Annotated in this window: 46 protein-coding genes and 4 pseudogenes; 28 read left to right on the forward strand and 22 right to left on the reverse strand. The window is 38.7% G+C overall.

Annotated features, from left to right (window positions below; all coding sequences use genetic code 11):
- The first annotated feature begins 337 nt into the window (after positions 1-337).
- The 6 genes from SAGCYANO_RS06065 (at position 338) to SAGCYANO_RS06090 (ending at position 6247) form a co-directional block, all read left to right on the forward strand.
- Positions 338-1138, forward strand: a complete 801-nt coding sequence (locus tag SAGCYANO_RS06065; protein WP_202219251.1) for a hypothetical protein — start codon at positions 338-340, stop codon at positions 1136-1138.
- Positions 1139-1279: 141 nt separating this feature from the next.
- On the forward strand, positions 1280-2329 hold the full coding sequence (locus tag SAGCYANO_RS06070) for an endonuclease I family protein (RefSeq protein WP_202219252.1): 1050 nt from the start codon (positions 1280-1282) through the stop codon (positions 2327-2329).
- 51 nt (positions 2330-2380) lie between these two features.
- Positions 2381-3298, forward strand: a complete 918-nt coding sequence (locus SAGCYANO_RS06075) for a B12-binding domain-containing radical SAM protein (protein ID WP_237395846.1) — start codon at positions 2381-2383, stop codon at positions 3296-3298.
- 163 nt (positions 3299-3461) lie between these two features.
- Positions 3462-4580 carry an RNA-guided endonuclease TnpB family protein gene (locus SAGCYANO_RS06080; RefSeq protein WP_202219253.1) on the forward strand — a complete coding sequence of 373 codons (1119 nt, stop codon included), beginning with the start codon at positions 3462-3464 and terminating at the stop codon, positions 4578-4580.
- 18 nt (positions 4581-4598) lie between these two features.
- Positions 4599-5255 carry a hypothetical protein gene (locus SAGCYANO_RS06085; protein ID WP_202219254.1) on the forward strand — a complete coding sequence of 219 codons (657 nt, stop codon included), beginning with the start codon at positions 4599-4601 and terminating at the stop codon, positions 5253-5255.
- A gap of 227 nt (positions 5256-5482) precedes the next feature.
- Positions 5483-6247, forward strand: a complete 765-nt coding sequence (locus tag SAGCYANO_RS06090) for a hypothetical protein (protein ID WP_202219255.1) — start codon at positions 5483-5485, stop codon at positions 6245-6247.
- Positions 6248-6393: 146 nt separating this feature from the next.
- Here the strand turns inward: SAGCYANO_RS06090 and SAGCYANO_RS06095 are convergent, their stop codons facing one another.
- The 4 genes and pseudogenes from SAGCYANO_RS06095 to SAGCYANO_RS06115 form a co-directional block, all read right to left on the reverse strand.
- Positions 6394-6783 carry a hypothetical protein gene (locus SAGCYANO_RS06095; RefSeq protein ID WP_202219256.1) on the reverse strand — a complete coding sequence of 130 codons (390 nt, stop codon included), beginning with the start codon at positions 6781-6783 and terminating at the stop codon, positions 6394-6396.
- Positions 6784-7537: 754 nt separating this feature from the next.
- The gene (gene psbC / locus SAGCYANO_RS06105) at positions 7538-8920 is read right to left on the reverse strand and encodes a photosystem II reaction center protein CP43 (protein WP_202219258.1); all 1383 of its coding nucleotides are present in this window, start codon (positions 8918-8920) and stop codon (positions 7538-7540) included.
- Complete coding sequence (gene psbD, locus SAGCYANO_RS06110) at positions 8904-9962, reverse strand: photosystem II D2 protein (photosystem q(a) protein) (RefSeq protein WP_202219259.1); 1059 nt, start codon at positions 9960-9962, stop codon at positions 8904-8906. Before psbD ends, psbC begins: the two co-directional genes overlap by 17 nt.
- Before the next feature lie 272 nt (positions 9963-10234).
- Positions 10235-10390: pseudogene (locus tag SAGCYANO_RS06115) on the reverse strand (zinc ribbon domain-containing protein); the annotation flags it as partial.
- A 310-nt stretch (positions 10391-10700) separates the two neighbouring features.
- Here SAGCYANO_RS06115 and SAGCYANO_RS06120 point away from each other — a divergent pair.
- A complete protein-coding gene (locus tag SAGCYANO_RS06120) occupies positions 10701-11264 on the forward strand; it encodes a photosystem I assembly protein Ycf4 (protein ID WP_202219260.1) in 564 nt (187 codons plus the stop codon).
- A gap of 614 nt (positions 11265-11878) precedes the next feature.
- Here the strand turns inward: SAGCYANO_RS06120 and SAGCYANO_RS06125 are convergent.
- Positions 11879-12037 (reverse strand): hypothetical protein, encoded by a 159-nt coding sequence (locus SAGCYANO_RS06125; protein WP_202219261.1) that lies wholly within the window; start codon positions 12035-12037, stop codon positions 11879-11881.
- A gap of 279 nt (positions 12038-12316) precedes the next feature.
- On the opposite strand from SAGCYANO_RS06125, the gene SAGCYANO_RS06130 reads away from it, so the two are divergent.
- The 4 genes from SAGCYANO_RS06130 (at position 12317) to SAGCYANO_RS06145 (ending at position 15656) form a co-directional block, all read left to right on the forward strand.
- Complete coding sequence (locus SAGCYANO_RS06130; protein WP_202219262.1) at positions 12317-13069, forward strand: peptidylprolyl isomerase; 753 nt, start codon at positions 12317-12319, stop codon at positions 13067-13069.
- Positions 13070-13300: 231 nt separating this feature from the next.
- A complete protein-coding gene (locus SAGCYANO_RS06135; protein WP_202219263.1) occupies positions 13301-14449 on the forward strand; it encodes a beta-ketoacyl-ACP synthase in 1149 nt (382 codons plus the stop codon).
- Between the two features lie 149 nt (positions 14450-14598).
- Entirely contained in the window at positions 14599-15162 is a 564-nt protein-coding gene (locus SAGCYANO_RS06140) for a Uma2 family endonuclease (protein ID WP_202219264.1), read from the forward strand.
- Between the two features lie 236 nt (positions 15163-15398).
- On the forward strand, positions 15399-15656 hold the full coding sequence (locus tag SAGCYANO_RS06145; protein WP_237395848.1) for a DUF4926 domain-containing protein: 258 nt from the start codon (positions 15399-15401) through the stop codon (positions 15654-15656).
- 222 nt (positions 15657-15878) lie between these two features.
- On the opposite strand, the gene SAGCYANO_RS06150 is transcribed toward SAGCYANO_RS06145, so the two are convergent.
- Complete coding sequence (locus SAGCYANO_RS06150) at positions 15879-16697, reverse strand: PEP-CTERM sorting domain-containing protein (RefSeq protein WP_202219265.1); 819 nt, start codon at positions 16695-16697, stop codon at positions 15879-15881.
- A gap of 850 nt (positions 16698-17547) precedes the next feature.
- On the opposite strand from SAGCYANO_RS06150, the pseudogene SAGCYANO_RS06155 reads away from it, so the two are divergent.
- The 6 genes and pseudogenes from SAGCYANO_RS06155 to SAGCYANO_RS06180 all read left to right on the forward strand — a co-directional run.
- A pseudogene (locus SAGCYANO_RS06155) lies at positions 17548-17808 on the forward strand (beta-ketoacyl-ACP synthase); the annotation flags it as partial.
- Positions 17809-19360: 1552 nt separating this feature from the next.
- The gene (locus SAGCYANO_RS06160) at positions 19361-19666 is read left to right on the forward strand and encodes a DUF6883 domain-containing protein (RefSeq protein ID WP_237395850.1); all 306 of its coding nucleotides are present in this window, start codon (positions 19361-19363) and stop codon (positions 19664-19666) included.
- Between the two features lie 9 nt (positions 19667-19675).
- Positions 19676-19897, forward strand: coding sequence for a DUF4926 domain-containing protein (locus SAGCYANO_RS06165; protein WP_202219266.1), 222 nt, complete (start codon positions 19676-19678; stop codon positions 19895-19897).
- Between the two features lie 98 nt (positions 19898-19995).
- Positions 19996-20559, forward strand: coding sequence for a Uma2 family endonuclease (locus SAGCYANO_RS06170; RefSeq protein WP_202219267.1), 564 nt, complete (start codon positions 19996-19998; stop codon positions 20557-20559).
- 84 nt (positions 20560-20643) lie between these two features.
- Positions 20644-21063 (forward strand): Uma2 family endonuclease, encoded by a 420-nt coding sequence (locus SAGCYANO_RS06175; protein WP_202219268.1) that lies wholly within the window; start codon positions 20644-20646, stop codon positions 21061-21063.
- A gap of 168 nt (positions 21064-21231) precedes the next feature.
- Positions 21232-21429, forward strand: coding sequence for a Uma2 family endonuclease (locus tag SAGCYANO_RS06180; protein ID WP_255502472.1), 198 nt, complete (start codon positions 21232-21234; stop codon positions 21427-21429).
- 59 nt (positions 21430-21488) lie between these two features.
- On the opposite strand, the gene SAGCYANO_RS06185 is transcribed toward SAGCYANO_RS06180, so the two are convergent.
- The 4 genes from SAGCYANO_RS06185 to SAGCYANO_RS06200 form a co-directional block, all read right to left on the reverse strand.
- Positions 21489-22289, reverse strand: coding sequence for a M48 family metallopeptidase (locus tag SAGCYANO_RS06185; RefSeq protein WP_202219270.1), 801 nt, complete (start codon positions 22287-22289; stop codon positions 21489-21491).
- A gap of 631 nt (positions 22290-22920) precedes the next feature.
- Positions 22921-23619, reverse strand: a complete 699-nt coding sequence (locus SAGCYANO_RS06190; RefSeq protein WP_202219271.1) for a TIGR00266 family protein — start codon at positions 23617-23619, stop codon at positions 22921-22923.
- Between the two features lie 716 nt (positions 23620-24335).
- Positions 24336-25013 (reverse strand): TIGR00266 family protein, encoded by a 678-nt coding sequence (locus SAGCYANO_RS06195; RefSeq protein ID WP_202219272.1) that lies wholly within the window; start codon positions 25011-25013, stop codon positions 24336-24338.
- Between the two features lie 151 nt (positions 25014-25164).
- Entirely contained in the window at positions 25165-25827 is a 663-nt protein-coding gene (locus SAGCYANO_RS06200; protein WP_202219273.1) for a TIGR00266 family protein, read from the reverse strand.
- A 295-nt stretch (positions 25828-26122) separates the two neighbouring features.
- Here SAGCYANO_RS06200 and SAGCYANO_RS06205 point away from each other — a divergent pair, with 295 nt between their 5' ends.
- From SAGCYANO_RS06205 to SAGCYANO_RS06225, 5 genes are all read left to right on the forward strand, one after another.
- On the forward strand, positions 26123-26686 hold the full coding sequence (locus SAGCYANO_RS06205; protein ID WP_202219274.1) for a Uma2 family endonuclease: 564 nt from the start codon (positions 26123-26125) through the stop codon (positions 26684-26686).
- Between the two features lie 84 nt (positions 26687-26770).
- A complete protein-coding gene (locus SAGCYANO_RS06210; protein WP_202219275.1) occupies positions 26771-27334 on the forward strand; it encodes a Uma2 family endonuclease in 564 nt (187 codons plus the stop codon).
- Positions 27335-27418: 84 nt separating this feature from the next.
- Positions 27419-27982, forward strand: coding sequence for a Uma2 family endonuclease (locus tag SAGCYANO_RS06215; protein ID WP_202219276.1), 564 nt, complete (start codon positions 27419-27421; stop codon positions 27980-27982).
- A gap of 132 nt (positions 27983-28114) precedes the next feature.
- On the forward strand, positions 28115-28678 hold the full coding sequence (locus SAGCYANO_RS06220) for a Uma2 family endonuclease (RefSeq protein ID WP_202219277.1): 564 nt from the start codon (positions 28115-28117) through the stop codon (positions 28676-28678).
- 128 nt (positions 28679-28806) lie between these two features.
- A complete protein-coding gene (locus SAGCYANO_RS06225; RefSeq protein WP_202219278.1) occupies positions 28807-29370 on the forward strand; it encodes a Uma2 family endonuclease in 564 nt (187 codons plus the stop codon).
- A 46-nt stretch (positions 29371-29416) separates the two neighbouring features.
- On the opposite strand, the gene SAGCYANO_RS06230 is transcribed toward SAGCYANO_RS06225, so the two are convergent.
- The 5 genes from SAGCYANO_RS06230 to SAGCYANO_RS06250 all read right to left on the reverse strand — a co-directional run bounded on the left by SAGCYANO_RS06230 (position 29417) and on the right by SAGCYANO_RS06250 (position 34675).
- Entirely contained in the window at positions 29417-30529 is a 1113-nt protein-coding gene (locus SAGCYANO_RS06230) for a substrate-binding domain-containing protein (RefSeq protein ID WP_202219279.1), read from the reverse strand.
- A 990-nt stretch (positions 30530-31519) separates the two neighbouring features.
- Positions 31520-32242: a hypothetical protein gene (locus SAGCYANO_RS06235; protein WP_202219280.1), complete on the reverse strand. Its 723-nt coding sequence runs from the start codon at positions 32240-32242 to the stop codon at positions 31520-31522.
- Positions 32243-32298: 56 nt separating this feature from the next.
- Positions 32299-32628 (reverse strand): four helix bundle protein, encoded by a 330-nt coding sequence (locus tag SAGCYANO_RS06240; RefSeq protein ID WP_202219281.1) that lies wholly within the window; start codon positions 32626-32628, stop codon positions 32299-32301.
- A 54-nt stretch (positions 32629-32682) separates the two neighbouring features.
- Positions 32683-32823 (reverse strand): hypothetical protein, encoded by a 141-nt coding sequence (locus SAGCYANO_RS06245; protein ID WP_202219282.1) that lies wholly within the window; start codon positions 32821-32823, stop codon positions 32683-32685.
- A gap of 136 nt (positions 32824-32959) precedes the next feature.
- Positions 32960-34675, reverse strand: coding sequence for an extracellular solute-binding protein (locus SAGCYANO_RS06250; protein ID WP_202219283.1), 1716 nt, complete (start codon positions 34673-34675; stop codon positions 32960-32962).
- Between the two features lie 360 nt (positions 34676-35035).
- On the opposite strand from SAGCYANO_RS06250, the gene SAGCYANO_RS06255 reads away from it, so the two are divergent.
- Positions 35036-35251, forward strand: coding sequence for a hypothetical protein (locus SAGCYANO_RS06255; RefSeq protein WP_202219284.1), 216 nt, complete (start codon positions 35036-35038; stop codon positions 35249-35251).
- 163 nt (positions 35252-35414) lie between these two features.
- Here the strand turns inward: SAGCYANO_RS06255 and SAGCYANO_RS06260 are convergent, their stop codons facing one another.
- The 3 genes from SAGCYANO_RS06260 to SAGCYANO_RS44210 form a co-directional block, all read right to left on the reverse strand.
- Positions 35415-35945 carry a hypothetical protein gene (locus SAGCYANO_RS06260; RefSeq protein WP_202219285.1) on the reverse strand — a complete coding sequence of 177 codons (531 nt, stop codon included), beginning with the start codon at positions 35943-35945 and terminating at the stop codon, positions 35415-35417.
- Positions 35946-36120: 175 nt separating this feature from the next.
- Complete coding sequence (locus SAGCYANO_RS06265) at positions 36121-39876, reverse strand: PQQ-binding-like beta-propeller repeat protein (RefSeq protein ID WP_202219286.1); 3756 nt, start codon at positions 39874-39876, stop codon at positions 36121-36123.
- A 95-nt stretch (positions 39877-39971) separates the two neighbouring features.
- Positions 39972-41057: a CHAT domain-containing protein gene (locus SAGCYANO_RS44210; RefSeq protein WP_237395851.1), complete on the reverse strand. Its 1086-nt coding sequence runs from the start codon at positions 41055-41057 to the stop codon at positions 39972-39974.
- Positions 41058-41634: 577 nt separating this feature from the next.
- Here SAGCYANO_RS44210 and SAGCYANO_RS06275 point away from each other — a divergent pair.
- The 4 genes and pseudogenes from SAGCYANO_RS06275 (at position 41635) to mutL (ending at position 44490) form a co-directional block, all read left to right on the forward strand.
- Positions 41635-41811: a DUF6883 domain-containing protein gene (locus SAGCYANO_RS06275; protein ID WP_202219287.1), complete on the forward strand. Its 177-nt coding sequence runs from the start codon at positions 41635-41637 to the stop codon at positions 41809-41811.
- Positions 41812-42149: 338 nt separating this feature from the next.
- Positions 42150-42335: a hypothetical protein gene (locus tag SAGCYANO_RS06280; RefSeq protein ID WP_202219288.1), complete on the forward strand. Its 186-nt coding sequence runs from the start codon at positions 42150-42152 to the stop codon at positions 42333-42335.
- Positions 42336-42344: 9 nt separating this feature from the next.
- A complete protein-coding gene (locus tag SAGCYANO_RS06285) occupies positions 42345-42587 on the forward strand; it encodes a DUF4926 domain-containing protein (protein WP_202219289.1) in 243 nt (80 codons plus the stop codon).
- Between the two features lie 140 nt (positions 42588-42727).
- A pseudogene (gene mutL / locus SAGCYANO_RS06290) lies at positions 42728-44490 on the forward strand (DNA mismatch repair endonuclease MutL).
- On the opposite strand, the gene SAGCYANO_RS50025 reads toward mutL, so the two are convergent.
- From SAGCYANO_RS50025 to SAGCYANO_RS06305, 4 genes are all read right to left on the reverse strand, one after another.
- A complete protein-coding gene (locus SAGCYANO_RS50025; RefSeq protein WP_202219290.1) occupies positions 44450-44773 on the reverse strand; it encodes a DUF1963 domain-containing protein in 324 nt (107 codons plus the stop codon). The pseudogene mutL and the gene SAGCYANO_RS50025 sit on opposite strands and share 41 nt — an antisense overlap.
- A 9-nt stretch (positions 44774-44782) precedes the next feature.
- Positions 44783-45706 carry an RNA-guided endonuclease InsQ/TnpB family protein gene (locus SAGCYANO_RS06300; RefSeq protein WP_375339883.1) on the reverse strand — a complete coding sequence of 308 codons (924 nt, stop codon included), beginning with the start codon at positions 45704-45706 and terminating at the stop codon, positions 44783-44785.
- Complete coding sequence (locus SAGCYANO_RS50030) at positions 45648-45992, reverse strand: hypothetical protein (RefSeq protein ID WP_375339884.1); 345 nt, start codon at positions 45990-45992, stop codon at positions 45648-45650. The genes SAGCYANO_RS06300 and SAGCYANO_RS50030 overlap by 59 nt, the downstream gene beginning before the upstream one ends.
- A gap of 91 nt (positions 45993-46083) precedes the next feature.
- Positions 46084-46380, reverse strand: coding sequence for a DUF1963 domain-containing protein (locus SAGCYANO_RS06305; protein WP_202219291.1), 297 nt, complete (start codon positions 46378-46380; stop codon positions 46084-46086).
- Between the two features lie 88 nt (positions 46381-46468).
- Between SAGCYANO_RS06305 and SAGCYANO_RS06310 the strand changes: the two are divergent.
- Positions 46469-47289, forward strand: a pseudogene (locus SAGCYANO_RS06310) (SirB1 family protein).
- Positions 47290-47553: the final 264 nt, after the last annotated feature.

Below are 47553 nucleotides of genomic sequence, written 5' to 3' on the forward strand. Positions count from 1 at the left end.
TCAAGCATTTGAGACTGCATTTGGTGTGACTGGTAAGGTAACTGTGAGTTGTGTAAGTCCTAATCAAGAAAATCTAATAGACGAGTTACTAATCAGCTTAAGGTGACATCAATTTAGAAACCGATCTTGCTGACCTTCTAGCGGCAGCACCTGATAGAAGTCCAGGATGCACCATAGGACAAGTGGACTCAGCAGATGATTAGCCTTTACTGATTTAGAGCTAGACCTCGTGGAGGCCAAGCTCTATCCGAGTTTTTTATTCTCTACAGAATTACTGACCAAAGTTCAGAACTTTGCGTAGCAATAATGTTGTCCTTACTGATCATGGAGAAAATAGATGAAATTTAGCAATACTACGGCCAGAGTGGCTGTCTGGAATATCGCTGGATTCAATTCCATCGATGCAGAACGAACAAAACGGCAGGTAGAAGGGCTGGCATTGCTTGACGCAGAACTGGTTACGCTTGTGGAAGTTAAGCCATTCTCACATATGCAAGTCCTGATTGATAGTCTTGCAGAAAAGGGATGTGTTTATGAGTCAGCTATGCTTCAGCAAGCCAGTGACCTAAATATCGGGGTTCTATTTAAAGAGGGTATTGAGGTCTCAAACCTACGATTTATTGAGAACTCAGATCTAGGCGATCCGAGTCGGCGAAAAGCATTTGTTGCTGATGTTCGCATCGATAGATTTGATTTTATGCTGATCGCAGTTCATTTAAAGTCTGGTCGAGGGCGTACTGAACAACAAATTCGAGATGAGCAGTGCAAAGTGATTGGCAAATTCATTACTGATCAACGCGGTGAAAGTAGGGAAGACATCCTATTACTCGGTGACTTCAATATGATTCCAGGTGAAGATGTGAGCAATTTTCATTATTTAGGTGGAGATGACATTATGAACTTTCTATCTTCTTGGGATTTACAAACGCGATTCTCTCATATTTTGCCAGCAGGTAGAGCAAATTTACTAGATGGGTATGCCATCTCCAAGAAATTTTCAACAGAGTACATCCGTGGCAGTCTTCAGCTTTTCCCAATGCATTGGGCGATGGATATGGGTAGAGAAAAATTTCGCAAAGAAGTTTCAGATCACCTACCTTTCGTTGCCTCTTTTCGCATTAGAAGAAGTCGAGATTAGTTGTCTTTTTAAATGGCATTCAATTCCTTATCCTCAGAAAAGAGAGCCACAAATTTCTTACTCAATTTTTGTTTAATGCCTTGATTCTCCAAGCCAATTTCAAAAGCCGAATAAATTACACTCAATCTAAGATAAAAACTCATGAAAACCGGAAAAATTATTAGCGCTATCGTAGTTGCATTTCTTTCCATTTGCCTGATGGTGGCTCCTGTATTTGCATTAGAGCTATCACCTGGAAATCGCGTCATCTTAAGGGCGAACAATCGCCAAGGTGTTCCTCTCCATGAAACACCAGCACCTAGTTTGATTGAACGAGCAGCCACTGGAACAGTTGCCGAAGTATCAGGAAAATTGACCGATACCAACTGGGTCGAGGTGAAATTACCTGATGGGGATAAAAGATGGGTGGTGGAACGATACATTGGAGAAGTGATTACAGCTATTCCAGATGACGAAACCTCTGGCGATGATGCTGATAGTAGAAATCCCAATGGGACTCTCTTTCCAAACTTAAGTGGCGAGGCCCTCAGCGATCAATTAGCTAAAGAATTTGATGTCGAAAATAGTCTGGGGTATAACAAAGCTCGCGACTATATGTTTAGAGAGTTAGATAATGACAACGGAGTTGTTCGTGGTGTTTACTCGGGATTTGAATGGCCTATCAGCCCTAATTCTGCGACACCTCGCCAGGATGCATATCAAAATGGAAGAGGCTTAAATACAGAACATTCATGGCCTCAGAGCAAAGGAGCCACAGGTGTTGCTAAAAGCGATTTACACCATCTGTTTCCAGCGCAAGTACAGGTTAATGGTCGCAGAGGAAGTTCGCCGTTTGCCGAAATCGATGATTCAAAAACAAGATGGTGGTTTATTGATTCGGAACGGCTAAGTTCTATCTCTGGAACAAATATTGATGATTATAGTGAGGCTACAGCAGCAGCCTTTGAGCCGAGAGAACAGGTGAAAGGAGATATCGCCCGTGCTCAATTTTACTTTTACACCATTTATCGCGATCAAGCAGACGCTAGTTTCTTTAAGCAGCAGCAAGATACCTTATGTGCTTGGAATGAGCTAGATCCTGTTGACGAATCAGAAAAAAGACGCAGCCAGGCAATAGCAGTAAAGCAAGGTAATGAGAATCCCTTTGTGATTGATCCCAGCTTGGCTAACCGACTCTACTGTAATAACTAAATAGTTAGCAGCATGTCTTAATCTTTTGGAAAACTACAGAGTAGAGAATTCATGCGTATCCTCATTGTCAACCCACCACACCCAGCTATTGGTAGCCGTATTCCACAGGAGCATCTCCCCCCTCTGGGGCTTTTGTGTGTTGGTGGGCCATTGTTGGATGCTGGCTACGATGTGACTCTGCTTGATGCAGAACTTGGACCGCTCTCATACGATGAAATTGTTCGACAAGTTGTCACCCATCGCCCACAGGTACTTCTTATTGGCCACTCAGGCTCCACCTCAGCACATCCAATTGTTGTGGAACTAACTTGCCGATTCCGTAAAGAGTTGCCGGGGCTCAAAATTATCTATGGTGGAGTTTTCCCTACATACCATTTTCAAGACATTCTCACACAGGAAGCTCAGATTGATGTGATTGTTCGCGGCGAAGGTGAGGACACTGTTCTTAAACTGATAGCAGCTATTGAAGCTAATGATGATCTTTCTATGGTAGAAGGTATTGCCTTCCGCTGTGGCGGCCGGATTATTGAAACCCCTCCAGCCCGTATGATCCACGATCTCGATGCTTATCGAGTTGGCTGGGAACTTGTTGACCTGAAGAAATATAGCTATTACGGCGGTAAACAGGCTGTTGTTATCCAGTTATCCCGAGGATGTCCACACCTTTGTAATTATTGTGGACAACGTGGATTCTGGGCTCATTGGCGACATCGAAATCCAAGGACGCTTGCCAAGGAAATTGCCTGGCTACATCGTACTCATGGCGTTGAGCTATTCAACCTAGCCGATGAAAATCCAACAGTAAGCAAGGCAATTTGGCGTGAATTTTGTGAGGCAATCATTGCCGAAAATATACAAGTGACCATCATTGGTTCAACTCGTGCAGACGATATTGTAAGGGATGCAGACATCTTACATTTGTACCGAAAGGCTGGAGTCGAGAGGTTTCTGCTAGGGATGGAGTTTTGACCTAGTTGAGAATTTACGTTATAACGCAGTATAATGAGATAGTTTTCTCTGGCAATTGAAAATACAGTCGTCAACTCAAAAAAGAGCATTGACGTAAATCAAATAATAACTATATAATAACTTACACTCTCATAAACTTTAGGCAAACTCTTCTTACTCATACATGAAATCCATTAGAACCAAACTCAAATTAAATAATAAGCAAAAAACGCTTTTAGCCCAACACGCAGGTTATTCAAGGTGGGTTTATAATTGGGGTTTAAGTTTATGGAATGCAGCCTACAAAGATGGTTACAAACCGAATGCCCGCAAACTTAGAGAAGTTTTTACCAATCACACAAAACCACTTTATCCTTGGATGAAAAACTTGTCTTCTAGAGTTTATCAATATGCTTTTATTAACTTGGGTGAAGCATTTAAGAGGTTCTTTAAAGGGTTGGGAAAATACCCAAAGTTTAAAAAGAAAGGTAGGTCTGATTCTTTCACAATTGATAATTCTGGAAAACTAATAGAACTTGATGGTTGGTCTCATAAATTGCCTTTTATTGGTGTTGTGAAAACTTATGAACCAATTGAAGCAACAACTAAAAAAATAACTATTAGTAGACAAGCAGGTGATTGGTATCTCAGTTGTAGCTATGAATTTAATGGCATAACCACGGCTAAAAAAACTGATGTTATCGGTGTAGATCTAGGTGTAAAAACCTTAGCTACGTTAAGTGATGGCAAAGTATTTGACAGTGTGAGATCGTATCAGAAATTTGAAGCTAAACTCTCTAGATGTCAATACCGAAACCGGAATAAAATTATTGGTTCTGCTAATTATAAAAAGGCCCAGTTAAAGATAGCCAAGCTACACAGAAAGGTAGCTAACATCCGTAGAAACGCACTTCATAAATTGACAACTTACCTAGCTAAAAACCACGGCAGTGTTGTTATAGAAGATTTGAATGTCAGCGGTATGTTAGCAAATCATAAGCTGGCGAAATCTATAGCCGACCAAGGATTTTATGAGTTCAGGCGACAGCTAGAATACAAGTGCCAATGGTACGGTTCCGAGTTAGTAGTCGTTGATAGATTCTTTCCATCATCAAAAACTTGCTCGAACTGCGGTCATGTCCAAGATATGCCGTTAAATGTGAGAACTTATGACTGCGACTATTGTGGGGTATCTATAGACCGCGATCTGAATGCAAGTATAAATTTAAGAAATGCGGTCGGCTTGACCGTTAATGCCTGTGGACGGAGTGCTGCCGACAGTTCCGGTGGAAGCAGGAAGTAAACATTAAAATGTCGCTATATGACGTTTTATATCGGTTTTATGAAGCAGAATACGGATGAGATCACACTTAAGAAAATCCGCAAGGGAAGTGCAACAAGCACTGATCGTGAGGCCATTCGTCTCCTGCGAAAGCATGGCATTCTTTCTCTAGCTACGTGGGTGACTGACTTCGAAGAGGTTAGCGATCGTGACTTTATTCGTTCTCTCAAACAATTACTCTGGTACGATCCTGACCAAATTATGTCGCTATATGTTACACCTCATCGCTGGACTGGATATTACCGGATTGCCTCTGAGAGACGTGTTATCCAACTTGACCAAAGTAAGTGGGACTACAAACATCAAGTACTCGAAGCAAAGTATATGTCTCCCTGGCGTATCTTTTTATGGGTAAAATGCATAGAGCTTATTTTGCAAGTTCGCCCCAGGGCACTATGGCGGTCATTTTTCCAATCTGACCAGGCTTCAAGGCATGGTATGAGTTGGTATATTCGTATGGGGCGTCGCGTCATAGCGCATGAATTGTGGAATTTCCTCTTGCACGATTTTCGGGTCAGTAACGGGCCAACATTAAGAGAATTTTGGGGTATGTCGCAAGATTACCAAGAGATCCCACTCCGCATAACATCCGCTAACGGGGCTAGTATGCAGAGCAAGATCGTGATCAAACCCTAGCTTAGGACCTTATCAAGATCTGAGTCTGTATAATATGCCACATCGGGGAGATAGACTGACTATGATCTGCATAACACTCTATTTTGGGGTGTTATCAAGACTTTATTCAGCCTAACGTCATTCATAGAGATGTTATCACGATCGCGATCAGTCTAATATCCCTAATTGAGGTAGTTAGACTGATTTAGATAGTAGAAAACATAATAAACAGTAGTTAAAAGAAAGGAATGAAAAAAATAGTAATAGCGGGAAAAATAATTTTGCTGCTAGCGATCAATTACTTGGCGGCATTTATTCTTGCATTGGGTTTCCTGATTGGAATGTTCAGCAAAGATATTTTTTTAGGGGCGGCAATAGGTTCTATATCTCTTCCTGCCCTTCTTCTACAACCATGGTCTTTTTTTATTGTTCCTGCGCCCTCTGGTGTATTATGGGGGCCTCTTGTGACGACGGGAATCACGATTCTGCTCTACAACTTGGTTGGCAGATCGAAATTCCGGACACCAATCGACTTACTCTGCTCAACTACCCGTAGCCGAATTGGTAAGATCTGCTGGATATCTTTTGTGGTGGTGGCTTTGTCTCTTGGAGTTTCTAGGTTAGTAGATTTTCCACCCATAAGGAGCGGGATTCCAGAATCATATATTGTGGAGAAAGCAGTTGAAAAAATCTCACCGATTGAAGATTCCAAATACTACAATAAAGCATCTTTTATAGACTCAGAATGGCTCTGGAAAGCAAAATTGGATGAAGAACAATTTTTTTCATTGATGTCAGACTTAGGTCTAGAGCCAAAAACCGGATTAACTGAGGAAAGTAATTTTTTTCAACAAGCCCCGTATTGGTGGGCTCCCAAGAGTTATGAAGGATCTATGGTCTATTCGACTCCTGAGTTTCCTGATAAAAATCGCGGCAATGATGGTTTCCATGCATTGGCATCATGGAGTCCAAATGACGAAATCATGTTTATGTGGATAAAAGATAATTTTTAACTTCCAACAAATCGCTGGTCGTGACGGTGACAGGCAGCTCGACATTGAGCCGACAAATCTCACTCAGCAAATACGGCATAGATTTACAACCCTTAAGATCCACAAAAAACATAAAATCCAAGGGAGATGAACCTTGGGCATAAGGGTCATTTGGAGTAAGCGATCGCCCCCTTCAACCCACCATTCCCGGCTAAGTGAAAACACCGTGGAGAAAGGACAAGTTTCAAGTGTTCCGTCAAAACAATAGTCATCGCCTTTAATACCAAAGCATCCAAAGACGACCACCATTCGATTGATTTCTCCTCACCTCGAATCAAGCGTAACTCCCGAAATTGAAAATTCCCCGAAAGAATTTGCGCCTGTAGGAGGGGCTTTTTCTCGTGCCACCATCGTCTGACCTGCCAGACATCGGCATTCGGATGATAATGTTGGCGTTTTTTACACAACCAGAGATAAGCAGTATCGATCGCCTCGTCGGAGGCTATTTTTTCGAGAAGAGTGGACATTGATGTAAAAGTCGTGGGCTTTGTCGCCATATATTGGTCAAGTGTATTCCTGATAATAGGCCGAGTGACAAAAGAAGGCTAAAGACACTACTTTTGCCAACAGGCCAAACGCATACTAATATCATGTCCGTTTGAATACTTATAAATCAGGGAGTAGGGAGTAGGGAGTAGGGAGTAGGGTAGGGAAAATATAGAGATTTGCCCTGCAAGTGACAGGATAGTTTTTTTCATCACGCTCTTATCCGGACATGATATTACGCATAACCACCAAATATATTAGGGGTTATATCAAATCCGGTAGCATCGGTGTAATTAGATGGGGAGATGGGGAGATGGGGGACCCACCCCTAACCCCTCCCTGGAGGGGAATGTGGGGATGGGGGACCCACCCCTAACCCCTCCCTGGAGGGGAATATGGGAGGATGGGGGGATGGGGACCCACCCCTAACCCCTCCCTGGAGGGGAGAAATATTTGGTAATCGTTGAAGATGGAACATTTTTTACGTGCCGAATTAAACGGATTTGATATTAACGGCCGTTAACCCGTACAAATGGTGTATAATTTTATCCTTTGCGTAATTCCTATTTAAGCGCAACTTCATAGAGAAGATGATTTTGTCGCCAGAGCAGAAATCATAATCCCCGTGTTGACCTGTCTCCGTGTCCCCGTGGAGCGCCGAAATCATCCCAGTATTCAGCAACGCCGAAAAAAAGAACCTCACCAGATATTTGGCGAGGTTCTTAGATAAATTTAGCTATCAGTGAGCTACCTGGTAACTAGATATTAGTCAAGGTTAGGCATAGATAGTACTGGCTCTGTTTCACGGTCGAGACCTTTCTCAAAACCACCTTCAGCAGCACGAGCGCGTCCTGCGTGCCATAAGTGACCAATTAAGAAGAAAAAGCCAAGAATGAAGTGAGCTGCAGCTAACCAAGCACGAGGGTTAACATAGTTGAACCCGTTAATATCAGTGATAATGCCACCTACAGAGTTGATGGAACCGTTAGGAGCATGAGTCATGTACTCAGCAGCACGACGTACTTGCCAAGGCTGAATATCGTTCTTTAATTTACTCAAGTCGAGACCGTTAGGACCACGAAGAGGCTCTAACCAAGGACCACGGAAGTCCCAAAAACGCATTGTTTCACCACCGAAGATGATTTCACCAGTAGGAGAACGCATCAGGTACTTACCAAGACCAGTTGGACCTTGAGCAGAACCAATATTAGCACCTAACTTTTGGTCACGGACTAAGAATACAAAAGACTGAGCTTGAGAAGCTTCAGCGTTAGTTGGGCCGTAGAATTCGCTAGGGTAAGCTGTGTTGTTAAACCATACGAAACAAGCAGCAATCAAACCCATTAGAGATAGAGCGCCCAAACTGTAGGAAAGATAAGCCTCTCCAGACCAGATGAAAGCACGACGTGCCCAACCAAAAGGCTTAGTTAGAATGTGCCAAACACCACCGAAGATACAAATCAGACCGATCCAGATATGACCGCCGATGATATCTTCCATGTTGTTAACACCGATGATCCAGCCTTCACCACCAAAAGGTGCTTTGAGCAGATAACCGAAAATCACAGCAGGATCGAGAGTAGGGTTAGTAATTACCCTAACATCACCGCCACCTGGTGCCCAAGTGTCATAGACACCACCGAAGAACATGGCCTTAAATACCAACAACAGCGCACCACAACCTAATAGGATTAAGTGGTAACCGATGATGTTAGTCATCTGGTTCTTATCTTTCCAGTCATATCCAAAGAAAGAAGAATATTCTTCGAGAGTTTCTGGACCACGAACGGCATGATAAATACCGCCTAAACCAAGAACAGCAGATGAAATTAGGTGCAAAACACCTACTACAAAGTATGGAAATATATCTGTTACCTCACCACCAGGACCGATACCCCAGCCTAAAGTAGCAACGTGAGGCATTAGAATCAAGCCTTGTTCGTACATTGGCTTTTCTGGTACAAAGTGAGCAACTTCAAATAAAGTCATTGCTCCTGCCCAGAATACGATTAGACCTGCGTGAGCAACGTGAGCGCCTAGCAGTTTACCGGATAAATTGATCAGACGGGCGTTTCCAGACCACCAAGCAAAACCGGTGGACTCGATATCGCGACCTCCCATCATGGAAGAATTAGAGAGCGTTACCACGTGGTAGAACCTCCTCAGGGAATATAAAGTTTTGATGTGGTTGGTCTTGAGGTGCCATCCATGCTCGGATACCCTCGTTCAACAAAATGTTTTTGGTATAAAATGTTTCAAACTCTGGGTCTTCTGCTGCCCGTAATTCTTGGGATACGAAGTCATAAGCTCGTAGGTTTAATCCTAACCCTACCACACCTATGGCACTCATCCACAATCCTGTTACTGGTACGAACAACATGAAGAAGTGTAACCAACGTTTGTTTGAAAATGCTATTCCGAAGATTTGTGACCAGAAACGGTTCGCTGTCACCATGGAATATGTTTCTTCTGATTGAGTAGGCTCAAATGCACGGAATGTATTGGCCTGTTCGCTATCTTGGAACAAAGTATTTTCTACTGTTGCTCCATGAATTGCGCATAATAATGCTCCTCCTAAGATTCCCGCTACTCCCATCATGTGGAATGGGTTTAATGTCCAGTTATGGAACCCTTGGAAAAATAAGATGAATCGGAAGATTCCTGCTACTCCAAAGCTTGGTGCAAAGAACCAGCTTGATTGACCCAATGGGTACATTAAGAATACACTCACAAATACTGCTATTGGACCTGTGAAGGCAATGGCGTTATAAGGACGTATTCCTACCAAACGGGCAATTTCAATCTGACGTAGGCAGAAACCAATCAGAGCGAATGCACCATGAAGGGCTGTGAATGACCACAAACCACCGATTTGACACCAACGAGCAAAGTCTCCTTGAGCCTCTGGACCCCAGAGGAATAGTATGGAATGTCCCATGCTGTTGGCGGGGCTGCTGACGGCTACGGTGAGGAAGTTACAGCCTTCTAAGTAAGAACTGGCTAACCCGTGGGTATACCAGGAAGTGACAAAGGTGGTTCCAGTTAACCATGCTCCAATGGCGAGGAAAGCACATGGGAACAAGAGTATACCAGACCAGCCTACAAATACGAAGCGATCGCGTTTCAGCCAGTCATCTAGGACATCAAATGGTCCTCTTTGACTCTGCGGGCGTCCGACTGCTACAGTCATAACTACTTTTATATCCTCTTGCTTTTATTGACATACTCCCGACGTTGCGCTTACGCGACACTGCGGGATTCTTCAACTCGCAAAGGAGTTGCTGTTTATACAGAGGTGATGCCTTCCCCCTGTTTTTTCTATGTTCCGTTCTACTAAACTTACCCAAACGACCCATACACGTTCGCATAGGTTTTGGAGCTAGCTTCCTGCTTCTGTGAGAACCACTGACCGCAGTCTGTAACTTATTCTCTCCACAGGCTTAAATTCGCTTGGAACTCAAGCTACTTATACACATAGTTTTTCAGGTTGACAGCAGCATTAAAATCTCTATCAGCCTCAAAACCACATTCACTACACTCATAAGTCCTCAAGTGCAATGGCATTTTCTGTTGATGTCCACAGTTTGAACATATTTGAGAACTTGGATAATACCTATCCCCTTCGGGAGAGTGCGGGACTTCCCGCTGTTTTTATTAAAAAGTTTGCTTCTTTAAGCAAGTTAACATAAGTATATATATATTTAATAAATTTTGCAATTATCTTTTTCAGTAGCTTAAATAAATTTAAGCTTTTCTTTATATTTTAGATAATAATATATTTTGGCTCTAAAAAATTTTATAGCAGGGAACAGGGAACACCTGAACAGGGAACAGTGGGAAAAGCTTTACAGTTCATCATTAACTATAAGTCAAATACCAACTCGTTCCTTGCTATAAAATGGAAAATTATGTAATAGGATGAGGATTTATGACTACTCAAACTTTGATAGGCGATCGCTTACTGCGTAAAGAAATTATAGGGTCTCGTCGTCTCAGTAATTACTTCTGGGCTGTAATTGTCAGTATGGGAGGTATTGGTTTCCTCTTATCAGGGATATCTAGCTACCTCAAAGTTAATCTATTATTTGTTGCTGACCCTAGCCAACTTAATTTCTTACCCCAGGGAATAGCTATGGGATTTTATGGTGTCCTTGGTACACTGTATGGACTTTTTTTGTGGTTAACTATTATTTGGGACATTGGTGGTGGCTACAATGAGTATAACCAAGAAAAAGGCCAGGTGATGATTTTTCGCTGGGGATTTCCCGGTAAGAATCGTAAAGTAGAATTTAGTTGTCCTATTGAAAATGTGCAATCTATTAAAGTAGATATAAAAGAAGGTCTCAATCCCCGTAGAGCTATATATCTTCGTCTCAAAGACAGTCGGCAAATTCCCCTGACCCGTGTAGGTCAGCCATTGGCCTTGTCAACATTAGAAAATGAAGCGGCTCAACTGGCAAAGTTTCTTCAAGTTCCTTTGGAAGGGCTATAGTAGAAGTCAGACCGTTTCACTGAAGTCAAAAGTCAAAAGTCAAAAGTCAAAAGTTAGAAGTTAGAAGTTAGAAGTTATATTTGATCGACTAAAAACTTTGATCGGACTATAGTTTCGGGCAATTATTTGACATTTAAAGTTGGAAACTATTACTCAACTCAAAAGTCAAAAGTCAAAAGTTAGAAGTTAGAAGTTATATTTGATCGACTAAAAACTTTGATCGGACTATAGTTTCGGGCAATTATTTGACATTTTAAAGTTGGAAACTATTACTCAACTCAAAAGTCAAAAGAAGTAATCTCTAACTAGACATAGACGTGAAAATAAACTTGCCCTTTAGTTGCTATAAACTAGAGTGTAATAACTCAAAAAATCATTTTCCGTGTTTTTTTCCTAAAAAAATCTTCCCTATTCCCTATTCCCTATTCCCTATTCCCTTCTTTATGAAATGCCTAGCGTTGCGTCAGTCAAACAAGAATCTCCCATTATAGTTTTTAATTTATAGCAATGTGCGCTGGCTTATGTACAAATTGCAGGAATTGTCCAATAGCTAAAAGTCTTATAGAACCCCTGAGTGGATCTTTGGACGCGGTATGTGCTTTTGGCTTCCGTCCTCAGTCTGAGCGAGCCAGTGGAAATTCAGGAACGAGAATAGGGGAGGCCAGCGGATGGGACCCCGCGTCGCCCAATAGCACACCTGGTAGCTTCCCTTGCAGGTAGAAAAATACTCCCATCTCCCCATCTCCCCATCTCCCCATCCCCCATCCCCCCATCTCCTCCTCTATTTTTAAATAGATACCACTCAGGGGTTCTATATTATTCCAACGGAGATGCTGCGCAAACAGCTTTTTATTTCCCCTATTGCCTGTTGCCTCACAGGAGTGCGCATTCCCTCTCTTGGTCAGCATTCCGCAAGCGAGCTGGCGTCGTCGCGGGGTCTGACCGCTTGCGTCTGTCGCACCCTGCGGGGTCGCACCGCTGTTGCCTGTTGCCTGCGCGCAGCACTATAACGATGAGAGTATGAAAAAATCAACATTGAATTGTGAGTGAAAATGCAAAGAAAAATTAGCCAGTTGTTATTGTCATTAATCATAGTAGTAACTTTGTTGGTTACAGGATGTACTGCCACCTCTGTTCCTAGTACGGAAGTTTCGACCCTATCAAGTCAAACAACATTAGATGCTAAGTACAACAGTTTACCTCAGCTTAACGGTAAAGCAACAGTAGTAATGACTGTGAATTCTTCTCCTATTACCATAGAAGTCGATGGTACAAATGCTCCGGTCACAGCAGGTAACTTTATTGATTTAGTTGAAAAAGGGGTTTATGATGGGTTAGTATTTCACCGAGTAGTGCGCGAACCTCAACCTTTTGTGGTTCAGGGTGGCGACCCTCAAAGTAAAAACCTCAATATACCCTTAAGTAATTTAGGTACAGGAGGTTTTATAGACCCCACAACCTCTAGAGAACGTTACATTCCTCTGGAAATTAAACCTCAAGATGCTTCTGAACCAGTTTACAGTAACACTTTAGAAGAAGCTGGTATTGCGCAACCACCTGTTTTGCCTCATACAAGAGGTGCTGTAGCTATGGCTCGTTCTCAATTTCCTGACTCTGCTTCATCCCAATTCTATTTTACTTTAACTGACCTGCCATTCTTGAATGGTAACTATGCAGTATTTGGGTATGTGACACAAGGGATGAAAGAAGTTGTTGATAATATTGAAGCTGGCGATCGCATTGAGTCAGCTAAAGTTGTTGAAGGTCTGGAAAACTTAACTATACCCAATAGCAGCGAATCTTAAAGAAGTCAGAAGTCAGAAGTCAGAAGTCAGAAGCGGTGCGACCCCGCGTCGGCGACAGACGCAAGCGGTCAGACCCCGCGACGACGCCAGCTCGCTTGCGGAATGCTGACCAAGAGAGGGAACGCGCACCAAGAGAGTCAGAAGTTATTTTTGTAACGGGGACTTGAGCTCCAAAAATATTTCGCCAATCAAGGCGGGGTTTTAGACCCTTATTATTTTGATAACTTAATTGTGGAAGTTGTAGTTACGGGTATCGGTCTCACTTCTGCCTTGGGGAACCTCGGTCAAAGTTGGGAAAAACTGTTGGAAGGTAAGTCTGCTATTGAGTTACATCAACCTTTTGCAGAGTTACCTCCCCTACCTTTGGGTTTAATAAATTTTCAACCTGTTAATTTAACTCAGTTAACTAAGGAAGTCGTAGAAACTGCTATCAAATCTTCAGGTTTAACACTGCCCTTACCTGAATGTGGTGTAGTCATCGGTTCTAGTCGTGGCTATCAAGGATTGCTAGAAAAGTTGGCAAAAAAGCAGCTTATTGGAGATGGTCAGCAAAACGATCTGGAAAAAAATGACACTTCATTTATTAATTTGTTGCCCCATCAACCTGCTATTTTTGCTGCGAGTCAGATAGGTGCAAAGGGTACTGTTTTAGCTCCGATGGCTGCTTGTGCGACGGGGATATGGGCGATCGCTCGTGCTGTGGAGTTAATAGAAACGGGTCAATGTCAACAGGCGATCGCGGGTGCTGTGGAATCTCCTATTACACCTCTGAGTATAGCAGGATTTAGAAAAATGGGAGCTTTGGCTCAAACGGGTGCTTGTCCTTTTGACCGCTGTCGGGAGGGGTTGGTTTTGGGGGAAGGAGCTGCTGTTTTGGTATTAGAGTCTGCTGAATTTGCACGACAAAGAGCAGCTAAAATTTATGGTCAAATTCGGAGTTTTGGTTTGACAAATGATGCAAGTTATGGTAATGCACCGGATTTGAGTGGCAAAAGTGCAATGTTGGCGATCGCTCAATGTTTGGAAAGAAGCGGTTTATCTGCTGGAGATATTGACTATGTTCATGCTCATGGAACGGCAACTCAATTAAACGATCGCCATGAAGCTAATTTAATTGAGCAAATTTTTCCCCAGGGAGTGGCAGTTAGTTCGACAAAGGGAGCGACGGGTCATACATTGGGAGCATCTGGAGCATTGGGGGCAGCATTTTGTTTGATGGCGATCGAGCATCAGATTTTACCTCCCTGTGTGGGATTAGATGAGGCAGAATTTGATTTAGACTTGGTTAGGTATGGTCGTGAGTCTGAGGTGGAAAATGTTTTGTGTTTGAGTTTTGGGTTTGGTGGGCAAAATGCAGCGTTGGTTTTGAGTGGGGTTTAGCGATCGCTTTAGGAATTTGTTGTTAAAATAGGGAGTTATGAAGCATGGCAGTGGGAGCATCTTGCTCCCTACAAAAAAATAGCTGACGGCTGTTAGCTCCGCATTCCGCAGGAAATACTTACCATATAATTATTCTTAAGGAGTCTGTAATGTCTGTACAATTATTGCGACGACTATTTACTGTAGACGAGTATTATAAGCTGCTAGAAGCAGGAATATTAACTGAAGATGAACGAGTAGAACTAATACGAGGAGAAATTCTGAAAATGTCTCCTATTAGTCCTTCTCATGCAGGTTGTGTGAAACGTCTTGCCGAACTTTTCATTTTGGGTTTAGCAAAGACTGTTACTGTAGGAATTCAAGATCCTGTAAGATTGAACGATAATTCTGAACCAGAACCAGATATCGCTTTGCTGCAACGACGACCAGATTTTTATCGGACTCAACATCCTCAACCGGAAGATGTATTTCTCCTCATAGAAGTGGCAGATACAACAGTTAAATATGACAGAGAAGTAAAAATTCCCTTATATGCTGAGAATAATATTGTTGAAGTTTGGTTGGTGAATCTTCCTCAAAAATGTTTGGAAGTTTACCGACAACCTACAGGGAATGGTTATGAGAATGTGCAGACTTTTCAGAGCGGTGATACTGTGACTATTCAAGCTTTGCCTAATGTAACTTTTACTGTTGATGAAATATTGGGAGATTGATATAAATTTTGATAGTTGCTTGGATAATTCGTATAGGAGAAGATTTTCCTAGATTAACAAATTGTTATCCTGTTAGTAAGTTAGGTATGATTATGACTCAATTACAAGAATTATATCATGTCCGGTAGCATCGGTATTGTATAGCAAGAGTAGGGAACACCGGAGCTGGGAACAGGGAACAGTCAGGAATACCTAAGAGCAAGAAAAAAACTTAAATTTCTTGTAGATATTCACCTTTGGGTTTACACAAACGCGCCCCAGCGGACATGATATTAGATATAGTTGCATTAACTGAAGATAGACAAACAACTCATTTTGAAACAAGAGAACCCATTACTCTATATAAAGGACAAGTAGGAACAATTGTTATGGTATACGATAACAATGTTTTTGAAGTAGATTTTTCTGATAATGATGGAACAACTTATGCAATGGAAACTATTTCAGGCGATCAACTAATGGTTACATTATTAATTGTAGAAGTTTTTGCTTAAGACTTGGAAAAACAATATCTCATATAGAATCTGGTTATACAGTATATGTGTATAATTCTATCCGCACTTTCTCGCCTTCAATCTGTCCACTTCCCCTTCTCCCCACACTTCCCACCCCCAAATATATGATAAGTATTCAACCGGATTTGATATCAGGAGTCGCTCAATAACAAATCCCTCCAAATTAATGAAGGGATTATTGTAATTTTTTATTGATGGTTTTTAGGAAATTTTTTCTAGTTCTTTTCCTGCATATTTAGAGGTCTTCAGTTTGCGCTTGAGGGTTGAGGTTGCGCCTAGTGTAGCGAGAGCTAGTAGACTGAAGATAGAAGAAGGTTCGGGAATTTTATGATTCTCCATAACCATTGCTTCTCCTGAGTAAGTAACTGGATGCTCTGGATCTAATGGATCGCTTATTCCACCACTAGCAAATTGAAGTCCTAATCCAAGCAATGCCTCACGTACTTCAGGATCGAAATCGATGTCAAAGAGCATAGTAAAAACTTCATTATCTCCTAGCGTAGGAGGGGTAAACGCTTCAACATTTGCCCTAAAACCAAACCAGTTATCAGCATTATTAGAAATTGCTGAATAACCAATACTGGAATCTGGAGTAAACTCGTTATTAGCTAGTCCGTTGTCTAAAGAGGTGTCGCGTTCCATAGCAAAAATTGGATTGCCACCCATATCTACTAATTCTATAGATTCATTAGTTTTGGTATTTGTGATTGCAAATGTTACGTCACTAACATCAAAGCTAGGTATTGAAGCAAGTATACTTTGTTGAGGATTTGTTTTGTCAAAGAGTGCTAGACCACATCCACAGTCAGTTGCTGTCGAAGGTGCAAATAGACCATTAAGTTGGACTCCAAATAAGGCAGCACCAGGATTTTCTGAGGAAAATTTAATCCAGGTTGGTGGTGGGTCTGGTGGCATATCCATTGGTGGAGGATCAAAAAATCCACAGGCAAAAGTTGGTTCAGCTATAAAAGCAAGAGCTGTTACAACAGAGATACTTGACCAGAATCGATTTTGACTCATTTTACTTAATCTTATTTCAGTTAATAATGTTTTCGCTTAAGAATAATTAAAAACAATCAAGTTTCCTTAATACTGAAAGCTGACTAGAATAATTAAATTTAATTTCAGCTTTTTCTGACATCCATGATAATAATTTTATTTATTATTTATTAACTGGAAATCCTCTAAGATCATGTCCGGATAATTAGTGATAAAAAAACTTTTTCCTTCTCTTCTCCTTTCTTCCCTCCTGACTCCTGACTCCTAACTCCTGACTCCTCCGTCGTTTATTTATAACTGTTCAACCGGACATTATATAACTCGATCGATTTAAAATTATCTTTTCTTTGATTCCAAGTTAAGAATATTGAATACTAAAAAATAAAGCAATAGAAAATCCGGATATTTACTGAATCTTTATCTAGTAAATATATGTAAATATATGACTTTTTCTAATACGCCAAAACTACTAAAAAAACAATAGAATTTTCTATTTTCACACTAACTTTCAAATTAATATAATTACTTATTAAGAAGACTTTTACAGATTTTTATGTTGAATACTTAGATGATCTATAGTCGTAATTTTAATCACAAAATAATATTTAGTTTTGTTTCGATCTGAAGAGGAAAAAACCGTATAATAACGGAAACACATTAGACTTATAAGTAAAATTTATAGTAAATTTACAGAGACACGAAGGTTTGTCTTCATCGAATCTTCACAAAACTAGGCCACTGTAAACAAAATAGGCTGATGTTAATCTTGGAGATGGTAATTTTGACCCATGGAGATGGCCACCCTGATCATGGTAGAATAGCAATTACTTTTGAGTTGTAGTAATTAGTTATTACTCTTGCTCTAACTCTAAAAATTTTTCCTCACAAAGTGGCAGTTAGTTCGACAAAGGGAGCGACTGGTCATACATTGGGGGTGTCTGGAGCATTGGGGGCAGCATTTTGTTTGATGGCGATCGAGCATCAGATTTTACCTCCCTGTGTAGGATTAAATGATCCAGAATTTGACTTAGACTTGGTGAGGTATGGTCGTGAGTCTCAGGTGGAAAATGTTTTATGTTTGAGTTTTGGGTTTGGTGGGCAAAATGCTGCGTTAGTTTTGAGTAGGGTTTAGCGCAGGAGAAATTGCTCTAATTAAATAGTTTTTAATTATGAAACTTCCCAATGGAATTAAAGCGGAATTAGGCGATCAAATTGAAAGTTATTTTCTTAATTTTATATCAAATTGAATACCTATTATATAGTTTGGGCAGTAGGGGAGATTGAAGTCTAGATAAAATTATGAACATATATTTTATCTATCACCGAATTCTATGTCATCCAAAAATTTCAATAACTATAACGTTGCAGTTTAGGGTCTGACCCCTCCTATATGAAAAATTTCAATAACTATAACGTTGCAGTTTAGGGTCTGACCCTCCTATATGAAAAATTTCAATAACTATAACGTTGCAGTTTAGGGTCTGACCCCTCCTATATGAAAAATTTCAATAACTATAACGTTGCAGTTTAGGGTCTGACCCCTCCTATATGAAAAATTTCAATAACTATAACGTTGCAGTTTAGGGTCTGACCCCTCCTATATGAAAAATTTCAATAACTATAACGTTGCAGTTTAGGGTCTGACCTCTGCTATATGAAAAATTTCAATAACTATAACGTTGCAGTTTAGGGTCTGACCTCTGCTATATGAAAAATTTCAATAACTATAACGTTGCAGTTTAGGGTCTGACCCTCCTATATGAAAAATTTCAATAACTATAACGTTGCAGTTTAGGGTCTGACCCCTCCTATATGAAAAATTTCAATAACTATAACGTTGCAGTTTAGGGTCTGACCCCTCCTATATGAAAAATTTCAATAACTATAACGTTGCAGTTTAGGGTCTGACCCCTCCTATATGAAAAATTTCAATAACTATAACGTTGCAGTTTAGGGTCTGACCTCTGCTATATGAAAAATTTCAATAACTATAACGTTGCAGTTTAGGGTCTGACCTCTGCTATATGAAAAATTTCAATAACTATAACGTTGCAGTTTAGGGTCTGACCCCTCCTATATGAAAAATTTCAATAACTATAACGTTGCAGTTTAGGGTCTGACCTCTGCTATATGAAAAATTTCAATAACTATAACGTTGCAGTTTAGGGTCTGACCTCTGCTATATGAAAAATTTCAATAACTATAACGTTGCAGTTTAGGGTCTGACCTCTGCTATATGAAAAATTTCAATAACTATAACGTTGCAGTTTAGGGTCTGACCTCTGCTATATGAAAAATTTCAATAACTATAACGTTGCAGTTTAGGGTCTGACCTCTGCTATATGAAAAATTTCAATAACTATAACGTTGCAGTTTAGGGTCTGACCTCTGCTATATGAAAAATTTCAATAACTATAACGTTGCAGTTTAGGGTCTGACCTCTGCTATATGAAAAATTTCAATAACTATAACGTTGCAGTTTAGGGTCTGACCCCTCCTATACCAAAAATTTCAATAACTATAACGTTGCAGTTTAGGGTCTGACCCCTCCTATATGAAAAAAATCAGAAAACATTATTCTAGGAGTTTGATCTCCAAACCCTCATATAAAATCAGGTTGAACACTTAATTATTATTAATTCTATATTTGTGTGAGATTGAATATTGAAGTCTTATCGAGAATTATGAACATATATTATTATATAACCGGATTCTACATTAATCATCAAAAAGGGAAAAATAAAGCCACCCTTTTTCAACAAAAGCTAGGAATAACCTTAGAAAATGTAGAAATTTTGAAAAGTGCTATTAAAAGAGCTGCTATCAATGAATCGGTTATTATTCGTAAAGTAAATGAATATGGTACACACTATAATATGAAGTTCTTTCTCAAGACTAATATAGGAGAATCTCTGATTTTAGTTGCCTGGATAATTCGTACAGGAGAAGATTTTCCGAAATTAACAAATTGTTATCCTGTTAGTAAGTGAGTTATGATTATGACTCAATTACAAGAATTAGATATTGTTGCATTAACTGAAGATAGACAAACAACTCATTTTGAAACAGGAGAATCTATTATTCTATACAGAGGACAAGTAGGAACAATTGTTATGGAATACGATAATAATGTTTTTGAAGTAGATTTTTCTGATAATGATGGAAGAACTTATGCAATGGAAACTATTCCAAGCAATCAAATAATGCGATTACATTATTAATTAGTAGAAGTTGTTGTTTAATGCTTGGGAAGCACACAAGGAGTGGGTAATGTCTGTACAATAAATTCATATAATTAATTATTCTCAAGGAGTTAGTAATGTCTGTACAATTATTGCGACGACTATTTACTGTAGATGAGTGTTATAAAATGCTGGAAGTAGGAATATTAACTGAAAATGAACGATTAGAAATAATCCGAGGAGAAATTATCAAAATGTCGCCTATTAGTCCTCCTCATGCAGCTTGTGTGAAACGTCTTAATGAACTGTTTTTTTTGCGTTTAGCAAAAACCGTTACTGCGGGAATTCAAGATTCTGTAAGATTGAATGATAATTCTGAACCACAACCAGATATCAGTTTGTTGCAACGACGACCAGATTTTTATGATACTCAACATCCTCAACCAGAAAATGTATTTCTCCTTATTGAAGTTTCAGATACAACTATTAAATATGACAGAGAAATAAAAGTTCCTTTATATGCTGAGAATAATATTGTTGAAGTTTGGTTGGTAAATTTGACTGAAAAATGTCTGGAAGTTTACCGACAACCTACTGGGAATGGTTATGAAATTGTGCAGACTTTTCAAAGGGGTGAAACTGTGACTATTCAAGCTTTGCCTGATGTAACTTTTACTGTTGATGAAATATTGGGAAATTAACAGAAATTTTTAATTAGAATATTTAGAATAAATATAGTTTTTCAACCCATACAAATTCATGTAATTATTCTCAAGGAGTTAATAATGGCTGTAGAATTATTGCGACAACTATTTACTGTAGACCAGTATTATAAAATGTTCGATGCAGGAGTATTTACTGGAAATGAACGAGTAGAACTAATCAGAGGAGAAATTATCAAAATGTCCCCGATGGGTATTCGTCACTCAGCTTGTGTGAAACGTCTGAATCAACTTTTCTTTTTGCGTTTAGCACAAACTATTACTGTGGGAATTCAAGATTCTGTAAGATTGAATAATACTTCTGAACCACAACCAGATATCAGTTTGTTGCAACGACGACCAGATTTTTATGAGACTCAACAACCTCAACCAGAAAATGTATTTCTCCTCATAGAAGTTTCAGATACAACTATTAAATATGACAGAGAAATAAAAGTTCCTTTATATGCTGAGGTAAGCATTCAGCAGTCAGCCATCAGCTAGCCTCCTCCGGAGGAACTGCGGACTTCAGCTGTTACTTTTAGTTTAGGATAAAAGCAATATTTAATTGTCTTACGACAAAAGTTGCTTCCCTTCCTTGCCCTTAAAGTCAGTTGTTAATTTAAACACTGTCCTTAACAAGAGAATCTTGTTGCTGATAGCTGACTGCTAATAGCTGAATGCTTACATGCTGAGAATAATATTGTTGAAGTTTGGTTGGTGAATCTGACTGAAAAATGTCTGGAAGTTTATCGACAACCTACAGCGAATGGTTATGAAATTGTGCAGACTTTTCAAAGGGGTGAAACTGTAACTATTCAAGCTTTGCCTGATGTAACTTTTACTGTTGATGAAATATTGGGAGATTAAGAGAATAGGGAATAGGGAAAAAGTATTTTGGTAAATATGAGATGCACCCAACCACGCTCCTAATTGCTAAACTGTAAATTTGGCTCTAAATCTGAATATTCACCTAATTTATATTGTCTTTGTTTAATTAATTTCTCTAGTTTCTTGACACGCTTTTCTCCAGCAGGATGACTAGAAAAAAAGTCCCAGTTTAATTTTTCTTGTTCTTTCAGGTTCTTAAAAAAATCCGTTGCTCCTGTTACATGACCATAGGTTTTATTTAATAGCATTAATCCGAATTCATCTGCTTGATATTCTTGAGACTGGGAATAGCGAGTATTACTAATATTTTCTATAACAACTCCAACACTATTAGCTAAGGTTGCATTATCTCCAAAAATACTAGCGATCGCAACTCGAATAACTAAGGTTTTTCCTAAACTCCGCAGATGATCTCTATTGGCAAAATGTCCTAATTCATGACCTAAAATCATCATCAATTCATTTTCTGATTTAACTTCTTTCACTAACCCTTCAAAAATACCAATAACATCCCCAGGAATGGCAAAAGCGTTAACGTTTTTTTCAGGAATATAGATTACTCGATAATCCCTTTTTTCTGATAATTTATTATCTAGTTTAGACTCTAAACGATCTAAGAGATTATTTAAGATTTCTTGTTGAGGGGAATCTTTGGTTTTTTGTTCATAAACCGGGACAATTAATGCTCCTAACTTTTGTTCCCAACTAATAGGAATTTGAGTAATTGCCCAATCAACTAACATCGATACACAGTTAATCATTATGACAATAATCGCTGTAAAAATTCCTAATATAATTAAAAGTTGACGATTAGTTGGTGGGGGATTGCGATCGCTCATAAATTTGATTAATTATTAAGGAGTCAGGAGTCAGGAGTCAGGAGTCAGAATAAATGGGAATTATAGAGGAGTTATACCAATTTGATAAATGTTTGTTACAAATGGATGGTAGAAGTAAGAAAGAAGGAAGAAGGAAGAAGGAAGAAGAGGTAAATATTTAAAAAAAGGGAAAAAAGATAGAGATAACTTTTTCAAATGAACTGGAGCAGCTATTTTTAAGCATATCTGATCGATATTTACCTTTTTGTAGCATTCTTTTTTCAAATTGGTATTATACCATTTCTCAAAAAGAATGCTATGTATGATTGGGTGGGGACCCACCCCTCGCCCCTCCCCCGACCGTGGAGGGGAAGTGTGGGAAGTGTGGGAAATGTGGGGAGGGGTTAAAAGTAGGAAAAATCTATACTAACCGACTAATAATTGTCAAAAAAATACTTTGAATCTTGGTAAATATTTGACTGTTGAAGTATAACTGAAGTATAGCATTGCTTTTGGGAATTGATATTAGTCGGAAAAATTATCCCTGGATTTTTCTGCCATAATTATCCCAAAATACTAACTTTTTGACCTTGTTCCACCAAAAATACTAAAGTCTGTATATGTCAATACTTTGAGAATAAATCAGCAAATCTTAATTACTACTTTTGGTAGGACGGAAAGGATTTAAAAAGTTTAATAGAGGATAAATGGCGCGACTTTGAATCCATAAACTGCCTTGACCACTAAACCGACAAACCAACCCTTCACCCCCTAAAATTCCTGTTTTTAAACCTTTAAATGATAAACCTCCAATCATCTCGACATTATAATTTAGGGTATCTTCAAAAGCCACAATATAACTGGTATCTACTACATAATTTTCTTCCACAGGAATTTCTAAAATACCCCCATAGGAACTAAACCAAAAATCCCCCCTTCCAGTAGCTCTTAATAAAAACAAAGATTCTCCACTAAAAAAGCCTTTAAATCCTTGAAATTTGGTATCTATTTCTACAGTATCACTACAGGCAACAAACCCTGATGATTGAACCAATAAACCACAACGATTCTCTATATAATAATGTTGAATATCTCCAGGGACACCTGGGGAAACATAGAGTTTTCCTGACTGGTTTTGAGCGGTGAATTCACTAATAAATAAGGATTCACCGCTCAACATTCTACCAACTCCTTTCATTAAGCCACCTTTGACCTTAGATTGCATTTTTATTGAGGTATCCATAGCTGCCATAGCTGAAGCTTCTACTAATACTTTTTGCTCCGGGTACAAATCAATAATTAATGAAGCATAAGCTGGAGAATGTTCAATTTTATAAGCAATTTTTGACATATATACTCATCCTATTTTATTGGTAAATACTAAAGTTTAAAACAGAGAATAGGGAAGGTCATTTCAGTTATCAGTTATCAGTTATCAGTTGTCATTAAACAAAATAATTAAGAGGTTGTCTGAGAAGTCCCATTTGCGACATCGCTCGCCCCCTAAATCCCCCAATTTTGGGGGACTTTTAGAAGCAAATTGACTCTTGTCCCCCCCAATTTTGGGGGGCTAGGGGGGCAAAATTCACTATCAAAAAACTTTTCAGATATCCTCTAATTATACCAGTTTGATAAATGTTCGTTACAAATGGTAGAAGTAAGAAAGAAGGAAGAGGAAAGAAGGAAGAAGGATTAAATTTTAAAAAAAAGGGGAAACCAATAGAAATAAATATCTAAAATGAACTGGAGCAGCTATTTTTAAGCATATCCGAGCGAGGTTTACCTTTTTGTAGCATTCTTTTTTCAAATTGGTATTAGGGCTTGCAATTAAATATCAAAGTATTGACAGATAAATAGTAAAGCCTTTTTTAGATAGAAAAAAATGCCTGATTTTCAGTATATTACGCTCAAAAAGTTGTCATAAGAGGCAGAATAATTGCAGAAAAATAACTCTAACAAAATATCTGACTATCTCCTATATAACTCTCCGTTCCTCCTAACTACTCTCTACTCCCCCACTCCCCTACTCCCCTACTCCCCTACTCCCTAAAAATAAGCAAACCCTAATTATCTAGGAGGCAATTGAGAACCAATAACAGATCCAAAACTCCCTGGGTTATGGGTTTGACAATAAACTTTGCCTTGACCTTGGAAACGACAGACAAAACCTTCACCGCCAAAAAATGCTCCCAACCAACTAGAATTAGCTTTATCAATACGAAAATCTAAACTTCTTTCAAAGGCGACAATATGACCAGTATCCACAATATAATCACCGTTAACATCTATTTCATAAATTCCTCCGAAAGAGGTTAAAATTACCGGACCATAACCTGTAACACTTAACCAAAAAATAGATTCTCCTGAAAATAAAGATTTCATCCCTTGAAACCCTAAATCAAGGTCTACATTGTTAGCAGAAGCAAGATAGGAAGCTGATTGGACGACTAATTCTTGACCCTTCATTTCATAAACCAGGATGTCTCCCATGAATTTAGGGGCGAGAAAAACTTGACCATCGGGGGTAGGGGAACGAAAAACACTTAAAAAGAGAGATTCACCCCCTAACATTCGTTTAAATCCTCCCATAATTCCCCCTCCTTTTCCTTGTCTGAGGGTAGTACTACTATTGACAAACCCACTCATAGCAACCATAGAACCTGCTTGGGCGATGATTTCTTCCCCTGCATTTAAGCTAACTTTGGCGATCGCATTATCGGGTTGATGTATTAGTTGAATATCCATGATTTTTTGAACTTTTTAACTAGCTATCAGGTTCTATAACTTGGGTTTAAATCCCCGGTTGATATCAACCGGAAAGTGCGCGGAGGGGTAACATAACCCCTTCTAAACCTCTATTGCTGATTGCTGATGGCTGATTGCTTATTGCTTATTGTTAACGGACTTTGGGACTTAAGAATCTAACTAAACCCGCAACACTACGAGATTGTAAATAAATAACACCATTCCCTTTGAGTCGGTTAACTAATCCTTCTCCAGAAGTGACCGAACTAATTAAACCACCCGATAACCCAACACTCATTTTAATATTGGAACTGTAAGCTACCAAATGGCTATTATCAACAATAAATTCCCCAGCAATATCTTGCTTACTCAATCCTCCATAGGCCCCAAAGAAAACTTTTCCACGGCCACTTACTTTTAACTTAAATAACCCTTCTCCCATAAACCAACTGGCAAATCCTGCCCATCTTACTCCTAGCTTAATTTTAGGGGTACTTGCAATGTAAGCTCCTGGTTGAAAACATATCTCATTTCCTGTTAATTCTAAAGACTCAATATCCCCAATAATTGATTGGGTTAACGTAACACTTAAAGGTTCGGAGGTTTTGTTCTCAAAAACATTAACAAATAGGGATTCACCCCCTAAAAATTTTCTTAATAAAGCTGAGAAAAAGCCTCCAGAAAATTGTGTTTTCATGGACAAATTACCATCCATGCTGGTCATGGCTCCCGCTTCGGCTATAATGATCTCACCAGGATTTAAGGTGATGAAAATAGCAGCAAAGGCTGGTTTATATCTAATTTTATATTTCACTGCTGACACATAGTAATAGTTGCTTAATATATTAGAGTTGTTGGGAATTAAGCTAAAAAAATGGCTAAAACCCTTATCAGTCAAAGTTTATAGCATTCTTGATTCCTAAAATCGTAAAAGCCTTATATGGTAAGCTTTTGAGCATTGTTCAACTTTTATTTCCCAACAACTCTATTATTACCATAAAATGTAATTTTTGACCTTAATTTTCTATTAAACATCTCCAAAAATTAACAATAAAATCAAATGTCTGTACAATAAATTCATATAATTAATTATTCTCAAGGAGTCTGTAATGTCTGTAAAATTATTGCGACGACTATTTACTGTAGACCAGTATTATAAAATGCTGGAAGCAGGAGTATTTAATGAAAATGAACGAGTAGAATTAATCAGAGGAGAAATTATCACAATGTCCCCTATGGGTATTTATCACGCAGTTTGTGTGGATATTCTTAACCGACTGTTTTTTTTACGTTTACCAACAACTGTTACTGTGAGAGTTCAAAATCCTATAAGATTGAACGATAATTCGGAACCACAACCAGATATAAGTTTGCTGCAAGGACAACCAAGTTTCTATCGGACTCAGCATCCTCAACCAGAAAATATATTTCTCGTCATTGAAGTGTCAGATACAACAATTAAATATGACAGAGAAGTAAAAGTTCCTTTATATGCTGAGAATAATATTGTTGAAGTTTGGTTGGTAAATCTGACTGAAAAATATCTGGAAGTTTACCGACAACCTACTGCGAATGGTTATGAGATTGTGCAGACTTTTCAAAGGGGTGAAACTGTGACAATTCAAGCTTTCCCTAATGTAACTTTTACTGTTGATGAAATATTGGGAGATTAACAGAAATTTTTAATTAGAATATTTAGAGTAAATATAATTTTTCAACCCATACAAATTCATAGGATTATTTTCAAGGAGTTAATAATGGCTGTAGAATTATTGCGACAACTATTTACCGTAGACCAGTATTATAAAATGCAAGATGCAGGAGTATTTACTGGAAATGAACGAGTAGAACTAATCAGAGGAGAAATTATCAAAATGTCCCCTATGGGTATTCGTCACCCCGCTTGTGTGAAATGTCTTGCCGAACTTTTCATTTTGCGTTTAGCACAAACTGTTACTGTGGGAATTCAAGATCCTGTAAGATTGAATAATACTTCTGAACCACAACCAGATATAAGTTTGCTACAACGACGACCAGATTTTTATCGGACTCAACAACCTCAACCAGAAAATGTATTTCTCCTTATAGAGGTGTCAGATACAACAATTAAATATGACCGAGAAGTAAAAGTTCCTTTATATGCTGAGAATAATATTGTTGAAGTTTGGTTGGTAAATCTGACTGAAAAATGTTTGGAAGTTTACCGACAACCTACTGCGAATGGTTATGAAATTGTGCAGACTTTTAAGAGTGGTGAAATGGTAGATATTCAAGCTTTGCCTAATGTAACTTTTACTGTTGATGAAATATTGGGAGATTAACAGAAATTTTCAGTTAGAATATTTAGAGTAAATATAATTTTTCAACCCATACAAATTCATAGGATTATTTTCAAAGAGTTGATAATGTCTGTACAATTATTGCGACGATTATTTACTGTAGATGAGTGTTATAAAATGCTGGAAGCAGGAATATTAACTGAAAATGAACGATTAGAAATAATCCGAGGAGAAATTATCAAAATGTCGCCTATTACTCCTCCTCATGCAGCTCGTGTAAGCTGTCTTAGCGAACTTTTCATTTTGGGTTTAGCAAAAACTGTTACTGTGAGAGTTAAAAATCCTGTAAGATTGAATAATAATTCTGAAACATTACCAGATATAGCTTTGTTGCAACAACGACCAAGTTTGTATCGGACTCAACATCCTCAAGCAGAAAATGTATTTCTCCTTATAGAAGTTTCAGATACAACAATTAAATATGACCGAGAAGTAAAAGTTCCTTTATATGCTGAGAATAATATTGTTGAAGTTTGGTTAGTAAATTTGACTGAAGAATGTCTGGAAGTTTACCGACAACCTACTGCGAATGGTTATGAGATTGTGCAGACTTTTCAAAGGGGTGAAAATGTGACTATTCAAGCTTTGCCTAATGTAACTTTTACTGTTGATGAAATATTGGGATATTAATACAAATTTTCAACATTAATTACTCAATATTATATAAATTTATTCTGTTCTGAGTATTAGTAAAAAAAGCTTTTATCCAAAACTAAAAAATAGCTGTTAACACTTAATATAATTATTCTCAAGGAGTTGGAAATGTCTGTACAATTATTGCGACGACTATTTACTGTAGACCAGTATTATAAAATGCTGGAAGCAGGAGTATTTACTGAAAATGAACGAGTAGAACTAATCCGAGGAGAAATTGTCAAAATGTCCCCTATGGGTATTCGTCACTCAGCTTCTGTGAAATGTCTTGCCGAACTTTTCATTTTGCGTTTAGCACAAACTGTTACTGTGGGAATTCAAGATCCTGTAAGATTGAATAATACTTCTGAACCACAACCAGATATAAGTTTGCTGCAACGACGACCAGATTTTTATGAAACTCGACATCCTCAACCAGAAGATGTATTTCTCCTCATAGAAGTTTCAGATACAACTATTAAATATGACCGAGAAATAAAAGTTCCCTTATATGCTGAGAATAATATTGTTGAAGTTTGGTTGGTGAATCTGACTGAAGAATGTCTGGAAGTTTACCGAAAACCTACAGCGAATGGTTATAAGATTGTACAGACTTTTCAAAGGGGTGAAACTGTGACTATTCAAGCTTTGCCTCATATAACTTTTACTGTTGATGAAATATTGGGAGATTAACAGAAATTTTCAACATTAATTACTTAATACTATATAAATTTCTGTTCTGAGTATTAGTAAAAAAGCTTTTATCCAAAACTAAAAAATAGCTGTTAACACTTAATATAATTATTCTCAAGGAGTTGGTAATGTCTGTAGAATTATTGCGACAACTATTTACTGTAGACCAGTATTATAAAATGTTGGATGCAGGAGTATTTACTGAAAATCAACGAGTAGAACTAATCAGAGGAGAAATTATCAAAATTTCCCCTATGGGTATTCGTCACTCAGCTTCTGTGAAATGTCTTGCCGAACTTTTCATTTTGCGTTTAGCACAAACTGTTACTGTGGGAATTCAAGATCCTGTAAGATTGAATAATACTTCTGAACCACAACCAGATATAAGTTTGCTGCAACGACGACCAGATTTTTATGAGACTCGACATCCTCAACCAGAAAATGTATTTCTCCTCATAGAAGTTTCAGATACAACTATTAAATATGACCGAGAAATAAAAGTTCCCTTATATGCTGAGAATAATATTGTTGAAGTTTGGTTGGTAAATCTGACTGAAGAATGTCTGGAAGTTTACCGACAACCTAAAGGAAATGGTTATGAAATTGTGCAGACTTTTCAAAGGGGTGAAACTGTAACTATTCAAGCTTTGCCTGATGTAACTTTTACTGTTGATGAAATATTGGGAGATTAACAGAAACTTTCACCCTAATTATTAATTATTAATTGCTAACCCCTGCCTAATTTGCTCTTTCCCACAAACGCTTAATTTCTGTCAACACCTCTGCGTTAGGAGTGGACATAGTTTGCACTCCAGGATTCATTTTGACTCCAGGGATATTTTGACTCCAGGGACTATTCGGTACACTCTGCAAATCCAAACTCTGGTCTATAGGACGAAAACCATACTGTACAAATAGTTTCTGCTGTTCTGGTTGTCTGAGAAAATCAATAAATTTTCTGGCTGCGTCAACCATACCACTACTAACATCACGCCTAGCGATCGCTGCTGTGGAAACTGTTTCAATGGTAGGATTGAGATAATAAATTTGATATGGTTGCCCTTGGGTAGTGCGAGACTGTTCCCATCGATGCAAGGCAATACTCTCATATACTGTTGCTATATCCGCATCATTTTCACCTTTGGCAATAAATTCTTGTAACAAAATATCGGTCGAACGTGGAGGCAAATAAACTGAACGCTTGACTAAACTAAATAAAGATTTGACTGAGGAATTATTTAAACTTTGACTGGTGAAAGTTGCTCCTCCAATTTCTGATTTTGCCCATAAACTTAATGTTAATTGACCGCTATTGGAGCGAGTAGGGTTAGTAGTGAGAAAATCAAAACTACCCCACTGTGGTTTACCTCCAATTTTTTCCCAATTTCCAACTTCCATTGCTTGAGAAATTTTTTGCCAACTAAATTGATTATTGGGAAATAAAACTTGACCCCGTTCCGGCCAAGCGATCGCTACTAATATTGTTTTGGCAATTGGTTGTGGTTTGTCATAAAAAGGTTCGCTATTATTTTGTGCCTTCCATCTTGTTTCTAATTCTTCTAAAATTTCTCTATTAGCTGGAATTAAAACTGTGGGAGTAAAATCATTTTGGTCATCAACATATTTATTAATAATATCTTGGGAACCTTGATATTTTAGTTCTAAATTAATCTGGGGATATTTTTGTTCAAATTTAGTTTCTAATTCAGGAAGAATTTCTTGTAGTTCGGTGCCACTAACAACTACAATATTTTTTGAGATTTCTGGGAGTGGAATATATGTTAAACCCAGGGATGCTAAAATAATTCCTAAAGATGTAATTAGTGATTTTTTTCTGTTGGTAGGTTTCATGGTTTTTTTAGTTTGATTATAGAATTTTTCAGGTTAATGAAGGATATTAAAAAAGCGGTCAGCAGTCAGCATTTAGTAGTAAACGTTTAGAGGATATCTGAAAAGTTTTTTGATACTGAATTTTGCCCCCCTAGCCCCCCAACTTTGGGGGGAACAAGAGTATATTTGTTTCTAAAGGTCCCCCAAAATTGGGGGGAACAAGAGTCAATTTACTTCTAAAGGTCCCCCAAAATTGGGGGATGCGCGGGGCTGAAAAGTTTTTTGATACTGAATTTTGCCCCCCTAGCCCCCCAACTTTGGGGGGAACAAGAGTCAATTTACTTCTAAAAGTTCCCCAAAATTGGGGGATGCGCGGGGGCTGAAAAGTTTTTTGATACTGAATTTTGCTCCCTGGCCCCCCAAAATTGGGGGGAACAAGAGTCAATTTACTTCTAAAAGTTCCCCAAAATTGGGGGATGCGCGGGGGCTGAAAAGTTTTTTGATACTGAATTTTGCCCCCCTGGCCACCCAAAATTGGGGGGAACAAGAGTCAATTTACTTCTAAAGGTCCCCCAAAATTGGGGGATGCGCGGGGGCTGAAAAGTTTTTTGATACTGAATTTTGCCCCCCTGGCCCCCCAAAATTGGGGGGAACAAGAGTCAATTTACTTCTAAAAGTCCCCCAAAATTGGGGGATGCGCGGGGGCTGAAAAGTTTTTTGATACTGAATTTTGCCCCCTGGCCCCCAAAATTGGGGGGAACAAGAGTCAATTTACTTCTAAAAGTCCCCCAAAATTGGGGGATGCGCGGGGGCTGAAAAGTTTTTTGATACTGAATTTTGCCCCCCTGGCCCCCCAAAATTGGGGGGAACAAGAGTCAATTTACTTCTAAAAGTCCCCCAAAATTGGGGGATGCGCGGGGGCTTAAATCCAGAGCTGCTAAAAGCTGTTAACGCAGTTCCTCTGCAAGAGGCTAGCTGTTTGCGGAGCATTCCGTCAGGAAATGCTAAAAGCTAATAGCTAGTTAAGAAATCAATATTTTCTTGAAAACTGCGAAGTTCTTGAGATAGTGCCTGCAATTCTTGTTGTTGTTGATAATTACTTAAATCAGCCATTCTTAGTTTATTTTGCATTTGTTGTAAAATGCCAGCGGACTCTTGAATCATAGTAGAAAGACTAATAACTTGTGCTTGTCTAGCATCTTGACCTTGATTTGCTAGTTGAATATTTCGCTGCAAACTTGTTGCTAATTTAGTTAATTGTTCTCTGGCAATACCTCTACTACTAGACATTTTTGCTTCAACTTCATTTAATTGTCTCTGGAGTTCCGAAGCGGATAATAAAGAATCATCTCCTTGTAAACGTTTTACCATTTTGTCAATTTTTATCGGAAGTTCGTAGGAGCGATCGCAAGCATATTGTACAAATCCTAATAGTTCCATTTCTGGTGTTCCAGTCAGAAGTTTTCCAGCTTCTTGGCGAAGATTATTTGCTTTTTCTGCTAATAAATTTGCCTGCTGTTTAACAGACTCTATTTCTTTGACTAAAGCTGGATTTTTTAGTTGTATTGATTCAGATTTTGGGGAATTTAATAATGTTGCTCCAGCCGTGGAAATTAGGGCTGCAGTTGGTAACATAATTATGCTAGGTAAACGGGCAAATCTGACTCCTACAATTAAAGTAATGCCACCAATTAAAATGGTAAGGGGATGATAAAGTGGGTTGACTAATTTCATAATTTAGTAAGCATTTAGCTATCAGTTATCAGCTTTCCTTCGTAAGCATTCAGCTACTAGCTGTCAGCTCTCAGCTTTTTAATGAATGAAGCAAGCATTCGTTTTACTTCTACTACATTTTCAACCAGAGATTCGTACTCTGAAGCTTTGATAAAATTCAGGTCGCGAGCAAGTAAAAGATGATACTCAAGCTCACAGGCTGAACCCATAGCAATTTGAAGAAAACGACATAGTTCAGCATCTCCACTCCTACCACATCCTTCTGCAATATTTGCAGGAATTGAAGCACAAGAGCGACGAGTTTGACTTGTCAACCCATACAATTCTGTGGTGGGAAATGTCGATGTAGCTTGATAGACTGCTAAGGTTAAAGTAGCAGTCAGCACTCAGCTATCAGCAATCAGCTTTTCACGGTGTATAATGGGGGATTCAAACCCCCATTAACACGCACCACTAATTTTTTCAAATACAGTGGGGGACTTAAACCCTCGAATTTCAAGCTGACAGCTAAATGCTGAAAGCTGATAGCTAGTTAAATGATGGGCTTTTACCCATACTTTTAATTCTTTGAAATCTTTCAATTGTTTTTTTCTCCTTTAACTAGCTATTAGCTTTTAGCATTTCCTGACGGAATGCTCCGCAAACAGCTATCAGCTTTTAGAACTAGGGGTTGAATCTTACTACTGAATGCTGACTTGCTGAGTGCTGATTGCTTTTTTAAAACTCTACTTGTAAATCTAACATTAATTTAGAAATAGTTTCTGGGTTGCCCTTGCGATAATAACCAGCATTTAATTCCGCAATTTTTTCCAAAACATCAGAATTAAACTCTCCTTCTTTACCATATCCAACTGTGAATAAAGCAATTCTTTGGTCGGAGTTAAAACCACTTTTTTGTAATTCATTTTTTAACTGATTTAACTTAATTTGAGAACCAGAATCTTCCCCATCAGTTAAAATTAATATGGCATTAATAGCCTGATTTCTAAGATTTTGCTGTAACCAGTTACGAGCATAAAGGGTAGCATCATATAACATTGTGCCACCTTCAGCCTTCAAATTACTAATAAATTGTAGACCGCGATCGCGTCCCTCTGGAGTTCCATCAACTACCACTGGAGGCCGAATTTCACTATCAAAATCAATCAGAGCAATTTGGTTATTAGGTCCTAGACTATTAATATAAGTCTGTAAAGTATTCTGAACAGCAGGTAATTTCGCCCCCTGCATCGAACCTGATGAGTCAACTAATACTACGACTAACGAAGGCTTTTTAGCATACACCTGCCAAGATTTTAACATTGCCTCTACTACCTCTGGTTTTGGTGGACGGTAGGAGTCATATTTAGCATCGGGGTCAACTCCAAAAGCCGCACTAATCTTCGCACCGAGGGGAATACCAGGTACAGCAGGGCGTAATCCTAAATCAGTGGCAATTTTTTGGACTTCTGGCGATCGCAAATATGCAATAATTTCTGTAGCAGCAGCTTTTTCTCCCTCACTTACCCATGGCGCATTAGCTACAATTGCTCTCATATTAGAAGTAAAAGTTGCTTGGGGATAAACTGCCCTGTATTTTGGTTGTCCTGGTTGCCGATGGGTATTAGCAGCAATTACCGAAGACTCATAAACTGAACCAATAGATGCCCAAAACGGCCCATTTTTGACCATTGATTTAGCTAGGGAACTGGTTGACTTACCGTAGCGAGTAATTTTACTTTGAATTTGTTGTACCTGATTTTGATAGCGGGTTACATCTGCCACTGTCATATTTTCTGGTCGCTTGTCAGATACTGATGCAAATTGAGATACAAGAGTTTGTAAACCAGAATTGGAGCGAGTGGGGGCGGTGTGAACGTAGTAAATAGGAGTTGGTGGTGCAGAAGAGTTGATGTCACGATGGGTTTTTGCTGTCACTAGAGGTTTAAATAAATCATCAACATTTTCTATAGCATTGGCAATGTCTTCTTGTGCCATAAAAACCATCGGACTATTTGTTAACATTGGTGCATCTGTAATTTCTGGAATATAGTTTTGCCCAGGAAATAATTGTTCCATTCGATACTTCAATTGAGCATGATATATCTCACCATCCACAGAAATAATTGTGGGAAATTCAGGTGCATCAGCAGATAATATTCCGGTTTGAAATTGTTCTGCAAAAGACATGACTGTGGTAACTACATCCCCACTACCTTTAGCATCACAACTTATATAATAAGAAGTACCATCATTCAGTTTTGGTTGTTTTTGATTAAAACCTTCTGCTGCTTGTTCGCAAAAGTCTCCTAAAGCACTTCCCATTAATAGTTTAATTTCCAGACCTTGATTGTTTTTTGTGGTATTGGTATTGTCTGGTGTTGCACAAGCAGTTAACAGCATTAAGAGATAAATGCTCAGATATTTAATTTTTTGATTCTTTTTAGTAATCATAATTGGTAAATTTACCTTATCAATACTAAGTGTTAAAAATAGGTTTAAATAGCATCAAAAGCTATTGACTTAGGCAATAGTTCCATCAAAAAAAGCTGTCTATACCAAATATTTACAGCAAATTTAATCAGGCGTGAGGTACATCCTTCCTACCAACATCTTAGCGTTAATATTTGTATCTTATGTATCTTAATATATGACCGAATCTACTGTAAGCTATACAAAATGCCTAAGAGCAGCAATAATTACAAAAATAAAAAGACTTTATCAATGGATAATGGATAATTGATAAGTAAGCATTTCCTGCGGAATGCTGCGCAAACAGCGGTCAGCTATTAGCTATCAGCTTTAGATGATAGTTTGTGGAGTATTACCCTATTACCCGCAGCAAAAAAAACAGAAGCAGATATGGCACAATACAATAGCTTACTTGAGGCTAATTCTAGTAGAAAATTAACAGAACATGAACAATTAGAGTTAAGCAAAATGTGGCGGGAATCAGACTTATTTATGTTGAAAAAAGCACAGGCAGCAGCGTTACTTAACTGGCGGGGATATAATATCAAATCCGTCTAATTGCACATAGATCCAATAACGTCATAATCAGTATTTTAAGCTATTAGACATCTCCAATAATAAAAAATCAAATCAATTATTGCAAATAAATTATCAATTCTTTATCCCTACTCCCTACTCCCTACTCCCTACTCCCTCTTTTCTGGAGATGTCTATTGTAAGTTTAAGAAGATTTAGAATTCAGGCAACGAGTCAGTTCAACAAGCTGTTGATAAACTGATTCATGGGTATATTCATCATCGGGGTGAGCTGGCTCTCCCGGACGCTGAAAATAAGGTCGCTCATTATTTATTTTTCCCCAGAGCATATCGACCTGACGTACTAGCTCATGAAGAATTGGGGGATTCTCCAAAATGGACTTCAATAATCCCAATAAAGCTTGCAATGGCGAATCTAGATGTTTACTAATTCGGGCTGTATCTTCATCAACCCACCTATATAAAACTGCTTCTAAAACTCCTGAGACATCCCGCAAATTTTGGCTAATCAAAGTATTGATTTCAGCCTTGACCTGCACCAACTTCGGAACTGGAGATTCCCCTTTCATAAAACCACCACCTTCTTGACCAATAACATCAGCCAAGGTAAATTCCCGGCCTCTCAACAGTTCGCGTCGTATATCTTCCTCTTCTAGTTGATTCTGAGGTTTTTCTTTTGGGTGAGATTGTTCGGAGTTGGAGGAGTCTGAAGTCATTACTTAATTAAGACTAAATTCTAATTCAGGGATTTTTCTTAAATTTTAATGGGCGATCGGTAGTAACGGAACCAACTTGTAAGCTTTCTTATTAATATTTAAAATAAATAAACAAACAATATTTATCTTTTCCCTTATGGTTTTGCCAATGAGAGGAAATGATTAATTAATTGAATTATCGCTTACAAGTCTGCTTTGCTTCCCAAGCGACATCATCAGGATCAGCTTCAACCAAGATACGATGATAGCGGAGTTTCTCACAAAGCCTACCCACTAACCCCTGAAACGAAATTTCCCACACCCGCACCCCGCCCTCTTGACTGCCAGAGACAATCTGTGTGCCATCATGGTTAAATTCTACTGACATGACCATACCTTGATGCTGTAAAGCCTCGCCAATTTGCTTACCTGTGTTGGCATCCCACACCCGCACTGTGTTGTCACGACTGCCAGAGACAATCTTTGTGCCATCATGGTTAAATGCCACTGAATTGACCGAATCCTGATGCAGTAGAGCCTCGCCAATTTGCTCGCCTGTGTTGGCATCCCACACCCGCACTTTGTTGTCACGACTGCCAGAGACAATCTTTGTGCCATCATGGTTAAATGCCACTGAATAGACCCAATCCTGATGCTGTAAAGCCTCGCCAATTTGCTTACCTGTGTTGGCATCCCACACTCGCACCGTGCCGTCGTGACTGCCAGAAACAATCTTTGTGCCATCATGGTTAAATGCCACTGACTCGACCCCACCCTGATGCTGTAAAGCCTCGCCAATTTGCTCACCTTTGTTGGCATCCCACACCCGCACCGTGCCGTCGTAACTGCCAGAGACAATCTTTGTGCCATCATGGTTAAATGCCACTGAATTGAACCTAACCGGATACTGTAAAGCCTCGCCAATTTGCTTACCTTTGTTGGCATCCCACACCCGCACCGTGCCGTCGTAACTGCCAGAAACAATCTTTGTGCCATCATGGTTGAATGCCACTGAATTGAATCTAACCGGATACTGTAAAGCCTCGCCAATTTGCTTACCTTTGTTGGCATCCCACACCGACACCTTGCCGTCTGGACTGGCCGAGACAATCTTTGTGCCATCATGGTTAAATGCCACTGAATTGACCCCAAGCTGTACCTCGCCAATTTGCTTACCTTTGTTGGCATCCCACACCCGCACCGTGCGGTCGTGACTGCCAGAGACAATCTTTGTGCCATCATGGTTGAATGCCACTGAATTGACCGAATCCTGATGCTGTAAAGCCTCGCCAATTTGCTTACCTGTGTTGGCATCCCACACCCGCACCGTGCGGTCGTGACTGCCAGAGACAATCTTTGTGCCATCATGGTTAAATGCTACTGACTTGACCCCACCCTGATGCTGTAAAGCCTCGCCAATTTGCTTACCTGTGTTGGCATCCCACACTCGCACTGTGTTGTCGTGACTGCCAGAGACAATCTTTGTGCTATCATGGTTAAATGCCACTGACTCGACCCCAAACTGATGCTGTACCTCGCCAATTTGCTCACCTGTGTTGGCATCCCACACCCGCACCGTGCGGTCGTGACTGCCAGAGACAATCTTTGTGCCATCATGGTTAAATCCCACTGACTCGACCCAATCCTGATGCTGTAAAGCCTCGCCAATTTGCTCACCTGTGTTGGCATCCCACACTCGCACTGTGTTGTCACGACTGCCAGAGACAATCTTTGTGCCATCATGGTTAAATGCTACTGAATAGACCATACCTTGATGCTGTAAAGCCTCGCCAATTTGCTTACCTGTGTTGGCATCCCACACCCGCACCGTGCCGTCGTAACTGCCAGAGACAATCTTTGTGCCATCATGGTTAAATCCCACTGACCAGACCATACCTTGATGCTGTAAAGCCTCGCCAATTTGCTTACCTGTGTTGGCATCCCACACTCGCACCGTGCCGTCGTGACTGCCAGAAACAATCTTTGTGCCATCATGGTTAAATGCCACTGAATAGACCAGATACTGATGCCCCTGCAATCTATTTCGCTCCCGGAGTGCCCGAAAAGAATCTAAGATTGCCCCATGAGCACCAGGAGAAGCCCCACGATTAGGAAACTGAACTAGGGGAGATTGAGTTAGGCCAGCAGCAGCCAGGGCATGAACTGCCGCTTCAACGGGATCGGTAGGAAGAGTCGCTTTCGCTGTTGCGACTAGTTGTTCCACTCGCTGACGTTCTGCCTTTTGCAGTTGCTGGAAAGCGAACCCAGCAAAAGTAATTGCACCTATAGAAATAATGCTCAAGCCAAAAATAGCCCGCTTCTGAAATTTGAGAGCCTGCTTCTGAAAGAGTTGCTGCTGTCGCTCTTTCTCTTGGCGATTTTCCTCCGCTTGGCTAGATGCCTGAAAAAATTCCACCTGCAAAGGAGTCATATCTTTACTAAGTCGCTGATGATATTCCTGAAGCAACTCCAAATCAGGGGGTCGCCACAAATTCCCTTCTGGACGGTTATTTTCATTCCAATAATTTGCTGCCTCGTCTAAGCGCCTTTGAAAGCGAATATCTTCCCGACTGCCATCTAGCCATTCCTGAAATTTTCCCCAATGCTCAAACAAGGCTTCATGGGTAACTTCAGCGGTTTCGCTGCTGCCTGTTGCGGAGAGGGTAATTAGTCGCACTCCGGGCGCAGAAAATAAATTAACTACTCGTTTTAACTCTTCTGGCTGATTTTGATGAGACTCTAAACTATCTAGCAAAGCCCGACGCCGGGTGTCTTTCGTTCCCTCTCCCAGTTGTACTAATCCCAAAAATACTCGTCGGGCAATTTCCTGTTCCTCTGGTTTGAGGTTGTCATAAATGCGTTGAGCTTCTCCGGCCAAAGCTCCCCCCACACCACCAATGTCTTGGAGAGTCTGGGTTGGTTGTTTCCCCTCTAATAATCCTTCCCAAATCCGAGTTAGGGCAAACTGTAACAGTGGTAAGGCCCCTTCTCGCCCTTCGGTATCTTTAATTAATAAATTAATCGTGGCCTCATCCAAAGGATGTCCCGCCAACTCTGCGGGTTTAGCGATCGCCTGCTGTAATTCGGCTTCGTTCATGGCAGGTACTAAATAACCTTGCTGAGTAAACAGACGATTTAGTTGGGAATGTTTCTGAGTTTCCTCTAAAAAGTCACTGCGGAATGTGACAATCACTGTAACTCGTTTCGATTTATCTTGGGCAGCACAAAGCAAATTACCGACAAAAGCATCTCTTTGAGTTTGATTTTCACAAAGGGTATAAACTTCTTCAAACTGATCTACCAGGACAATTAATGGAGAGGTGGCGATGTGGGGAAATACATTAGCAATACGTCGCAACCCATCATATTCCCCACTTTCATTACTGTGCTTCAGCTCTCCTTCAAACTCCCGACTTTTGACAACCGGAGCCAAATCATTAGTGACAATTCTAGCCAATACTGTTGCTAATGCTTCTAAAGGATTAGTCCCTGGCACTAAAATCGCTACTCTAGCTGTATCGTACCCAGGTATTGGCCTTCGTGCCAGTTCTGGAATTAGCCCCGCCCTGGCCAAGGAGGATTTTCCCGAACCAGAAGGCCCATAAATTGGTAATAAACGAATTGCATCAGCAGATTCATATAAAGAGCGCAGTTTCTCCCACAAATCAGCAATCTGTGTTTCTCGGCCAAAAAAGCGATCGCCATCGGTTTCCTGAAATGCCAATAATCCTTTGTAGGGATTTTCACCAATAGCAGCTCCAGCCTTTTTCTGAGCTGACTCCTCTGCCTGGCCAGAAGTGGCTCCAAATATAGCTTGGCCACCACTAACATAGACCACCATGCCACCCAACACCTGACCGATGGACTGGTTGCGATCGCCATGAATGTCTTGTTGAGTTTGCAGTTCAGGGTTTGGCAAATTGGGAACTTGAGACTCTTGGGAGGATGACATAAGTTTTCAGATTTGTTTTTATTAGTAAAATAAACAGGACTTAGAGACTTTTTGTAACCGTACTATTTGATAAACTAGCTCTTAGATTTAGAAAATTAGATAATTTTTCGTTCAATTATCGGGGTCAAATGTTCAGGAATACCTGCCATCTGAATCGCAGTACATCCCAGTTTATAAGCAAATTCAATGGACTCTCCAGAGGCGATCGCTTCGTAAAACCCAATGGCAAATTCAATAGCAGCTTTATCCCCGACTGCCTTATTCATCCCAATCACATAAGGTATATGTTTAGCGATCGCTTTAGCCTGAACTTCTGAGTAACAAGCATTGAGGACAACACATTCTATTTGTGGACCAAACAATTCAAATAAGTTAAATAATGCCTCGGTACTCACAAGCTGCACCTCACCTGCATCATCTTCTAATACTAACCCGTCTGCACCGCTACCATGTCCAGAAAAATGCACAATCTGGGGTTTGCAATCAAGTAATGCTTGGTAAACATCTCTAGGACGAACAGCCCATTGTTGTTGTATAGTAAAAGCATCTTGGCGATGAGTGCGCTTCAGTCTCGATTGAATTTCCCGCACTTCTTCACTCAATCGTAGCTGAGATGTCCCAACAGGATTAGCTGCTAAAATCAGAATTGTTTTAACATTTTTTTGAGTGTTCGTTGCTGGTATTGTGGGTGGGGGTGTTTCCGCAACTTCACCTTGATTAAACTGCGAACCAAAAGTAATACTTCCCTGAAAATCCTTAAAAACCTGTCCCCCGGAAACTGCAGATACTTCTCCTCTAGAAACCGTACCAATAGTCTGATTGTGATTACCTGCCACATTTTGAGTAACTCTGCTGCCAGAGTTGCCATTTGAAGAGCCTTCTTTGAGAATTTGGGCGATCGCTTCTGCTAAACTTGGGTTTTCTTGGAGTAAAGTCTCTAACTCTTCCTGAAACACGTCTTTACGAGCTTTACTTTCCGGCTTTGCTTCCAACTGTTGGGCTGCTATTTTAGCATCTTCTTTTGCTTCTACTTGAGGTTGCAACTTCTCCCAAATTTTTTGAGCCTTATTCCAAGTATCCTCACCAATTTTATTCGCAGCACTCTCGGCTGATTTCTCACCAAGTTTCAGCAAAAAAGGGAGACAAGGGCTAAGTAAACCCATCAGTCCTACAATGTCCATCTCGTTGACCTCTTTATAGTTTCTTTGTAGTTATAGTTACAGATATTCCAATATCTTTCATTCTATCTGTTGTGTTTTCAGGAAAGTAATTGTTTGTGACAATTATTTATACCAATTTCCTAAAGTCAGACTACACATACAGCGCTTCTCGTTGTTATGAGGTATACCCTGAAACGGGCAAGATGCCAGCACTAAAATATTTTCACCATTTAATCTGTACATCATTTGCCTGAAATATGCTGTAAATTGACATTTTGGCTTTCAAGGTTGATAGATACTTTTAAAAGTGTTGTTTAAGTTTATGAAATTGGTATTACATTTTGTCTGAATCTTAGCCATACCTCAGTTTCCTAACTAAATAAAAATACTTTATAATTTAATATATTGGTTTGTCTTTCAGTCACCTGAATGCTTATAGCAATTCCCAAAAAGCATGAGGTAAAAAATTCTAGTTTTGAGGGAACAGGGAACATGGAATAATAATAAAGATAACTGTACTTCACGAGCTTGAGAAACGCTATAGATACTAATCTAGATTGGCGATAACAGTAGAAATTTCTGTAAAGAGTTTTTAATTATGAAACTTCCCAATGGAATTAAAGCTAACTTAGGTGATAAAATTGAAAATTATTGTCTTAATTTTAATCATCAAAAAGGGAAAAATAAAGCCACTCTTTTTCAACAAAAGCTAGGAATAACATTAGAAAATGTAGGAATTTTGAAAAGTGCCATTAAAAAAGCTGTTCAACAATGAATAATGAATAATGAATAATGAATAATGAATAATTACCTCTCCTTGAAAAGAAGAGGATTGACAAAGAGATGAAAATTTTTCTTTATTATCCCCTTAAAAGGGGAGGCGCATACCCACAATTTTTCGGTAAGCATTTCCTGCGGAATGCTGCGCAAACAGCCGTCAGCTATAAGCCAGCCTCCTATCGGATGAACTGCGTTAACAGCTATTGTTTTTTTAGTTCTAGATAAAAGCTTTACTAATTGAGTAAGTATTAAATTTTACTATAAAAACTGCCTGAAATAGTCTGTATATTAAAATCCCTTTATCAGAGCTGAGAGCTGACAGCTAATAGCTGAATGCTTACAAAAGCTGTTATCAATGAATCAGTTATTATTCGTAAAGTCAATGAATATAGTACACACTATAATATGAAGTTCTTTCTCAAGACTGATATAGGAGAATCTCTGATTTTAGTTGCCTGGATAATTCGTACAGGAGAAGATTTTCCGAGATTAACAAATTGTTATCCTGTTAGTAAGTGAGATATGATTATGACCCAATTACAAGAATTAGATATAGTTGCATTAACTGAAGATAGACAAACAACTCATTTTGAAACAGGAGAACCTATTACTTTATATAAAGGACAAGTAGGAACAATTGTTATGGAATACGATAACAATGTTTTTGAAGTAGATTTTTCTGATAATGATGGAAGAACTTATGCAATGGAAACTCTTCCAGGCGATCGACTAATACAATTACATTATGAATTAGTAGAAGTTGTTGCTTAATGCTTTAAAAAACAATATCCAAAATGTCTATTAATAAGTAGAAAAATCAGTTTGAGTAGAATTAAAGTTAAAATAAAGCCAACTAACATAGCAAATTATATCCCATATAACTGGAAGCTTTTTTTACTGCTTTTATATAAATGCAATCTAAAATTCAAACCTTACCTAAAGAAGTTGTCAATTTAATTGCCGCTGGAGAAGTGATTGATTCTTTAGCAGCAGTAGTACGAGAATTAGTAGAAAATTCTCTGGATGCTGGTGCAACTCGCATCATAATTTCGATTATTTCTGAACAGTGGCGAGTGCAAATTTCTGACAATGGTACGGGTATGAATTTAGCTAATTTAAAACAAGCAGCTAATCCTCATAGTACGAGTAAAATTACTAATTTTCAAGACCTAACAAAAATTACCAGTTTGGGATTTCGTGGAGAAGCACTTCATAGTTTAGCTAATCTCTCAAATTTAGAAATATTAAGTCGCCCTAAATCGCCTCTTTTAGAGAATGAAAATGAAGGTTGGCGAGTTGTTTATAACGAGCAAGGAAAGGCTGTTGAAGTTGAAAGAGTTGCTGTTGCTCCTGGTACTATTGTTAAAGTTTCTAATCTGTTTGGAAAATGGCCTGTACGTCGTCAAGGAATGCCTTCTTTGGCACAACAAATGCGAGGTATACAATTAGTTATTCAGCAAATAGCACTTTGTTATCCTGATGTTACTTGGCAAGTTTGGCAGGGTAGTAAATTATGGATACAAATTAGTCCTGGTGCTACGGCAAAACAAATTTTACCTCAAATTTTATCGACGGTAAGATTGAGCGATTTACAGTATATTCAACAAGAAATTGATGAGCAAGAAGCAGAAGAATTAAATCTCAAAACATCAAATTTTTCCCAATATCAAGATTCTCAATTTTTGGATAGACAATCATTAGAATTAGTTTTGGGTTTGCCAGATAGATGTCATCGGAGACGACCTGATTGGGTAAAAGTTGCTATTAATGGAAGAGTGGTAAAAGTACCAGAATTAGAACAAAAAATTATTAGTTCTTTGGCACGGACTTGCCCTCGCGATCGCTATCCTATCTGTTTTATTCATTTCCAAATTTTTCCTCATCAAATAAATTGGAATCGTCATCCGGCAAAAACAGAAGTTTATCTTCATAACCTCAGTTTTTGGCAACAACAAATCGAGCTAGCAATTGCTAAGGCATTACAATTTAGTATGGAAGTAATGCCGGAATTTCCTTTATCAGAAAGGGTAGAAAAAATCTTAAAAGTATCTGAAAATACAGGGAATTATCAAACTCGTCGGTCGATACAAGTTTCTCCAGATAATACAGCAGAAAAAAGTCAAGAATTTGGATTGATAGAACTTAAGGCGATCGCTCAATTACACAATACTTATATAGTGGCTGAACATCCGACTGGCATTTGGTTAATCGAGCAACATATTGCCCATGAAAGAGTTTTATATGAACAATTATGTGATGCTTGGGAAATAATTTCTTTAGAGCCACCAATTATTTTGCATAATTTATCTTCTGGTCAAATAGAACAACTTCAACGCTTAAATATAGAAGTAGAAATTTTGGAGATTTCCTTTGGGCAGCTCGTACTGCTCCGGCAATTTTAGCAAAAAGAAATGACTGTGCTGAAGCTTTAATTGAACTGAGTAATGGTGGCGATTTAGAATCTGCTAAAGTAGCTACTTCTTGTCGTAGTGCTATTAGAAATGGAACTCCTTTAAGTCTGTCAGAAATGCAAAGTTTATTAAATCAATGGCAACTTACTCGTAACCCTCGTACTTGTCCTCATGGCAGACCAATTTATTTATCTTTAGAAGAATCAGCTTTAGCTCGTTTCTTTAGACGACATTGGGTAATTGGAAAAAGTCATGGAATTTGAAAGTAGTTTCCTGATGCTCTTCTAAAAAATCAAAATCTGTTACTAAATTATTAACGTCTTCGACAATTTGATCAAAATATATAATTCTGAAACCATCTTGATTAGTTTGAGCGCTATAATCTAAACCATACATAGAGTCGTGACTAGCATCTATATAAAATTTTGACATACTCCCCGGCCTAAAAGCACGGGGATTCTCACGAAAAGTGATTCTTTGCTCACCGACACAGCTTACTAAATCAAGTTGCCCATCATTAGCAGAGGCCGTTGTCTCCCAAAGCATTCCCTATTACTAGGAGGTTCCCGTATGCCCTACGGTACCTTGATTCCACTCAACACCTACTATTTCTAATCCACGACTCAAGATGTTTCGTGCTGCATTTGTGTCACGGCATATTTCAGCATTACAACTGGGGCAAACATGAGTACGAGTTGACAAAGTTTTCTTGACTCTATGCCCACAATTAGAACAATCTTGAGAAGTGAATTTGGGATTTACGGAGACAACTGCTTTGTCCCAAATTTTTCCATAATATTCCAGCCATTGAGTGAATTGATACCACGATGCGTCAGATATTGACTTTGCCAAATGATGGTTTTTGACCATGTTTTGTATCTTCAGGTCCTCATAGACGACAACATCGTTAGATGCCACTACGCACCGGGCTTGTTTAATGCTCCAGTCTTTACGCTGCCTACTCACCTTCAAGTGACATAACCCTAGTCTCTTTCTGGCCTTGTGATAATTGTTTGATTGAGGTTTTTTGCCTTTCACAAACTTCTTGCTTAATTGTCGTTGCCGACGCTTTAATTTCTTCTCTGATTTTCTCAAATATTGAGGATAAACAACAGCATTATTGTTTTGGTCTTTGTAGAAATATTTCAATCCTAAATCAATGCCTATAACATTGCCAGTATAATTTCCTGGTTCCTTTCTATTAGCATCTAAACAAAATTGACAATAATAACCGTCTGCACGTCTAACTATTCTCACCCGATTAATTTTTGACCTAAATAAATCTTCTCTTGTTTCTTTATTACAATACAGAGAAAACTTACCAGATTTAAACTTATCAGTAAAAGTTATAAACATACAATCATCTGATAATTTCCAACCAGATTGTTTATATTCTACAGACCGACAATGCTTTTTGAATTTAGGATATCCTCTCTTGGTGCGCGTTCCCTTGCGACTTTCGTCGTCGCGGGGTCGCACCGCTTTCTTTGGCTCCTTGTTTACAGCGACGATAAAAGTTACTAATCGAAGTCCAAGCTACTTCTACTGAGGCTTGTCTAGCTGATGAATTTAATTTGTTTGCAAAAGCAAACTCACTAGCTAATTCTTTACTCAGTTTGTATAAACGCGACTTATCTACTCCTTGGTTGTCTATCCAGTATCTGACAGCTTTATTTCTAATAAACTGTGCTGTTCTGATAGCTTCATCCAAGGATTTATATTGATTTGATGTCCCGTTTAATAACTTGGCCTCTCTTACTAACATTGCAATATTTTTGTTTCTATTCCATTATTTTATCATATATTTTTCCAGATAAAATAATTATTTGAAAAAAATATTGATGCAGAAAATCGCCCTAGAAAGGCGAGGCTTTAGGCCCATTTTTCGGTAAAATTTCTTGAGCAGGAAAATTCTCTAACCTAGGCATTTCTGAAAAGTTAAGTTGGGCTAATAACTTTAAATATTCACCATTTTTATTAGTGGGATAATCAATTGTTCGAGGTAAATAGGGAAGTCCTCCAAATTTACTTTGCCACCATTGGGTTGAACTAGGTTTAATATCAATTTTTAAATAAGGTTTAATGGTATTAGCGATCGCTTCATGGTAAGGTTTTAATTCTTCAGGTAAATTGATATCAAGTGACGATTTCATAATTAGGTCGTCCTATAGATGATGTAGTGATAAAATTATAACCTACATTTCCAAGTCAAAAATAATTTTAATTATAATTAGGTCTAATATGAATTATTCATATCAACAGTTATTTTATTCAGAAATTAATCAATCTGATCAACAAATAGATTTAGCTAAAGCTGCTCTTTATTTGGCTTTAGAATATGAACCAGAATTTGACCCTGATGAATATCTGAATGTTCTGGATACCATGGCAGATGAAGTTCGAGAAAAACTACCAGAAAAACTCTACCCCTTACAAATTATTAAAACTATTAATAACTATCTCTATGATGATTTAGGTTTTTCTGGAAATACAATTGACTATTACGATCCACAGAATAGTTTTCTGAATCAAGTAATAGAAAGACGTACTGGTATTCCAATTACTTTATCCCTAGTTTATCTAGAAATTGCTAATAGAATTAATTTTCCGATGGTTGGTATTGGAATGCCAGGGCATTTTTTAATTAGACCTGATTTTGAAGAAGCTGGCATATATGTAGATGCTTTTAATAGAGGTGAAATTCTTTTTCCTCAAGATTGTCAAGAAAGATTGGCCAGTATTTATGGTCGAGGGGTAGAGCTACAACCTCAGTTTTTGGCAAAGGTAAGTAAAAAACAATTTTTAGCACGAATGTTGACAAATCTTAAAGGAATTTATTTGAACCGAAATGAAGGGTTAAAAGCTATTGCAGCTATCGACCGGATTTTATTATTATTTCCAGAGGCAATTGTAGAAAAGCGAGACCGAGGCGTATTATATTATCAGTTAAATTTTGGGCAGAAGCTCGTCAAGATTTAGAGAGTTATCTAGTAAATCTTCCTCAAGCAGAGGATGCAGAGATAATTAGACAATTACTGGCTAGGATGAGTCAAGATTTATAACTGAATATGGGTAAGAATTCAGCTATTAGCAGTCAGCTATTAGCTTTTTAAAATGAACCAAGTATTTGCTTAACTTTTACTATATTTTTGAACAAAGAATTGAAGCACAAGAACAACGAACTTAAATTGTCCACTAAAGGTAATAAAGCTGACCGCTGACCACTGACCGCTAAATGCTTACGAATATGACAGATTTGGGGAACCCAATATCTCATATTTCAGACCTTATATACAAGAGTGAAAATACATTGAATAAATGTAGTT

This window comes from Okeania sp. KiyG1, assembly GCF_014132355.1.
Lineage (GTDB): Bacteria > Cyanobacteriota > Cyanobacteriia > Cyanobacteriales > Microcoleaceae > Okeania.

Excerpts from the sequence above, each read along its gene's own strand:
- SAGCYANO_RS06285 (WP_202219289.1), top strand. The coding sequence starts at position 42,345 with ATGACCCAATTACAAGAATTAGATATAGTTGCATTAACTGAAGATAGA.
- SAGCYANO_RS06120 (WP_202219260.1), top strand. The coding sequence starts at position 10,701 with ATGACTACTCAAACTTTGATAGGCGATCGCTTACTGCGTAAAGAAATT.
- SAGCYANO_RS06305 (WP_202219291.1), bottom strand. The coding sequence starts at position 46,380 with ATGAAATCGTCACTTGATATCAATTTACCTGAAGAATTAAAACCTTAC.
- SAGCYANO_RS06150 (WP_202219265.1), bottom strand. The coding sequence starts at position 16,697 with ATGAGTCAAAATCGATTCTGGTCAAGTATCTCTGTTGTAACAGCTCTT.
- SAGCYANO_RS06195 (WP_202219272.1), bottom strand. The coding sequence starts at position 25,013 with ATGGATATTCAACTAATACATCAACCCGATAATGCGATCGCCAAAGTT.
- SAGCYANO_RS06235 (WP_202219280.1), bottom strand. The coding sequence starts at position 32,242 with ATGAAATTAGTCAACCCACTTTATCATCCCCTTACCATTTTAATTGGT.
- SAGCYANO_RS06280 (WP_202219288.1), top strand. The coding sequence starts at position 42,150 with ATGCTTACAAAAGCTGTTATCAATGAATCAGTTATTATTCGTAAAGTC.
- SAGCYANO_RS50030 (WP_375339884.1), bottom strand. The coding sequence starts at position 45,992 with ATGTTAGTAAGAGAGGCCAAGTTATTAAACGGGACATCAAATCAATAT.
- SAGCYANO_RS50025 (WP_202219290.1), bottom strand. The coding sequence starts at position 44,773 with ATGCTTTGGGAGACAACGGCCTCTGCTAATGATGGGCAACTTGATTTA.
- SAGCYANO_RS06220 (WP_202219277.1), top strand. The coding sequence starts at position 28,115 with ATGTCTGTACAATTATTGCGACGACTATTTACTGTAGACCAGTATTAT.
- psbD (WP_202219259.1), bottom strand. The coding sequence starts at position 9,962 with ATGACTGTAGCAGTCGGACGCCCGCAGAGTCAAAGAGGACCATTTGAT.
- SAGCYANO_RS06210 (WP_202219275.1), top strand. The coding sequence starts at position 26,771 with ATGGCTGTAGAATTATTGCGACAACTATTTACCGTAGACCAGTATTAT.
- SAGCYANO_RS06170 (WP_202219267.1), top strand. The coding sequence starts at position 19,996 with ATGTCTGTACAATTATTGCGACGACTATTTACTGTAGATGAGTGTTAT.
- SAGCYANO_RS06090 (WP_202219255.1), top strand. The coding sequence starts at position 5,483 with ATGAAAAAAATAGTAATAGCGGGAAAAATAATTTTGCTGCTAGCGATC.
- SAGCYANO_RS06080 (WP_202219253.1), top strand. The coding sequence starts at position 3,462 with ATGAAATCCATTAGAACCAAACTCAAATTAAATAATAAGCAAAAAACG.
- SAGCYANO_RS06165 (WP_202219266.1), top strand. The coding sequence starts at position 19,676 with ATGACTCAATTACAAGAATTAGATATTGTTGCATTAACTGAAGATAGA.
- SAGCYANO_RS06225 (WP_202219278.1), top strand. The coding sequence starts at position 28,807 with ATGTCTGTAGAATTATTGCGACAACTATTTACTGTAGACCAGTATTAT.
- SAGCYANO_RS06095 (WP_202219256.1), bottom strand. The coding sequence starts at position 6,783 with ATGGCGACAAAGCCCACGACTTTTACATCAATGTCCACTCTTCTCGAA.
- SAGCYANO_RS06140 (WP_202219264.1), top strand. The coding sequence starts at position 14,599 with ATGTCTGTACAATTATTGCGACGACTATTTACTGTAGACGAGTATTAT.
- SAGCYANO_RS06175 (WP_202219268.1), top strand. The coding sequence starts at position 20,644 with ATGGCTGTAGAATTATTGCGACAACTATTTACTGTAGACCAGTATTAT.
- SAGCYANO_RS06260 (WP_202219285.1), bottom strand. The coding sequence starts at position 35,945 with ATGACTTCAGACTCCTCCAACTCCGAACAATCTCACCCAAAAGAAAAA.
- SAGCYANO_RS06190 (WP_202219271.1), bottom strand. The coding sequence starts at position 23,619 with ATGTCAAAAATTGCTTATAAAATTGAACATTCTCCAGCTTATGCTTCA.
- SAGCYANO_RS06070 (WP_202219252.1), top strand. The coding sequence starts at position 1,280 with ATGAAAACCGGAAAAATTATTAGCGCTATCGTAGTTGCATTTCTTTCC.
- SAGCYANO_RS06205 (WP_202219274.1), top strand. The coding sequence starts at position 26,123 with ATGTCTGTAAAATTATTGCGACGACTATTTACTGTAGACCAGTATTAT.
- SAGCYANO_RS06215 (WP_202219276.1), top strand. The coding sequence starts at position 27,419 with ATGTCTGTACAATTATTGCGACGATTATTTACTGTAGATGAGTGTTAT.
- SAGCYANO_RS06160 (WP_237395850.1), top strand. The coding sequence starts at position 19,361 with ATGAACATATATTATTATATAACCGGATTCTACATTAATCATCAAAAA.
- SAGCYANO_RS06130 (WP_202219262.1), top strand. The coding sequence starts at position 12,317 with ATGCAAAGAAAAATTAGCCAGTTGTTATTGTCATTAATCATAGTAGTA.
- SAGCYANO_RS06185 (WP_202219270.1), bottom strand. The coding sequence starts at position 22,289 with ATGAGCGATCGCAATCCCCCACCAACTAATCGTCAACTTTTAATTATA.
- SAGCYANO_RS06275 (WP_202219287.1), top strand. The coding sequence starts at position 41,635 with ATGAAACTTCCCAATGGAATTAAAGCTAACTTAGGTGATAAAATTGAA.
- SAGCYANO_RS44210 (WP_237395851.1), bottom strand. The coding sequence starts at position 41,057 with ATGGACATTGTAGGACTGATGGGTTTACTTAGCCCTTGTCTCCCTTTT.
- SAGCYANO_RS06085 (WP_202219254.1), top strand. The coding sequence starts at position 4,599 with ATGACGTTTTATATCGGTTTTATGAAGCAGAATACGGATGAGATCACA.
- SAGCYANO_RS06230 (WP_202219279.1), bottom strand. The coding sequence starts at position 30,529 with ATGAAACCTACCAACAGAAAAAAATCACTAATTACATCTTTAGGAATT.
- SAGCYANO_RS06250 (WP_202219283.1), bottom strand. The coding sequence starts at position 34,675 with ATGATTACTAAAAAGAATCAAAAAATTAAATATCTGAGCATTTATCTC.
- SAGCYANO_RS06075 (WP_237395846.1), top strand. The coding sequence starts at position 2,381 with ATGCGTATCCTCATTGTCAACCCACCACACCCAGCTATTGGTAGCCGT.
- SAGCYANO_RS06125 (WP_202219261.1), bottom strand. The coding sequence starts at position 12,037 with ATGGGGGGATGGGGGATGGGGAGATGGGGAGATGGGGAGATGGGAGTA.
- SAGCYANO_RS06065 (WP_202219251.1), top strand. The coding sequence starts at position 338 with ATGAAATTTAGCAATACTACGGCCAGAGTGGCTGTCTGGAATATCGCT.
- SAGCYANO_RS06265 (WP_202219286.1), bottom strand. The coding sequence starts at position 39,876 with ATGTCATCCTCCCAAGAGTCTCAAGTTCCCAATTTGCCAAACCCTGAA.